The following is a 41,875-nucleotide window of genomic DNA, read 5'->3' as shown; positions in this document are numbered from 1 at the left end:
AGATGGATTAAAGCGTGCAACCGACGTGATGATTGCGGGTAAAATTGCTCTAATTTTAGGTTATGGTGATGTGGGTAAAGGTTGTGCCCAAGCTCTGCGTGGACAAGGTGCAACGGTCTTTATCGCTGAAATTGATCCTATTTGTGCCTTACAAGCAGCAATGGAAGGGTATCGGGTTGTTACTTTAGATGATGTGGCTGAGCAAGTTGACATCGTGGTGACGGCAACTGGTAACTACCATGTAGTGACTCATGAGCATATGAAGCGTATGCGTAACCAAGCCATCTTATGCAACATTGGTCATTTTGATTCTGAAATTGATGTTCACAGTTTAAAGCAGTATCAATGGGAAAACATTAAACCTCAGGTTGACCATGTTATTTTCCCAGATGGTAAACGTATTATTCTATTAGCCGAAGGACGTTTAGTTAATTTAGGTTGCGCAACCGGACATCCAAGTTTTGTTATGTCAGCCTCCTTTACTAACCAGGTTCTAGCGCAAATTGAATTATTCCAACATGCAGCGAACTACGAAAGACAGGTTTATGTTTTACCTAAAGTTTTAGATGAAAAAGTAGCTCGTTTGCATTTGGGACGCATCGGTGCGAAATTAACGCTCTTAACTCAAGAGCAAGCGCAGTATTTGGGTCTTGATGTTAAAGGACCATACAAGCCTGAACATTATCGTTATTAATATCATCAATGTAGCCTGGTTGCTTGCACCAGTCTTTTCTTAAATAGCAACCAAACACAAGGCTGGGCTGTATAGCTCAGCCTACGCTATTTGATTGGAACAGTCCCCCAGGTTGTAAAATAAAACATTGAGACTAAACTTATATCAGAGTAACAAATTATGAGTTAACGCCTATGTCTCTAAAAAAGGATCATACGTTAAATGACAAAATCAATTCCACGAAATACAATTCGGTGCGGGAGGGGGGAGATTTACTGAAAAAAATTAAAGATCTGGATGATTTAAGTCGTGCCAAAGAACATTGCCAAGAATATATTGATGAGTTTGTTGTTCTGAATTTTTCTTATAATAACCAATCGGTTAATAAATTGGTTCAAGAAACCTATGAACAAATTAATGCAGCACGGAACGAAACAGAGCTTGATGAAATTCAGGTAAGTCTGAAGTCCATTTTAAATAAGATCGTGAGTAATCATGTGATTGATCAAGCCAAAAAAGTATGCGAAACCTTTCTGCATGGCATTGAGAACTGCGCAAAAAATGACGTGAGCATGGACAAGTTTCTCATCGAGAAGCGGCAAGTTATTGCACAAACTCACAGTGAAGCTGAAATAACAACAATCACTAAAGATTTGTACCGAGTATTAGAACGAATGCAAGTTACCACGATGTTTAATAATCAGCGTTTTAAAGCTGAATTCCACAATATAAAATCGTCACAAGACGGACTAAAGAATGAGCCAGATGGCACTTTTTTTGAACCCTAATCATAGAAATTAAAGCCCCTATTCTTGTTTTGATATTTATCTTATACTGGGTTGCGCTTTATCCATTTTATAAGGAGATTGGGGTATGCACACTAAAGCAGGGATTATCGGTTTAGGGCTTTTATCCATGGCTCAAGGGGCTTTGGCTCTTCCTAATCAAGACAGTATTCACATTATTATTAAATACAAACAACAAATAAAAAATACGATTTCGTTAAAATCGCAAATTGCTCAATTTTCACAGTTACCTGTTCAAGAATTAAAACCTATGGCGAATGGGGCGTACTCCTTAATCATCGATGTTCCAGCTAATTTCGCGCAAGAGAAAACAGATCCTACGACTCTTGTTCTCGAGCGTCTGCGTAAAAATCCAGAAGTATTATATGCGGAAAAAGACCGAATAGGTCATTTTACGCCTGTGCCCGACCCAAAAATGTATAACCTGGTTGATTTACTAACCCATGAAAGCCAATGGGATGAATTTGAGCGCCCTGCGGGAGTGATGCTAGAATCGAAGCCCGGCTCGCGAGATGGTGCTTGGGCTTATACGACCGGATTAGCAAAAAAGCCCATAGTGGTTGCTGTATTGGATACCGGAATTTCCTTACATGACAGTTTAATCAATAACTTGGTTAAAGACAGTGAGGGCAAAATTTGGGGATGGAATTTTGCTGCGAACAATAACAATTTAAAAGATGAAACTAAGTCATTTCATGGAACTCATGTCGCTGGAACAATTGCAGGATATGGCAATGTGATGAATGGTATGGGCGAAGATTTAAAAATTTTACCTGTAAAAATTCCTGCAGCCTCGGGCATGTTTTATGAAAGTGCGGTAGTGAATGCAATTTATTGGTCTGTTGGTGGTGAAGTTCCTGGAATTCCTAACAATATTCATCCAGCTAAAGTACTTAATATGAGTTTTGGGATTGATAGAGGACCAAAGGATGAAATCGATTTTTGTGACCAAGCACTACAAGAGGCTGTCTTTTTTGCGCGGAATCAAGGGGCTGTACTGATTGCTGCAGCAGGAAATGATAATCGTTGGGAACATTATAACGCTCCTGCTGTCTGTAATGGGGTAGTTAAAGTTGCCTCCACCGGTCCTGAAGGATTACGTTCATATTTCTCAAACTATGGCCCAGGAATTACTCTGGCAGCACCAGGTGGGGATAAGCGTTATGGCTTATGGGGTGGCATCTTATCTACAGTAAATCCTGGTGGTGGCTACAATGGTTCAGGATTTGATTATTATCAGGGTACCAGTATGGCAACGCCACATGTGGCTGGGGTTACCGGATTAATATTCTCTGCGAGCGATAAAGTTTTAAGCCCAGAGCAGATAGAACAAATTCTATTTACTACTACTCATGATTTTGGTGTCAGTGCAGATTCTAATAAATCTTGTGTGGGCAAAAAGCCTTGCGGACATGGAATTTTAGATGCTGAAAATGCAGTGAAGGCGGCAATCGCGGCTTATGATGTGCTCTTTACTTCACCAAAAATAAAGCAGTTAGCTACTCAAGACTGTGGGAAAAATAGTTTATCAGCAGATGCGAAACGCATACAGGTTGGGAATGCGGTTTGGCTACAGGTTCAGACCGGATGTGAACCACTAATAAATTACCAAAAACCACAACTTGTGCAGCGTAAAGATGGGAGTATAATCGCGTCATATGGTTCTGTTAGTTACCGACTAGATCAAACCGCTTACAAATCCTGCCAAATTGTTGGTTATGATGGCATCGGCTGTTATTTGTAAAAAACAGGCTTACGAATCCTTCTTTACCCCTCTTTATGCTTCTGGGAGAGGGGATTTTCCTTGTAATTAATGGGGAATGTCTTAAAATTCACTCTATGTTAAATACACTTTTTATGTAGAGAGTTTCATGTCTGATTTTTATCAGGAGTTCAATACACGACGCACTTTTGCGATCATTTCTCACCCTGATGCCGGTAAAACCACCGTGACTGAAAAGTTATTGCTATTCGGAGGTGCTATTCAGATGGCGGGGACGGTTAAAGGCCGTAAAGCGGATCGACACGCTACTTCCGACTGGATGGAAATGGAAAAAGAGCGCGGAATTTCGATTACCACCTCCGTGATGCAGTTTGTGCATAACCAGCATGTGATGAACTTGTTGGATACTCCAGGACACGAAGATTTCTCGGAAGATACTTATCGTACCCTAACTGCGGTAGATTCAGCACTGATGGTTATCGATGTGGCGAAAGGGGTTGAGGATAGAACCGTTAAATTAATGGAAGTATGTCGTTTACGTGATACGCCAATTATGACGTTCATTAATAAATTGGACCGCGAGGGTCGTGAGCCTATTGATTTGCTGGATGAGGTGGAATCGGTTCTAGGTATTAAATGCGCTCCTGTAACCTGGCCGGTGGGGATGGGTAAGCGTTTTAAAGGTATTTATCACCGCTATCAAGATATTGTTTATCTCTATGAGCCAGGTAAGAATGCGCAAAAACAAGATGCCTTACAAATCAAAGGCTTGAATAATCCGCAATTGGATGAGCTACTTGGGGATGGTGCCCAAGAGTTGCGTGATGAAATTGAGCTGGTTAAGGGCGCATCGCATGAATTTGATTTAGATGAGTATTTAGCAGGTAAGATGACACCAGTCTACTTCGGTTCGGCAATCAACAATTTTGGTATTAAAGAGCTCTTGGACGATTATGTTCGTTATGCTCCAGGCCCTCAACCACGAGCGACTCAAGAGCGAATAGTTTCTGCTGATGAAGAACCTTTTTCTGGCTTTGTATTTAAAATCCAGGCGAATATGGATCCCAAGCATCGCGACCGAATTGCCTTTTTAAGAGTGTGTTCAGGAACTTACAAGAAGGGGATGAAGTTATCTCATTTACGTATTGGTAAGGAAGTGCAGATTTCTAATGCCTTAACCTTTATGGCGGGTGATCGCTCCCATACCGAAATGGCTCTAGCTGGCGACATTATTGGTCTACATAACCACGGTACCATTCGTATTGGTGATACCTTTACTCAAGGGGAACAATTAAAGTTCACCGGTATTCCGAATTTTGCTCCTGAACTATTTCGTCTAGTTCGTTTACGCGATCCGTTGAAGAGCAAGGCCTTATTAAAAGGATTAATTGAATTGTCCGAAGAGGGGGCAACTCAGGTATTTAGACCTTTAAACAGTAACCAATTGATTTTAGGGGCTGTAGGGGTGTTGCAGTTTGATGTAGTCGCACATCGTTTAAAGCATGAATATAAAGTGGATTGCGTCTATGAAGCAGCTAATATCAGTTGTGCGCGCTGGGTTTATGCTGAAGATGATAAGGCGATGGCAGAGTTTCGTACTAAGGCTTATGATTATTTGGCTTTAGATGGTGGTGATGCCCTGATGTATCTTGCTCCAACGCGTGTTAATTTAACTATGGCTGAAGAGCGTTATCCGAAGATTAAATTCCAGGCGACGCGAGAACATTAATTTTATCAATGTACTACGGGGATTTGTGTCACAACACTCCGTAGTATGACTTTGTCTAATACGGGCTACGTGACCGTGTGTGATTCCTGTTTTTTAGCTTTCCGTACGCCCCAACTACGACTACAATTATTATGCGTATCTTAAATAATTAATGGCTGTTGGGGGAAAAATGCCACTTTTTAGCGAAATTCAAAACGAGAATGAATTAATTGAGGGAATTAATTATTATTTCTACTCCAGACCCATGTCGGTTGTTAATTTCAAACGTTTACAGATTCCACTTCCTCAGCCTTTAAGAGAATTGATTTCAGATGATAAACGCTATTTGTTTCGTATTCGTTCCTCCCATGGATTGCTGCATGTGCTTGCTGCGGCAGAGCTGATTAGCCAGATTGATGAGATTTATATTCAATATGTTCAGGGATATACGGTCGCATTAGATGAGATTGCGCAAACCTTTCGTATTGGTCAGGATTATTTACTGGATTTAATTCGTATCGCGGTTTTATTGCATGATTCAGGGCGAGAAGGGGATGGCATTGATTTATGGGATGCTAAAAGTGCTGACAATTGCCGTAATTTTATAATGCAAATGAATATTCGGGCTGATTTAGCGACGCTAATTGCAGATACCATTCGCCATAAAGATGACTCGAAAGAATTTCAACGCAAATACCTGCATATTCACCTTAAAATCGATTTTTTAAGGCACTTAGTGAATATGGCTGATACGCTTGAAGTCATTCGTACACGCGATGTTTTTAAGCCTGAATATATGCCCATTGCCAAATTGGTTAATGAAAAAATAATGGTGCAACAGATTATTCCTCGGCTGCTAGTGCCGCATCGGCAATTGATTATTGAGCAAGGGCGTCTAGCTAAAAATGGTGAAATTGAGTTTGACGGCAGTAAATATCAATTTGATGATTCCGCATACTCTGTGCAAGCCGGTATTGATTCATCGTTAATGTTTGCTGCTTACTTGGAAAAAGTACAGCGCTTTAATTTATCCGTACTTGAAATTAATCAACGAAATTTACCCAGTGTATTGCAGAGGGCGATTCGTGGGATAGAAAACTATCTTGAAGATCATAAAAATCCAGGAGTTCAGTTTTTCCATAATGGTAGCTTTAGTCCACGTTATCATAGCCCGGTAGAGCTAAGCCGTGCCCGTTTTTATCGTTCTATTTTAAAGAGCGCTGAGCAACCTAATACAGAAAAAATGAAGGCCTTATGCGCTTTGTTTGTCAGTAAAGAGGGAAGTACCCTTAAAGAGGCCGTAACGCGTAGTTTTAATCAGGGAAATGAGGAAACTATACGTTCTGAGTTGTATGATTTGATTCAGCCTGATAGGGATGAGCAGGATGTTATTAATGGGGTGAATCAGGATATTGAGCGGTATATTTGTCGGGCTAATGGGATTCGGTAGCTACGGTAAGTCATTCAGGTGGACGTTAGCAAGACTGTATATTGGGCTATAGCCCAATATACAGTCTTTATAAATTATAGTTTAATACGTCGTACAACTCGCTTTAACCGTCATCTGGCTTAAATTAGTAATTTCAACACGAGCACCTGAATCAGCACTTAATCTCAACGTTTCTCCGTTAAATACAGGAACCTGCATCGATTCACCCGCAGTTAACGGGATATCATTAATTTTACCTTTTTTAGCTATAGCTACGACATTTAGTGGGGCACTAGAATTTTCTGTGGTAATCATGCAATTAGCGCTTATAGTCCAAAACATGTAATTTGCTAGTACTAGTGGTTGATTAGGTCGAAACTCATAATCAACAGTAACTGCGCGTGCTTGGCTTTCATTGGTTTCTAAAGAATAAGCGTGAGTATTTAACGAGGCAGCCATACATAATAAACCGAAGCCTATTTTTCTTAGCATAAATAACTCCAAAGTAAAAAATAACTCGTTAAGATACATTTTTTTTGTTTATTTGGCAAACTTGGAGGCTATTTATAAGAGAACAAGCATATAATTGAATCAATTTGTAAAACAGATCAACCCGAACGTAGTGAGGAAGCTTCTGTATGGCTTGGAGCTTCCTCACTACGTTCGGGATAACGGATTATAATTCTTCCAGTGCTTTTGAAATGGATTCGGTCATCATTTTTGCATCACCGAAAAGCATATAGGTATTATCATGGTAGAACAGTTCATTTTCTACGCCAGCATAACCAGGCGACATACTGCGTTTTACGAATAATACCGTTTTCGCTTTTTCTACTTCTAAAACGGGCATACCATAGATGGGGGAGCTAGGGTCTGTTTTTGCAGCGGGGTTGGTTATATCATTAGCACCAATAACAAACGCTACATCACAGGTTGCAAAATCACGGTTGATTTCACTTTGTTCAAACACACGGTCGTAAGGAATATTCGCCTCAGCAAGCAATACGTTCATATGACCAGGCATACGACCTGCTACAGGATGAATCGCAAAGCGTACACGGATTGAACGTTTTTCTAAGGCATCAACCAGCTCTTTTACCGCGTGTTGCGCATGAGCTACCGCCATACCATAACCTGGTACAATAATTACATCTTTAGCATTGCTGAGTAGGAACGCAGCATCTTCACCGTTCGCTTGGCGAACGTTGCGCGATTCACCTCCAGCAATCACTTGGGATGATACTCCAGAGGATTGTATACCGCCAAAAATCACATTAAATATAGAGCGGTTCATGCCCACACACATAATGTAACTCAGGATTGCCCCGCTGGCACCAACCAAGGCTCCAGTAATAACTAAAAGGTTATTATTTAAGGTAAAACCAATACCTGCAGCCGCCCATCCTGAATAGGAGTTCAGCATGGAAATTACTACCGGCATGTCCGCACCACCAATTGGGATAATGAGCAGGACTCCAATTAAAAAGGATAAGCCGGCCATGATGCAAAATAAGGTCAGTGTTTGGTTAATAAAAAATGCAACTAAGGCTGCTAAAATCGCTAGAGCAATAAGCAGGTTTACACCATTTTGGCCGGGAAATTTTATGGGTACACCGGACATGATGCCTTGTAATTTTAAAAATGCGATTACAGAGCCTGAAAAGGTAATCGCTCCAATAATTAAACCTAAACTCATTTCGACAAGGCTTGCTTTGGCTATATCGCCAGTAGAACCAATGTGAAATGACTCCGGGGCTAGGAAGGCGCAGAAGGCTACGAGGACTACAGCCATACCCACTAAGGAGTGGAAGGCGGCAACCAATTGCGGAATTGCGGTCATCTTAATTTTTAAAGCAATAAAAGTACCAATAATACCGCCGGCAATGATCAAACAAATTAGTATTAGATGATGATGTGTAGTTGGCATCATCAGTGTAGAACCTACTGCCAAAATCATCCCTGTAATTCCCAGTAGATTTCCTTTTCGTGCACTGACAGGGCTAGCTAAGCCTTTAAGCGCCAGGATAAAGCATATGGCCGCCAATAAGTAAAATAGGGGAACCAGGTTTGTCATAGAATCCATCCTTTATTTTTATTTTTATAAAAGGTCACTCCCAATACCTGCGTACCGCGAAACGTAGGTGTTGGGCGACGTACTACTTATTTTTTATACATACTTAGCATGCGCTGTGTAACCACAAAGCCACCAAAAATATTAATTGACGTGATAAATATAGCAAAACCACCAATCCAGGTTATTTGCCCGATAAATTGACTTCCTGTGGCGATAAGAGCCCCTAAGATGATAATACTGGAAATCGCATTAGTAACTGACATTAACGGCGTATGTAAGGCAGGAGTTACTTTCCATACCACGTAATATCCTACAAAACATGCCAGAACGAAAATGGTGAGTACGGTAACATAGTTCTCATGCATTTTGTGTCTCCTTAGTTGCCTGGAACGGTAAATATTCGCCTTGATGGCAAAGAATTGCTTGCTGAATGATCTCATCTTTTGGATTAAATTGTATCTCAGTGGATTTATCCGTTAATAAATTCATGAGATGAACCAAGTTATTCGCATAGAGATCACTGGCTGTTGCTGGCACCAGGCCTGCCATATTACTAATACCAACAATAGTAACATTTCCGTGTTTAATTGTTTCATCAACTACGCTGAGCTCACAATTGCCGCCTCGTGACGTAGCTAAATCAACAATTATCGAGCCAGACTTCATTCCCTCTACCGTGTTTTTGTGCACGAGAATAGGGGCTTTTCTGCCAGGAATTAAGGCTGTAGATATTACGATGTCAGCCATTTTGGCGTATTGATCGATAAGTTCTGCTTGCAGCTTTTTGTATTCGTCGCTGGTTTCAGAGGCGTAGCCGCCTTTGGTTTCGCTGTCTTGTTCTTGGCTGACTTCTACGAATTCTGCCCCAAGACTTTCAACCTGCTCTTTAGCTGCGCGCCGTACGTCAAAGGCATAAACTACAGCACCTAGGCGTTTGGCTGTAGCAATAGCTTGTAATCCGGCAACTCCAGCACCGAGAATTAGTATTTTGGCAGGTTGAATCATTCCTGCTGCGGTCATCATCATTGGAATTGCGCGCTGAAATTGGTTGGTAGCCTCTAAAACCGCCCGATATCCGGCGAGGTTTGCCTGGGAAGATAAGCTATCCATGCTTTGAGCACGGCTAATACGTGGAATTAAGTTCATTGATAATAAGCTAATGGTGTTTTGCAAGCACCAGGTGATGAGCTCAGCCTGTGGTTCGTTATCAATATGGCCAATGATGAGGGCTCCAGCGGGTAAGCCTGCTAAATCTTTGGGGTTGGGTTCATTAATACAAAGGAGAACGTTCGTTTTTCCCAGGATTGATTTTCGGTCTTTGCTGACGTGTACACCGAGTTGTTCGTAGTCTTTATCAGCAAAGCCTGAATATTGGCCTGCATTTGATTCAATAATTACTTCAAATCCTGATTTGATATAGTGCTTTGCAGAGTTAGGCGTAATCGCTACTCGTGTTTCGTGACCTTTTTCCAATAGGGCTGCGATAATCATGGCAAATCCTTTACCTAAATTGAGTTTTTATCTTATTGTAATTTAATCTGTTTAGCCAGTGTCCTAAATAAAGAAAGGGCGTATCACTACGCCCTTTGCTCGAATTGGTATAGACAGTAAGATTGAGTACAGTCCTTATTCACTAAAGTGGACTCCTCCGGAGTATTTTAGGCTTCTTACAATTTCTAAGCATGCACACCATACTCTCAATCTGGCTCCCAATGTCGTGCTGTTGGCTGAACAATGTGTACCGTCTATGCTTCAATCATAGGCCAGCCTCTGTGGGAATGCCAATAAATTTGCGGATTTTATTGCAAAGATTGTGTAAGGGCTTTTTTCTCGGGTTTAAGCACCCCGTCTAAATGAAATGCCACCAAAGGAAACACCAAAGGGTGGTCTTCGGGTTGCCTGAGTAGAAACACGGGGATGTTCTTTGGTTGTACGTAGGAATAGTTGCGTGTAATAAAGCGTTCCTTGCTTGTCGCGAATCACGCCAATACCCGTTAGATCGTAATTTCCCACAATATTTCTTTTATGGCCTGAGCTACGTACCCATTGCTGAACTACGATCTGGGCGCTTTTGTAATTATAAGCAACGTTTTCTGCGCCTGCGCCTGTGTTTTTTATTTTTTTGTGCAGACGAGCTATGCGCTTGGAAAAATCTTGATGGCCAAAGGGCATTCTATGAGCCGCCATATCTAGAGAATGCTGTCTGGCTTCTCGTACCATGTTGTTATCCATTTTCAATGGGGATAAACCATGTTGTTTGCGATAGGCATTAATATGAACTAATACCGCATTTTGGATGGCGGTTTCACTTTCCACGGCTTGGGGCTTGGCCTTTGCATACGCGTTAGATAAGTATGCAAATACGATGAGGCCTAAAATGAAGCGTATATTTTTTTTTAAATGCATGCTGACTCACCTGTCTTGATTTATGTGTGGTCCGCATGGTGACTAAAAATCTGTCATTTGTCTAGGGTTGGTGTGAGTTAATTTTGTTCAAAAGTTGGGTTGCCGATTGTTTTTTGATAAAAACTAATCTAATAGCCTATTACGTGAACGCTTGTGTCCGCGCTCGCGTAGAAGGATGGTTAACACGAATAGACTCTAATGTGTTAACCGTTTAATCGTTTCTTGCAAGTTTTCAACTTCGCCAGAGAAATGATAATAGATTCGATTATTCGTACAATCGACAATGCATAATTGTTCCTGGGGATTATTATTAAATTGTTTAAATACCCAAAATAAGCCATCGTAGTGTTGTTTTTCTATTTCAGAAAGCAAGTCTACCATCTTTTCTTTTTGTAACTCGAAATGAGGATAAAGAAAGCCACGAGAGCCGCGCGTTACTTTATAGGCAAAATGATTTTCTTTCATGATGACACTCTCTTGTTCAAAAATTGGCCATATATTAGAATTATAGCCTTTTGTGGTGAGAAAACACGGGGGAGATGGGGCATTATTTATAAGAACGATCTTTGATGTTCTTCCGTCATTGCAAACGAAGGCGAAGCACGGAACCCTATTTCACCTTCATACGCCATGACGTCATAAGCTAGTTACAAATTAACAGAAAGCCCTACTAAAACCGCATGTAGAGTAGGGATATTGGTTAGATTTGTTCTTTTCGAATATGCGTCCAGTTGAGCATTCGGTTTATTTCCGTAGATTCCTTGGTACAACAAACTCAAACTGGCTAAAGCAGTAATTGGGTAACCAAATCCAGCTTGTACTTCGCCGGCTAGTTGGGAAATTTCATTAACCGGGATACGATTAATTTTCCAATGCCGGTATGCAATACCGCCTTTTAGCTGGGCGAAAAAGGCACTGTCAAACAAAGGATCTGTTTTTGTTGTAATTAGCAAGTCTATAACAGGAGATAAAGTCGTATGCACTGGACTCCAGCGGAGACGGCTTAGTGATTTTTTAGGAATAGTGAGGCAAATTTTATTACCTGTTTGCAGCCCTAATTCGAGGCCTAGGGCGATATCGCCAGCAAGTAGTAATTCGTTACCAAGAGCTAATCTGCCTAAGGCTGAATTTTTATCATTCGCAACAACTTGGTAATTAGCACTGCCAACACTAGCCGTAATTGACCATGGCTGGTCTTGAGACGTGAGTGTCGGAATGTAGCTTACTGCATGAGTAGTGAATGAAAACAAAATTCCTACAGCAGTAGATAGTTGTGCAAAGCATCTCTTCATTGTTTTATCCCTAAATGCATTAGTTTATATCTGCTGGGAATAGGGGCAGTGACCCTTGTTTTGGCGGAGAGAGAGGGATTCGAACCCTCGATACGTTTCCGTATACACACTTTCCAGGCGTGCGCCTTCGACCGCTCGGCCATCTCTCCAATGCGGCAAGCTTATACATGTCAGCTAATAAAATCAACCCTTATACACTCAGAATGCATGTTTTTATTGCATTCAATGTTTATATTTGTATATCGTGTATACTAAAATGAAGATGATCAATGGTTTTAAAGGAATTAAGTTATGTTCATGCGACTTCTCATTTTGTCATTGACGTATTTATTCGCAAGTCCGTTGTGGGCAATTACCTGCTATTATACTTTGGCAAAAGATAATTGCTGGCTAAAATATGATGTGACGGTTGACGTGCTGGATGCCCTAAGCGCAAAAGTATTAACCAGCATTACGGTACCTGCAGGTCAAGCTTGGGGACGTGTTACCTTTCCCTGTGAAACCAATGGACAAAAGTTGATGTATCGTGCCCACTATTCCCCTTATTTTTGGGAGAGTGAAAAAGGAAAGGTTTATTCAGCGAAAAATTACTGGTCTTTGCCTAATGAGATAAAGCCTGGCGATTCAGCATGGAATGTTTCCGTATGTTATCCGTCTGACTTTGCTGCCGTGCCATTACCGCCTGAAGCAACAAATAATTGCCAATGTGATTTTTCCAATATTCCAGTTATTCCGCCAAAACAATTATAATCTCCAAATTCCTTTCCCGATTATGGGAAAGGGGCATTGCCATTAAGTTAAGGATTTGTCATTCCTTTATCGACAGGAATGACACTTATTATTTATGAGGAGGCCAAGAAATTGATTACCTTGAGAAATAAAATTGGTCAAATGCTGATTATGGGATTTTCTGGCAGTGAAATTCATGATCGCAGCCCCGTTGCAGAATGGTTATCACAGGATGGTTTAGGTGGGGTCATATTATTTGATCGTGATGTAGTTAGCGGTGGTTACGGCAAGAATTTAAAGAACCCACAGCAAATAAAGCAATTGATTCATCAGCTGAATCATTATTCTGCACAACACTATGATGAAGATAGTGAGCGGATGCCTTTATTTACGGCAATTGATTACGAGGGTGGGGCTATTGATCAATTAACTCATGTTGAAGACTCCATACCCACGATGTCTGCTTTAAGCATGGCTCATTTAGCTGAAGATGCTTTGGAGGCGGAACTATCTCAAATGGCTGAAACCATAAGCTCTCTGGGGTTTAATCTCGATTTCGCTCCAGTAGTTGATTTACACATGCATGATGAGCGGGGCATTATTGGTGCGATGCAACGTAGTTTTTCAGATAATCCTGAGGTAGTAGCTCGTCTTGCTCGTCAGTTTGTGCGCGTATTTCGCCGTTACGGTGTTGCCACCTGTTATAAACATTTTCCAGGTCATGGCAGTGCTGTAGGAGATTCTCATGAGGGCTTTGTTGATGTAACCGAGACTTTTTCAGATGCGGAATTAGCTCCTTATTATGAACTAGTCAGGGATGTTGATCAGCCAACCATGATTATGACTGCCCATGTCATAAATAGAAATTTGGATTCGCAAGGAGTACCTGCTACTTTATCTCATGCAATGTTGACTGACTTATTACGTAAAGAAATGGGCTATGATGGCGTCATTATTAGTGATGACCTGCAAATGCAAGCAATTACGGATCACTATTCCCTGGATAAGGCTTTGCAACTCACAATAAATGCGGGTTCCGATATGATAATCTTTTCAAATCAATGGGATAATATTACCGCACCCGAGGTTATTGAACGAATAGAACACTTAGTGTTAACGCAAAAAATTCATTCACAACGCATCGAGGAGGCCTACCGACGGGTTATACGCCTAAAACAAAGCCTAATATATTGAAGATCCGTACTAAATTCTCTTGACGCAGGCGCCGGATATGTTAGAATAAGCGCTTGTTGTACATATTTTAATCAGATATTAAAGGTTTATATGCTTTTACACACCCGATACCAGAATTCTCATTCTATAAACTTAAACGCTAAGTTCCTTTCTTGTTGTTGCTGCTATTAATCATTTTTTAGTTATCTGTTTTTTATCTGTTTATTTTAAGGATTTAATATGTGTGCAGCACATCATCAAAAGAAAAATTTCATGTTAAGTACCCCAATTATCTATGCCTTGATGATTGGTTTGGGAATTCTGAGTGGCATGTCGGGTATCGCTTTTTTAAAGGATATTGGCTTACTGGTTTCTGATTTATTTATTAAGCTGTTTAAGTGCATTAGCTTACCTATTATTTCTTTATCCATTATTGTCACCTTAGCGAATTATACAACTGATGGATTAATGAAAAAAATTTGGCAACGTACGATTAAATATACGTTTTCAACAACTATTGTTGCCGCAACGATTAGTTGCCTTTTGTATATCATAATTCAACCTAGTTCGGTACAAGTAAATATCAATGCACAACACCTTACTCAATCAGCTAATAGTCTGGGATATTTTGGGCATCTGGCAAATATCATTCCTACGAACTTATTAGCTCCATTCCTTGAACAACAGGTTATGGGGGTTTTATTTTTGAGTATTATTATTGGTATTGCGGTTCGTCAAATTCCTGAAGACGGTGCACGTGAGACACTAACCTCTTTTTTCCGTGGCGCTCACGGTATGTTTTTAGTCATGACTCGCTGGATTATTGCGATTATTCCTATAGGGTTATTTGGATTTATAACCTCCACAGTGGTTCAGTTGCAGTCAGGTAAGGAGCTTAAGGGAATTTGGCAATATTTATTAATCATTGTCTTGGCAAACCTGATTCAAGGTTTTGTAGTTCTACCTTTGTGGCTTAAGAAAAATAAAATTAAGCCTTTTGCGGCAATGCGTGCCATGTTGCCTGCTTTATCTGTAGCCTTCTTTTCTAAGTCTTCAGTAGGAACGTTACCTGTAACGATGAACACTATAGAAAATAATTTAGAGGTAAAACCGGGGGTAAGTCGTTTCGTTCTCCCTTTATGCACAAGCATCAATATGAATGGTTGTGCGGCTTTTATTTTTGCTACGGTAATTTACTTGATGCAAAATCATGGTATGCCCATTACTTATGCTACGATGGCGCTCTGGGTGGTGGTCGCTACTGTTGCGGCGATTGGTAATGCTGGTGTGCCTATGGGATGTTTTTTTCTCAGTGTTAGCCTGTTATCCAGTATGAATGTTCCTTTTGAATTGATGGGCATAATTTTACCTTTCTATGGCTTAATTGATATGTTGGAAACTGCGCTTAATGTTTGGTCTGATGCTTGTGTCACTAAGATTGTTAATGATAAAGCTTTGGCTGAGGAGCAAGTGGAGCTGCAATCCAAACGTCGTTCTTCTTTTGCAGCGGAATTGGGTTAGTAGATTGGGCTGTTAAACCTAAACCCAGCCATTTTGATGAATTTTGCTAAAGCTAACACCTACGGCAAAGACATTCTTGCCATCGATGGAGATATTTCTTCAGACTGAGTGCGAGGAAATTTTTCAGTAAACAACCTATAAGCTCGGGCCGCTTGGGGGAGGGGGAACTCCCCGGATTTATTTAAGGGGTTTTCTCTGAATGGATGACGATGGGATGCCAATTCTTGCAGTACCATGTTGCCTTGGGCTGATTTTTGCTGTGCAATATGAAATCGTTCTAAAAGGGGCACTTTAGCCATAGCCTCTTCAATTCGTTGTGCTTTTGCGTTCATACCTATAGTATAGAAACGGCTTTCGTTACGAAATTTAGCGATAATTTCATGAATTTCTTTAATCACAGGATGCTTAGCCATTTGCTTTACAAGATTTTTTAATTCTGATTTTATTTGTTCCAGTTTTTCTGTCGTTTTGGCATTGTCAATATCACGCAGATTTTTCTCTTTAAACTGCACCATCTCTAAATCCACTTTCCCAAATCGGAATTTTTCTATTTCTTTTAATAGAGAAGCACAGGTTTTTTTTAGCTCGCCAATTTGCATATTTTCGCAAATTTTGTCTTTTAGGGCATTTAGTTTTTGCTCTAAATCAGGGAACTCTTCGGTGTTTGTTATTTGGGCAAGACATTCCTTCGCGCCACTAATGGCCTTATCAATTTCCAGGTCATTGAACCCACGTTTATATTGCTCAAATTGAGTAATATAAACGTGATAGTGTTCTAATGCTAACAAAAACTCATGCGCAGATTTTATTTTGGTTAGTTCATTAATTACCTCATCCATTGATGGGCGGTGTTGGCTGTTTTTCTGAGTTAATTTTGCTATGAGTGCTTTTAATAAGTCACCAGAAGGGGTGAGAAAAATGGGCGCGGAGAAATCGGTCTTTTTCCCGATTACATTGTCTAGATCTGGTGCTTTGGTTAAAAATTGATAGAGGTTCTTTCCGAGCATGAATGTATGAGCCTTATCCGCAGAACTTGGGAGAGGCATACGAGAATTTAATTCAGGTGGTATTAGATCCACTGTGCCGGTGATGCCATAAAACCAATAATTTTCCGGGATGTTTATATCGAGAAGGCCGGATTCATCAATAAACAAAAATGATTTGGTATCAGCTAGTTTTAAAATCCCATTATTGAGTAGCCAATTAGAGTTTTTCATATCGGTAAAGGCGCAGCCATCGCGAACAATATTTCTTAAGAGGCTTGCCATTTGCAGATAGATATCAAGCGCTAGAGAGACTAGCTCACTGATAGGGCGTGAAAACTGGGCATGGCTTTCCAAATCAGAGCCTTGACAATAATCGGTAACCAGGAGTGTGCGGGTAATACATTTTCTTTTATTATTAATAAAGCTTGCATCACGCTCAGCCCATATTGAGGTGCATACATTTTCTAATGAGCGCTTTCTTAGGTGGATGTCTGCATGGCGAGGATATTTTTCACGAAAATCTATTTTAAGAACAAAGTGTTGTCCGGTACGCGTATTGGTTATTTTAAAATTATGAGAATTCCTACCGCCCAAACTCATTATTGCGTGGGTTTGTAAAAACACTTGAAAGCCTTTATAACCTTCTTCGTGGGGCAAATATAAATTGATGAGCTCGAGTTGATTGAAACCTGCACCTTCAAATAGAATTTTTAACAAATTATCCACTTTTTCTGGAGGCATATTGGCTATAAGCTCAGGTAGTGACGTTGAGTCAACCTGTGGCTGCTTTAAAGCGAGCTGAGCCTCTAAAGTGTGTTCTTGTAGGGAGCTAACATTCAAATAAGTAAATTCATTTTTAATTTCTTTAAATAATTTATGGTGAATTATTTGTTGATATTGAGGACATGAAGCGATGATTTGTTGTGGAAATCGACTACTTAATGCTTTTTGCGTTTGGTAGATTTGATATAGAAATAAGCGCTTATTACGGCAATTTTCTTCACTATTATACTTTTCTATTAAGGCATTCAATTCCGTAAATTCGATGGCCAGATCAGTATAAAACTGCTTGAGTTTCTCATCAGTTATGGAATCAGGTTCTTTAATAGAACAAATAGGGCTTATTTTTCCCATAATTAAGAAAAGGAGTGAAAGAAAAACGCTATCATATATCCTTTGTTAATGAACATCCAGTGTGTATCCTCAATGTTCTTCTTGTTTGTTTCATTTTCATTTCCACCGACGTTGTTGGGCGGTGGAAATGGGAGTGGGTCAAAGAGCATCAATTTTTTCTTTATCTAACGACCAAAGGCCATGGGTTTTACTGTTTGGGATTGGGTTGCAAGCATCGATGGTTATCATATTTTTCGCAGTGATTCGTAAAGTATTGTTTTAATCCAGAAACAAATATGGTTTCACCATTATCCATAAGAAAAACGCGTTCAGGTTGCAATTCAGCATAGTTCGAATCTCGTAAGATACCTTTGTACAAAGAACCTGCATTGGCAAATAACCATTTATCGAGGAAGGGAAGAACTTTATCTGCATTATTTGAGTAAAAGTTTTCATACACATCGGTAAACAATTTGTTTTTCATTTCATAATTGCTTTTGAAATAGAAATTACTGCGATCGCGTCGGTATTCAGTAAATGGTGGTTTAATTGGATTTTTTTTCATTCCTGCAGCAAAGCTTAAAGAAATAATAAGTCCCTTAGCAGATTCAACTTTGAATTGGCTGCCAAATAGGTTAGAGCCATTATATTCATGGAGGTAGTTTTCTAAATAGGCGATGGCCTCATCACTTACAGGATCAAAATAACTATTAATGATGAATTGAGTGGCGAGAAATGTTTGCGGATCATAATGACAGCTTATATAAATAGCATGGATAAAGTGCTCATTGGCTATATTGTTAACCAAGAGTTTATTGATTTGGTTATGAACTTCATTGCAGGTTATTTGTTGGTCCTTTATCTCACTTTCCATACGAATAATCTGTGTTGGATAATCGATGCTGCGAGTTAGTAACTTCAGCTGACTTGGGGCGGCCGATTCATTAGAGTAACTCATTGTTTGGGTATCTTTTGCAGGGGTTGGGGTTAGTGACATGATTTGAGGATTATCATTCGGTTGGCTAAATGCGAAAAGCGGCACCAAAATAAGCGCGGCAATTAAGTAATTAAATTTCATAACAAACTCCTTTTTCTGTAGCCTTATATTGCATCCTTGGCGGATCACATTGTGATGGCTCACATTTTGAGTATAGATGAGGTGTTTTAGAATTAGCCACTTTGTTTATTAATAAAAAAATAATTAATTCGCAAGAAATATCTTGGTTTGGTTTTGAACAAACCAGGGATGCCTTGGGCATGAATAAGTGTGAGGGAGTTCTTTTATAGGGCATTAAACTCTTCGGAATGGGATAGTCGCTTACAACTTATCTAGTGGGAGACTTGGTTAAGTTTGCGTTTTGCTTGGTTGATTTATGGAACTCTTCAATCAGCCCCCATTTCTGGTATACCTCATAAAGACGTTCGGCACTACTTAGCATGTCACCTTCTGTTTAAAAAACTGAGGATACCTCCGGCTGTTAAATCCAGTAACCGCCTATATTGGATTATTTTTATAGTGTAATGACTTTGCATTAATTTGCTCATTGAGAGCGCTTAGCCTCTTTTCATAATTAACAATAGTTACTTCTGGATTTACTTGTTTAATGAATTCGCTTAAAGCATGAATATCACAGTCAAGCCGTTTAAATTGCTTATTAACGTGCTTATATTGTTCGGTAGTTAGAGGGGAGGAATTAATACTATCCGCTAGTAGTTGATTGTATTTATTCCTTTTGTCCCATAATAAATCAAAGCTATTATTTATCAAAGCCTTATATCTATCTAGCTCAGCATATAATTGCGCAATAATTTGCCGAAACTGAACAAGATGTTCAGTTTCGGCTTGATTTTCAAGCGACTCAACAGTTTTTTTAAAATCCTTAAAAAAATTTAGATGACTCATTTCTATTTCCTATTTGATTTCAAATTTACTTGATAAACCATGCTCAGGATCTTCAGGTTTGATGTTGGATTTTTTATGGATCTGCGCAAGCCCATCTTCCGCTTTAGTCGTCCTTTTATTCAGTTGTTGGCTAATAACCATAACTTGTTGAATCAAGTTATGAACGTCTGAGGAATGTATGGGAGTATCTTCATTATCTGTGCCTTCAACCGTATTGGATGCCTGATATTGATGTTCATCATAGACTACTTTTGCGCCCAAGGTAGCCCCCCCAACAGCGAGTCCCACTCCAAAACCAACTGCTGCTGCAACTGTAAGCCCAACTAATCCAACACCTAAGGGTGCCAAAATGCCTGTGGCAGTTAGTGCTAATCCAACTCCGACTCCAATTAAGGTGAGCAAGGCTATACCTGACAACTTTAGCCAATTACGTGATAAAAATGTACTTTTAGAGTTTGTAACTTCAGACTCAGTGCTTTGCTCCATCCCTGTAGAATGTTCAGAATCAACGTCTTCTTCCACTATCTGATGCTCTGCTGTTTCAGGTTTTACGTAATCTGTCAGCGTTAACTTTATACCTAATTTGCTTTTAACATTGCTCTGAATAATCTCAACTTTCTTTCTTAAATCGTTCTGTAATGACTCTTGGTCCTCTTCCGAAAAATGTGTTGATATGTATTTTGCGATTTGATGGAAGCATTGATTAAAAATCGAGGGATCTTGGCTAAGAAAAGCTTTAGCTTGAGGATGTTCAAAAAATAATTCTAATGCAATACTACTTCGATTCGTACATTCATCAACTGCCTTTTTTCTTGATTGAGCATTATCCGGCGCAAAAGCCTTGTCGGCAAGAGAACTAAGTAATGCATTAGGAAGCATTGAAAGTTTTAGTCGGGCAAATAATTTTTCTTTTATATAATCAGAATCGTCCTGTATATGAGAAGCTGCGTGATAAATTCCTCTTCTAGGCCCGGTTAATATATCCTGGTCATACTTTTCTTTTGAAACGTTGGAAATAACATCACAGTGATCAAAATCAATTTTAGTTAGATGTCCTTGATAAATATCTGTAGAAGACAACCCGAAATTTTCAATGTTTGCGTCAGTTTCCTTAACAAAGTTGGTCACTTCGTCAATAATACCTGAGCCAGGGAATATCCTCATCTCTTCTTCTATATATCTTTTTCTATCACTACGAATACTGCCATCTATTACGGATACTGCATAACCAGAAATCCCTCGTGAAGCAGCCAGGTGATTATCTAATAAACGTTCTGAAGAGAAATGGGTGGGGCTTACTAAAGTAGCGATTTTGGACGCTAAAACCGCGTCAGGAGAATAACGTTCTACTCCACGAACAAAAAGTATTTTTTTACCATTCGTAGCGACAAAAGTATTGTCACCCGTATCACCCTGAGCGATTTTACTTACCATTTTGTATGGGTAATAGCCATCACTGTCTTTAATTCCTTTTTTTAACGGGAATTTTTCATCTTTAATAACCCTTAATGTTAAAGGATAAAAGGGTTTACTTAAATTGTATCCATGGAAATTATCAGTCGTAGGTAACTTGCCAACCAATCTCAGTGCATTAATTGCAAAGGGTATCTCCGTGACAATCTGATTTAGTTGAGAAGGCATAATTCCCGGATATGAGAAGAAAGTATTTGCCTCATATATCGAAACGTGATGAGTAAAGAGTTGATTACAATTTAATAAGCCAATGTATTGCTTCGCATTCGCTCCTGAGCTTTGAGGTATTTCTCGACCTTGTTTTAAATTACTATCAATACTAGTAGCCGTGTTTTCAATTTCTTTTTTATTCTCTATATAGTTATCAGTGCTTATAGTGGAAAGTAGATGAATTATGCAGTCTTTCACTCTTTTATCAAGTGTTGACAACTGTTTTGAAAAAGCATGAAACTCTTTTTCACCTATCAACTCATGATTGTTAAATTTTGCTATAAATTCAACTATGCTATTAGAAATTTCAACATCTTTTATCTTCTGTGTTGAAATGTAATTCGTAGAACTTAATTTATCGGAGGATTTTAGATAGTTCCCTAACAATTCGTTCAGGTTCATATTGTGTTCTCTTTTATGACTTTATTGTCATTATTTTAGCAAGAAATTATTAAGGCTTTATTAATGCCCCGATTTAATAAACCAGGTCCGGAACCAATTCCTTACAATGGCGCATGACCCGCTGATTTTCTGGAGGCAGGCTGAGGTAGTCGCCAAATTGCTGGGTTAATAGTTCTGGCGCATTATTGGGAATATTAAAACTACCCGTTTCAAATATGGCTCGTTTTAAAGGGTAAATGTCTTCGTGTTTTAAGCAGTTTTTTCCTACACAATTATAACCACGTCCCAAATACGGGCTGTCGCTATTGTTTGCTTTTTGAATGATGTTGTTCAAGCTCGATTCCAACATGGACTTAGGAAGAAGCTTCCCTAGCGCTTTATAAACCCCTGCATGGTGGCCAATACTAACTGCACCATATTTAGTGCTCAGAACGCGTGAGATTTTTTTTGCTAAAAATTTATAACGCTTACGTTGCTTTTGATCTTCAGGCATACGGTCGTAAACAAATACATCGATAAAAATCCCTTGTACATAGGGTTCATTACCGTGCTCATGTTTTTCAATATAACGGCTGGCACGATCTCTAATTTTTAATGGGGTTGCCATATTAAAATAGCCTGGATCGGTATGGATGGTTTGCAGCCAGATGTGAGCGGGAAGTTCTTGTGGGGCGATGCGTAAGAATTCTTCATAGCTTGCTCGAGGCATCGCGATGTCCATATCATCATCCCAAGGGATAAATCCTTGGTGACGGACAGCACCTAAAAGTGTGCCGGCATCAAGCCAATAATCCAGACCATGCTTGAGACAAATGGCATCGATAACTTCCAGCATGGCTAGCATTTTTAATTGAGCTTGCCTTAAACGACCATCGCTTAAGGCGGTATCCGCTGAATGTGGATTGATTTGTTTTTCTAAGGCCATGGATTATGTTCCGCTGTTTTGCTTGCACGCAGTATAAAATAAATTTTTCTGCCGGGCTACTTAAGCCCTAATGCGTTTTACCCAGTCTTGTTTAGGCTGTGCTCTGAGATAGATGCTTATTTTTTGACCTGCCGATAAATCTTGCATGGTGACTTTTTTTCTTATAGTGTATCACCGTGTTATTGTGATATTACGAGTGTTTCATGTCTGATATTCAAACCCATGCAGAGCCTTCGTGTGATGCTTTTTTATCTGCGTTAGCAAACGAGGTTGCTGGATGCACTCGTTGTCCTCTGCATCAGACCCGTAAGCAAACCGTCTTTTTTCGTGGTAGCCCGCAAGCGCAACTGATGATTATTGGAGAGGCCCCTGGTTTTTATGAGGATCAGCAAGGTAGACCCTTTGTTGGAAAAGCCGGTGGTTTATTGAACCAGATGATGCGCAGTGTGAATTTGTTTGAGAATGATTTTTATATTGCCAATGTTTTGAAATGCCGTCCTCCGAATAATCGCGATCCTAAATTAGAAGAAATCATGCAATGCAGTACTTATTTGGAGCAGCAAATCGAACTTATCCAGCCTGATCTTATTTTGGCTTTGGGGCGTTTTGCCGGCCAGTTTTTACTTAATAAACCTGTGCCGTTAAACCAATTACGTAACCGGATTCATTATTATAAGAAGATACCGTTTATGGTTAGCTATCATCCTGCATACTTGTTGAGAAGGCCTGTCGATAAGAAAAAAACGTATGCTGATTTGCTTGCGGTGCGGCGCTTTTTAGCGGAAGGGGGGGGCGGTGACTTTAGTTGAAATTCCCAATGTTTGGGCCCTTTGGCCCAAACCACAAACAACTATTCTTTAGGCATAGCGGCTTCAACATCATTAGTAATATCAATCAATGAATTATCAGAAAAAACTACTGAGTTAGAATTTAACACCGCGTTAAGTTGTTTTTCTTTAGCAATTTTATCAACGGTTGATTTTACCAAGTCAGTGAATTTTTTGAGTCCAGCTGCTTGCTCTTCTTGAATTTTTTTCTGGTACGCTTGGCTCATTTTATTTAATTGCGTTTGTGCTGCAGTAATTTCTTGAGCTACAGATTTCTTTTTGTCATTGCTGGTTTCTTCATAAGAACTCATTAACGTCTGTATCTTGGCCTTTTGAGCCTGTAATTTTTCTTCCATACCTTTTACGTCTTCTTGAAGGGCTTTGCTGGTGTTTTGGATGAATGCTGATTTGCCATACAATTCAGTAACATTGACCACGCCGATTTTTAATTGATCCGCTGCCTGAGCAAATGGTGCGCAACATGCTAATAAGATAAATCCTAATATTTTTTTCATAAAAAATTCCCTGATGAGTTAAATTACGAAGGTCATCATAGGGGGAATTATTAAAGAGTTCAAGCACCGTTTTTGATGTTTTTATTTTAAAAATAAATTAGTTAGATGTAAGTATATTGACGTCTTTTTGTTCTTTTTCAGGGGTATTGGATTCTGAATCTGTAGGTAAAGCGCATTGCCATAGAAGATATCTATTTTGCACGTTACAGGAAATAGAATAGGTAATCTGGGCGATTGTTGTTGAGGCTACCACCACTCCTGTATTGATTGCGGCCTTACAAAATAGACTTAACATAATCATTTTCCTTTATTGATAAGGTTTATATTCTATCTTTAACGCGATAAAAATCACTCTTTTTTCTATTTGTACGTAAATATGGCTTAAGACCGAATTACCGCTGTCAAGCCGCGGGATGTCGGAATCTAAAATTACTTAGGTGCTTGCGTTGGGGATGACTCGGGGGCTTTCCTTGGGTCTTTGGTTTTCTCCTTGCTTGCGAAGAAGTTATATGAATTTACTGCCTCTGCATCTGGTTGATATTCCTGTGGAACTACCTTAGCTAACGGGTAGGGGCCGAGTTTTTCGCCAACACCCGCAATAAGCGAGAAGATCACCGCTGACAGTGCCATTCTTAATGGGATTTGCTTCCCTGAATAAGCAATAAACGTTTTAGCGGCTTGTTTGGGGTTTTGATAAAAATCACTGTAAAGGCTTTTTACCACATTATACGTTGTCTCATTAATTAATTGCCCGCTCGGAGAAATCTTTGTTCGCGCTAAAGTTAAATCTTTAAGTGAGGCAAACGGGTATGCTGCTAAAGCACCAAACGCACCACTAATTGCTCCAGCAGTCGCATGCTTCGATGTCGAATTCTGCATGTTTAATTGATTTGCCATCCAGGTTTCAAATTGCAACATGGCGGTGAAATTAATAATTCCGGAAATATACCGTGTTGAAAAGCCATTTAATAAAAGTGTCCGGGTATTATGCGGGGTATACCATTTAAAATTAGTAGGCAAAAGATTGGGGGTTTTTTTCATTTGTGCTAATGAATCAGGTATTTGTGTTATTGCAAGATCCCAAAAAGCTGCGTGCATTGTGTAGCTGAATGGGCTTTTTTGTGTTGGCCTGAGCGGTTCTTCACGGGCCACTTCTTCTCGTATAACAGATTCTCCGACTAAACTCTCAGTGGGTCTGTTATTTTTAGTGGTAGTAACATAAGTAGTACGCGCTGCAGAGCCGTAAATACTAGTTTTTGTTCCTGCATAGAGCACTCTAAAAAGGCCAAAGGTACCGCCGGACATTGGTGGTATTATCGGAGCCTGGGCTGCCATGCGTGCCAGTAGGGTTTTTATTGGGCTTTGTACACCAAGGATGGCAATATTAGTTGCTCCTGCAACGGTTAAAACGTTACTTGTATGCCAGACAGCAGGAGTTACTTTTATTGGAGACGAGCCAGATTGTGGCAATTTTTTTTTTTGTTCGTCAGTATTTGCAGTTGTGGTAGGAGCGCCAGGCATAATAAACCTCTACATTCGCGTTAAAATCGGCGTTATTGTATGAAGTAAAAATTAACAAAATATTAACAACCGGATCTTTTTGATCTATTTTTTGATCATTGAGTCTTTGTGATGCTTGAATCCCATAAGCTTGTTTGGCTGTGTACAGTTTAGCAAGAGGGGTTAAACGTCTTAATAGGGAGCGCTCACGTTCTGTAGCCGTTCCTAGTTCATCTTTACCGAGCAATTCAATCGCATGGAAAACCAGATGGAATGCACCAGTGATTCAATATGATCAATTCGTTTTCCCCAAGGATCATAAGCAACATGCTTGGGCGGATAAGCTTCCGCTTCTTGTCCTAACTGGTAGATCTCTTCAATAACTCGTTGACCTAAACGCTGTAATTCAGGTTGAATTTCACTAAGCATGGTTGCCGGAAGTTTCCACTCAAGGTAGTTTTTGAGAACTAAATCATCATCGTATTGATTGTTTAAGCTAGGGGGTGTTTGAAAAAAATCACTCATTGGGAATCCTTTCTTATGATTTTTAAAGAAACCTTATATTAACTGGATTTTAATGAATTTAAAAATAGGCTGGTTCTTAAGCTTTATCATAAACAGTGAGGCGGTACCTAATAGTAATAGATTTTCTTGCTCCTATGAGTTTGGCAAAACGATCCATATTGTCTTAAAATGATTGCTTGTTAAGAGAGTTCCATGGCTCACTAACAAGGTTTTCTTTAAACGGCTCTTACATCAAGAGCCAAAGTACAATTTTTGGTCTATTCTTACCTTAATATTAATTTAAATAATTGGCATGGAAGAGTCTAAATACGACGCATTAACGAGACTTTTCCCCCCTCAATCAATAAGGATGATATTCATGACAACAAAATTAATGAAGGCCGCCGTCGTCAAGGAGTTTCAAAAACCCCTCGTTATTGAAGAAGTACCTATTCCTGAACCCCAAGCGGGACAAATTCAGATAAAAGTCGTCGCATCTGGTGTTTGCCATACGGATTTACATGCTGCGGAAGGAGATTGGCCAATAAAACCAACACTACCTTTTATACCAGGGCATGAAGGCGTTGGTTTCGTTTCTGCCGTTGGTGCCGGTGTCACTAATGTTAAAGAAGGAGATCGGGTTGGAGTACCCTGGCTTTACAGCAGTTGTGGACATTGTTCCTATTGTTTAGGTGGCTGGGAAACATTGTGTGAAAGCCAATTTAATACTGGGTATTCGGTTAATGGCAGCTTTGCTGAATATATTATTGCTAATCCTAATTTTGTAGGTCATATCCCTGATAATGTTGATTCTATTGAAATTGCCCCGATTTTATGTGCTGGAGTGACGGTATATAAAGGTTTGAAAATGACAGATACCAAACCAGGAAACTGGGTTGTTATTTCTGGAATAGGTGGGCTTGGTCATATGGCTGTTCAATATGCTAAAGCGATGGGATTAAATGTAGTTGCAGTGGATATTGATGATAAAAAATTAGCCTTGGCGAAACAATTAGGTGCATCACTCACGGTTAATGCGCTTAACGTTGATCCGGTATCTTTTCTGAAAAAAGAAATTGGCGGTGCTCACGGAGTATTAGTTACGGCTGTTTCCATAAAAGCGTTTGAACAGGCGCAAGGGATGCTTCGACGTGGCGGTACGGTTGTACTTAATGGCTTACCCCCAGGTTTTTTCCCGGTATCCATCTTTGATATGGTCTTGGAAGGAATCACACTAAGAGGTTCTATTGTTGGTACTCGCCTTGACTTACAAGAATCGCTTGCTTTTGCCGCGGAAGGGAAAGTTAAAGCAACCGTAATGACTGAAAAATTAGAGCACATAAATACTGTATTTGAACAATTGAAACAAGGGAAGATTAATGGGCGTATAGTGCTTGATATTGGTTCTTAATCGCAGATAATTGCGAACTCAGTTTTCGCTGAGTTCGCAATTGACGGAGTTAATTTCAGATATTCAAAGGTTTTCCATTAAGCTGTATTTTTTGATTTTCCAGTGTAAAATCAACCATGTAATTATCGCCATCTACCTTTAAAAACCCTTTGTTAGTCAAATCAGCAAGTAACTGTTCAGCCTGCTTTTGTGCTTCTGTCTCAGGATTTTCGGTAGCAGGGGCAGGGAAGGCTGCTATTGGATTTGTTATTGGTGCAGGTTGCTGCTGCTGTGCTTTCTTCACCAGCTCACTCTTAATGGAGGAAGTCACTAAGGACTTAACTAAGTGAATAGGTGCTTTAAAATGGCCTTCACCACGTACTTTTTGCATTGCCTGAGATGAGTCCTTCGCTTCATTCTCAGGTAACCATATTTTAAAGTTACCGTTAATTTGGCCTTCAGGTAAAGTTAAATTCATCTCAGAGAGCTCAATAACCGGCCCCTTCGACAATAGCTTGGGTAATTCGGTAGCTATAGCCAGCATCGCAAGATTAGGATCCACATTATTCTCAACCATATTGGCTTCTTGCTGATTGAGTTTGGCCATTACATTAGGCTCTAAATTTTTAATACTGAGTGTAAAAACACCAGGGCCATAGTTTTGATTATCGACCATGAGTTTTTCTAGCGATAATTTACAATCAATCCCCATTTTATTATCAGTCACATCTGACTTAAATCGTAGGTCAAACCCTTGCAGTTTAAAATTCTGAGAGTCTGGTGCATTAATTGTCGCTGAAGCGAGGCCTAAATGAGATTGGCCTAGCCATAACCATTCCTGATGACGCCATAGCTGTACATCATGCTCTAATTTTCCAAAGTTAAAATCAATATGGCTGGCAGAGCCACTGAGGCCATATATGTCAAAATTGGCATTAATCTTGTCAAGATTTGATGAAACACCCAGTTCTGTCGTTAAACCTTCCCAATTGATTTGCACGGCTCCATCTGCCGTGCCATCAGTACCTTTGAAATTTAAAGAGGGGAGGGAATATTTAATTACAGTTTCCCTTAAATAATTGATTAAGGCTTTATAGTGGGTCTCTGGACGTGTTGCTATTTCAGCAATACCAAAACGGAAGCCATTATCTGTCTTAATGAATGGTCCATGTTTGATGCTGAGGGGAATGCTTATATCCATATCAAGAGGCGTATCCATTTTTACAACGCCACTTTGATCTGTAATTTTTTGGGCAGGTATATGTATTTTTACATCTAATCGGGCTTTAGATGAAAACCAGCCTTGTTGGTATTGATCCAAATGCAGGTTTATTACGGATGATTTAGGAAATGAATCGATATTTTGGGTGAACGTGGTTTTTGCCATAGCCCCCATAACGTAATAAGCAACGAGCACAATTACAACGAGAGAGAACAAGCCAATCCATTTTTTCATGATTATATTTTTATAGTAGTCCTTATGGTAATTAATTATGTAGCTTATAAATTGTTGTTTGTAAAATGAATCAGATCGAGCTGATGAGTTGCGAACGAGCGATTGTTATTGTTAGCCTCTGTTTCAGAGGGGGGGGATGAACGCTTAAGTCTTTTCACCAATCTTTCCCGCGCATATTAACAGACTTATCCACAGATTTTGTGGATAATTTTTCAGGAATAATGGGTACACAAGGTCATATAAATACAGGGCTAAAGGTTTTTTTTGATTTTCACTTAAATAAGAAGATTGGAATAATTTGAAAGTTATACACAGGTATTGTGTATGGATTAAGAAGATTTCCTGCGCATGATAACAAAAAAAAAAATGAAAAAACAGCTTGAAAAAATTCTTTTTTGTACTACGGGTTTTATGGTTAAAAAAAGTCCGCACTTTCTTAGGGCATTACCATTTTTCTTGACCCAGCTTTATATTTTGATTAATTTTAATGATGCATTAAATAAAAACGCCCCAAAAAGGACTAGCAATAAATGGAGTTATTAGAAGAACAATGCGCAAATTCCAAGACATCAGTAGGCGTTCTAATTTTAGTAACCATTGGTGTAGGTATTGGTTCTGGTTTAATAGGAATGTTACTGGCGTTATTACTCCATTATTTACAACATATTGCTTATGGTTATAGTCCCTTACACATCATTAGCCCGGATAGTTTTTTAGAGGGGGTGAGCGCCTCTAGCCCAACACGTAGACTTTGGGTTTTAGGGACTTGTGGTTTAGTCGCCGGAGGGGGATGGTTAATTATCCAGCGTTTTGGTAAGCCCTTAGTTAGTATCACCCAAGCCATCAAAACGGGCAAAATAATGCCTCCGTTAACTACGACATGCCATGCACTTATACAGATCATTACGATCGCATTAGGCTCTCCTTTAGGGCGTGAGGTTGCTCCGCGAGAAGCTTCCGCGGTGTTTGCTACCTGGCTTTCTCACAAGGCAGGCCTCACTTTGGATGAAACGAAAGTTATGCTTGCTTGCGGTGCAGGCGCAGGTTTAGCGGCAGTTTATAATCTACCGCTGGGCGGTGCAGTTTTTGTAATGGAAGTTCTGCTGTTTAATTTCCATTGGTCTATTTTGCTGCCGGCATTTGTTACTTCTGCTCTTGCTACAGTGGTGTCTTGGTGGGGATTGGGGCAAGAAGCTACGTATCATATTCCTGAGTTAACCTCGATTAGCGCGTCACTCGCGATTTGGTCTGTAGTCGTTGGCCCTATTTTAGGTTTTTTTGCTTTTTGGTTTATTGATATTGCAAATAGGCAGCGAACTAAGGCATTTCATGGATGGCCTATGTTTTTTATTTGTTTGGCAAATTTCATCATGATTGGTTTTCTGGCTATTTATTTTCCTTCCTTGCTAGGGAATGGGAAGAGTGCCGCTCAGTTGGAATTTAGCCAGTTGTTATCAATAGGTATGAGTGCGTTGCTCTTAATACTAAGAAGTTTCATTGTGTGGAGTAGCTTGCGTTCTGGTGCCTGGGGTGGGCTTTTAACTCCTTCCCTGGCTAATGGTGCATTATTGGGCGTGTTTTTAGGCGGTATTTGGAATTTCATTTGGCCTGGTGCTCCATTAGCTGCTTATGCGGTGATTGGCGCTGCGGCTTTCCTTGCCGCAGCTCAGAAAATGCCTTTAACGGCAACTATTATCATTTTTGAATTTACTCGGGTTGATTTTGTCTTTCTAGCACCCGTGATGTTTGCTATTTGTGGGGCAGTAGGGGTTGCTACTTTAGTGGAGAAGTGGCTTGAAGGGGGCAGTAGCTCACGAATTACCGCGGTATCCAGACTTAATAATTTTATGCAACCTAAATGAATGGTTGCTGTATTCCCAGGCTTTGTGTAGGATTGGTTTTTACTTCCATCCATCTTCGTCATGAACTATTTAAAATCCTATTTTCTTAACGGAACAACCCTAAGACAAGAAATTCTGGCCGGTATTACGACCTTTTTAACCATGGTTTATATAGTCTTTGTAAACCCAACGATTTTGCATGATGCGGGTATGGATCAAGGAGCGGTGTTTACTGCGACTTGTTTGGTGACTGCATTTGCTTGCGCCTTAACGGGCATTATCGCCAACACGCCGATTGGTATCGCTCCGGGGATGGCCTTAAATATTTATTTTTCCTACAGTGTGGTTCAGGGAATGGGGATTGACTGGCAACATGCCCTGGCTATGGTGTTTATTTCTGGGGTATTGTTTTTTGTCGTGACCTTAACCGGGATTCGGCGCTTATTAATTGAAGCAATTCCCTATAATTTGCAAATAGCAATTTTGATTGGTATCAGTTTACTAATTGCTTTAATTGCCCTTCAATCCAATCATATTATTGTAGATGATGCACATAACTTGATGCGCTTAGGCGATATTCGTAAGCCGGAAATAGGCTTGTTTTTTTTGGGTTTTCTCATCATTCTCGTGTTGGATTATTATCGTATTGCCGGGGCGATTATTATCGGCATACTCAGTATAAGCATTTTAAGCTTGGTATTGGGAATGACCCAATGGCAAGGTGTGTTCGATGTACCTCCTTCAATCGAACCGACCTTCTTAAAATTAAATTTTTCTGGGATGACGACTGCGGTTGCTTTAAAAGCTATGTTCACTTTTTTCTTAATTGCTATTTTTGATGCGACTGGAACCTTAATTGGTTTACTTAATCCCACCATTTTTAAACACAAAGAGGATTACACTCGTCGCATTAGTTATACCTTAACCGCTGATGCCGCAGCTTCAACCTTAGCCGGGCTTTTAGGCTCAGCGAGTACCTCTCCTTATATTGAATCGGCAACGGGTATTGAAGCAGGAGGGCGTTCTGGGCTAACGTCTTTAGTGATTGCTCTAGGATTTCTTCTCATGCTGTTTTTCTTTCCGTTGGCAAAAATGATTCCTGCTTATGCGGTAGGGCCGGCATTACTTTATGTGGCTTGTTGCATGATGAAACATTTAACTGATATGAAATTAACTGATATCAGTGAAACTGCTCCAGGCATGACTACAATCATGATGATTCCTTTTACTTCATCGATTGCCAATGGTATTGGTGGTGGAATTATTCTTTATAGTGTTTTGAAGCTGTTAACCCGACAAAAGTTGAATCCTTTAGTGATTATTTTGAGTCTGATTTTTGTACTCTTTTTCTTAATTAGTTAAAGCGGTACGGCCCTAGCCATAAAAGTGGTTAAAAACTGTAGGCTTTGATGAAAAAATAAAGTACACTATGGTTTTGTTTTATATTTTTTGGGGGCTTGTTGTGACCTTTGATGACAAAAATAACATTATTGACGTTTGTATTTTTGAAAGTTTCTTAGCGAAGTATTTTCTTGAGCATCCGGAAGTTTTTGATGCACTTTTTGATAAAATATACACTGGACTTGATGCCTTGATCCTGGCTAATGAAGAGAATAAGGACTTTGAACGAAGACTGTTTATGTCGCTAAGCGCAGTAATGCAAGACTATCCGACGATTACTGATTTGCAGGCGCTGAAAGAATCAAATTCAGTGCTTGTATGGGATACATTTTTAAAGTTTTTCACAGAACTCACCATGAGCATGAAGGGGTTACATTATCCTCCATTACAACCAGTAAATTCTCTAAAGCCTCTTAATGCGTTGGCACATTATGGCTTATTTAGCAATGATCCTGTTCAGTCTCAGAAACTAATCTTGGAGAAAATGCGTCCAGATCATTTGTTTTCAGATGCTGAGAGGGGATGTACTGACGTGGAAAATGCTCAAGCCAAGCCAAGTTTTAATCTAGGGATTTTATCCGAAAGTATGAAGACGGCTGTGCCTGAGAAGCTTGTAAATTATTTAAAGTTTGCAAATTACCCGAGTAAACAAATTTATGCACCCAAAGAAGATAGTGAGATGGCTGATTGGCTTCGCGATCGTTATTTGCCGGTTATCAGTGGCGCCTCTGGTTCTATTGGTAAGATAGTAAGTGCTATGAGTCCATTGTGCCTTTTTTCTCCCGAAGAATATAAGCTCTTAGGATTATTAATCGCTTCAGCAACGGTTGCTTTAGGGCATCATTCCTTTTTTGAAGTACTGAGACCACTGAGTTTTATGACCGGTTTTATCGAAGAGCAAAGTACTCTATTAGCGTTTTATGAACAAGCAATTCCGCAAGAGATTAAAGCGCTTGAATCCTATAAAGAACATATAAACGGTCCTGACGGTGCTTCGTTGATTAAGGATATGGGATTTGATGAAACAGATGAAGAGGAAGACGCATACGAAGAAAATGAGGCATCAAATCTCAGAACTTCCTGGTAATGATGGAAAGTAGCCTGTTGCGCAAAACAGGCTACGCTTAATAAAAATCAATTGTAGTCGTCGTTATATCAACGGGGCTTCTATATGGATACCTTATTAGCGGTTCAACTACCGTAGCAGAGGCTCGTTCCCTACATATAATTTCAGAGCGAAGACAACATCCCTGAAGCGATAAAATCGTTAATGCTAAAATGGTCCATTTCATTCTCAATCTCTATATTTATCCGTGTGTAGAAAAAATAATAAAAAATTTATCTATATCAAGTATATACCATAAATTAAACAAGCAAGAGCTTAATTATGTGCTGATGCTGGTGATACGCAAGCATGGTGTAAGGGGGGGATTCCCAGCAAGCGAAGCCCGGTTAATATCTGCTTTTTGTAATAAGGTCCAAACGATATCAATAAGTCCTAGGGAAGATGCTGCACACAATGGAGTTACACCTTTAGCGTTGCCTTGGTCGACAAGAATATCTTTGTGGTCTACCAGTTTTCGGACAATGTTATAATATCCATACATCACAAGCGATGTACAAGGGCGGTTTTTTCTCCTCTTCGATCTCCGCGAGAATGGCTTGTGCCAGTATCTGATAGTTGGTAACCAAGTAAAGTACCTAATTTATATAAGTCTAAATGGGTTAGTTTGGCCATAATTCCTTCTTTTTTTTACAGTGAAGATTGTTTTTTGATTCTTTTGGTTTGTTTTAGAGCATTAATGGGGTTGCAACAAGACTTCATCTCGACACGTCATCCTCAACTCAGCAAGGATGACGTAGTTTTAAAGGGGGATTTATGCAGTCAAAGGATTGCTATAATGTTTTAAATAGCTGTTTGCCAAATGATAAGAAGCGTAATCGCTTAGATGCCCGCTATCACGGAGCAAGGGCATGCCATTTATCTCCGCGCCACACCGGCCATTCGGGCATTGTACTTTTACGGGGTCGATAATGATTAACTGAGCATATTTATTTTGCATCCTCGCAAAGAGTTCCTCCTGCCACTGCGACTTCTTCGAATTGATATCAAACTCACATTGCTTCGGGTCGTAGTTTGTACGTGTTTTTAGGTGATGCAGAAAACAATGATATGAATTATTGGTTACAATGGATTTAATTAAAACTGGCTTTGCCCCCGAATCAATAATAATTTGCAGCGCTTCATCTAACGCCTGTTCAATACGTTTTTTTACCATTGCGGCAGATTCACTAGGAATTAACCGTTTGCCTAAATAGCCATCCCAATTTTGGCCTAGGAGCACGAAATCGTAATGATTTTTCCTGATCATCGAATAGTAACGTTGAGTTTGCTCATAGCAGGCGGTGTAATCCTGGGCATTCCAATCATATTGACGTATTCCAGGTAATGAAAGACAAGCTGAAGTTGCATGGGATATTATAGAGATATTGGCTTTTTGGGCTAGTGTATCTATAAATCCCCAGAAATGATTTGCATGAGAATCCCCAAACAAAAAGCCGGTTTTACTGTTGGCGGTGTGTGCGCCAAGTACACAATTGGCATTGATTGCCACATTTTTTTCGCCAAGACATAATGGTCTTTGGGCATTATTGTAACGTTTAAGTTGGCTTGCGATTCGAGCTGTTTCTTCAAAACGCTGAGGATAGCCTTCATGATGTTTGACTAAAGAGCTACCCAGATGAATTAGTGCAAGAGGCGTTATGAATAAAAGCATCAGACTGTAACCGAATTTAAGTGTGTTAAACTTTTGGGCCGGCTTCTCAATAAACTTCCAGGATAAAAAGGAAATAATAAAAATCAAGCTAAAGGCGAACACTAAAGCGGAGGGGGTTTCGGCAATCTCTAAGTAGTGCATTAATACAAATACAGGCCAATGCCAGATATATAAAGAATAAGAAATTAAACCGATAAATACTAAAGGTTTTATTGAAAGTAATCGGGTAAGCAGGGATTGTGAGTTATTTTTACCTGCAGCGATAAGGGTACTTACTGCTGCGCATAAAATAAAAGCATAACTATTAGGAAAGCCCCAGCTAAGGTTACTGCGTGTTGCTATATAAAATATCACCAAAAGTGCTGCGACATAGAGCAATTCTGAAACATATTTATTTAAGGAAATCCGATTTGAGCCAAAGGCAACGCATGAGCCGATTAAAAATTCAAAGATCCGGCTGGATAAGTAGTAATAGGTTTTGGTGGGTTCCTTTGCTGAATAATATAAAGCAAGTACCAAAAAGCATAGAGTGAGTGCGTAGATGATCTTGCTAAGTTGTCGTGGGGCAAAAATACGATGTAATGCGTACATGATAATGGGCAGGATCAAATAGCATTGCCATTCTATGGATAATGACCAAGTATGTAATAAAGGTAATTCATTCGCTTTAGCTGAAAAATACCCTTTGGTTGCCTTTTCAAAAAAGGCATTGGAAGTAAAAAGCGTGGTCTTACGAGCACTTTTGAAATAATTTATAAAATCTTCAGGTAAATAAAAAAGATAGGTGGCGCAGATGGTGGCAAGAATTAAACAAATAAATACGGGCTGTAATCGCCATAGTCTTCGGCTATAAAATTCGATGAATGAAAAACGATTTTTTTGCAAAGAATTGTGCAGAATACTGGTAATTAAAAAGCCTGAAATGACAAAAAATATATCAACTCCAATAAAACCTGATGGAACTAATTTAAGGCCGCTATGGAACAATAAAACAAACAGAATCGCAATTGCTCTTAATCCATCAATATCTGGACGATAAGTCACGTTAATCTACCTTAAAACTCTCGTGCGCGCATTCTATAGCATAATTTTACTTGTTTATAGTGGGGGTAATTTTGAGGGAGCTGTTCGATTTATAGGAAGTGTTTTACAATCTGAACCTCGCTTTAACCTACATCAAATTCAAACTATTTATAGAGGGAATTATGAAGGAATTAATACAGGCTCTAACCACTAATCCTGACGTCAAAAGGAGCTTGGACATTTCGTTGCAGCAATCCTTCACCGGTAGCTATTGCCTAGTCAAAACCTACGTCAATGTGATGAGTCAGATAGGGTGGGATAAACTTCAGGCCAAATTAGAATGCCTTACACGTTCTATGCGTTGGGGCGATTTGCAGAGATATACAAAATGGTTCTAAACTTAGAATATGTGGTTTGTTTGTTATTTGAGCAAAAAGGGCGGGCAACATCAAGACAGGGAAATGGTTTTTTTGATAAGCCCATAAGCCTAGAGCGAATAAAACAAGCAGATATGTCGGTGCAAGATACGCGCTTGGTGGGCGATGACTGGTTTTTATAAGGAGATTATGGGCGCTCGTTCAATACTAATTAAAAAGATCTCCATTTATAACGCGGTTGGAATTAAGGAATTAAAGCATGTGCTGATTACTAATTAAAAATAAGATTATTCTTGTAACTGAAATACTAAGGGGCAACTTATTTTAAGCTCATGTCACGGGTAAATCATCGAGCATCAGCCATTACACCTAAAATCAGGTTTGTATCAGTACGGATTTTTAGCGCCCTTACTAACAACCGGAGATAATAAAGACCCTGGACAAAATAGCTCATATAGCTTGAAGTAGGTAATTAATGTTTTGAGCTATACTCAATAGTAATTGATTCCAAGCAGGAAAAAAAATGAGCCTAAATAAATTGGATGATCAACCGCTAATTTTTTTTCAAAACTTAGTTCCTGGAATACAGAATTCTCCTTTTATTGACCGTTATAAGGATGTTTATTTAAAGGATGAAGCACCTAATAGTGAGCGAAACCTATTTTTAAATGCATTTCCGCCAGTTTTATCGTTTTTCGAAAAACAGAAAAAAGAATTTTATGCTCAAGAGGCGAAAAATTGCTCGCAATTTTGTTGTGGGGGCATGGGGATGTCCCATGGCATAGAAGGAGATGTGAATTTTAACGCTCTGGATAATTATATGTTTTCCGCAGGTTCTGGTACTCTTTATGAAGGAAGTGCGAATAACATCAAGTCACAAATCCAGAATGATATTCAACAAAGTGGGTTTGGAAGTCAACAGCAGAATGATTTAATCAGTGGCTTAAAACAGTTTAATTCTGCTATTTCGGATAGAACACTGCGTATGGCGATGGAATCTCCTCAGATGAGTGAAATGACTGGCCCAGAAGATAGTTCATTTAATCCATTTAAAACATCCCCTACCCCACCCAAAGAGTAATGTAAGCACGGTCAAAAATAGTAGCTTGGCCCTTGCAGCAGCCCAGCTACAGATAAGCCCAGATTAATAATAAGCTATGGCTTTTGTTGATGACCTTTCTCTTGCTTTTCATCATTACCACAGGCATCAACCCAAGTAGATAATAGTCGACTAAAAAAGGCTAAACCCTCAGCCAGGGCATTGATTGGAGTCATAATCGCCAGGCTCAAAGATAGGCTAAAGCGAACGCTTAGATTACGGGTATCTTCCAGAGCATGTCTTGGTTTGCATATGGCTATATTGGTAATTAAATTAATTGCTGCAGCAATGGCCCTAGCTGCTTGTACTAACGAACTAAAACCGCTTTGAAACGCAATCCCTGCTGGAGCAAAAAACTGGCCGATGAGATCTACTGCCTCTTCATAGGGGGCGAAAAATTTGGTGCTTTTGAAATAAGCTGCTGAGGGAAGTGTCGTTGGGTGCTTATTAACTTCTTTAGAAAATTTGTCGATTAATCCGCGGTTGCTTAAATTTTCACGAGGTTCTTCACCAACAAACCATGAGGCAATGAGTCGCGTCAGTAGTTCAACTGAATAAGTTAATGCATGGATTGGTGCCATCACTGCCGCACAAAGGCCAAGAGTAATATTACTAGCAACATCATCAAGTGCCTCAGCCATATAACGAGGTTTTAAAATTAATAAGTTACCTACTACACGCATTACTGCCCACACCGCTCGAGCGGTGTAATAGCACGTTGCTAAACCATTCACTAGAGTGAGCCCACATGATAAAGTGACGTGAGACCAAAACTCACCACTACCAGTAAAATGAGTGGTAAATCGTTGAGGAGAAAAGTATTCACTGTCAGGTAGAATTCCTTTTTTGGTTAATGCACTAAATTCATCATGATAGTTCATAAGTCTTCTGGTGTGGATATTTTAGAAGTCGGAAGTATAACAAAATCCCATTGATGGTCAATATTAATTCATTTTGTGTCTATGGAGTATTTAGAATAAACGCAGCAGCAGAACGCATTATTTTGCCAATATTAAGTATCTTGTGGTTTATCGAAAACCGAATTACTGCGCTTGACTACTCATTACCATTGCCATAAGTAGTGTGCCAACAATTGGGGAGCAAATGTCATTATTTTTGTGCTATAGGCCACCGCCCCTGAGCCTTAGGCCAGCTAACAGTAAGTACTCAGGTTACGGTGTTTGTTACAGTCTAGCGTCTACATAAAGTTGTTAACTTCAGGAAATTTTTCATCATCACTATCTTCGTTACGTTCACTGCGATTACCTTCTTTCGGGGACTGAAACATAGTAAATAAATTACTGGTAGTAGTTAAATTCTTTATTGCTATTTCCCATTCTGTTGTATCCAATAAGGTTCCTATTGGTATTGTATCAATAGCTACCGGAGCGTCAGATCCATCTGTTAATAACTCAGCATGTTGTCTGTCGCTTATTCTTTGGTGTAGCGCGTTCGCTTGTTCCACCACTTTGTTCATACTCTGCACCAGTTCCTGCAGTCCTTTAATCGCCTGCCCCACGGTTTGTAATGCTGCAGTATATGATACGTCATTAAAGAGAGCAGGTTGATGATAGGTGTTTGTATAATTTTGAAGTTTATGAATCAGCTCATTTTGTTGAGTTGCCATTTTTTTCTGAGCACGACCAGGCCTTTGTACCCGAAGATGCTCCTGTAGATCCGATAAAAGACGTCTATTTTCAACCATATTAATAGAATCTTTCAAATAAGTAATACTAGCACGTCTCACCATTTCGAAAGTAAGTAATTCAGTATTGCAAGCTGCCAGCAGAGCCTTCTCCATATTCTCGAGTATCTTCATTCCGCTTAACGCAACTTGTGTTTTTTGGCTATGAGCCAATGTGTTTATATAATCATTAAAGCTACTTAAAAAAGTAGAGCTAAGTAACTTTATTTCTGGGTCAGTTTGCAGTTGTTTTATAAATTGACCAACGTGTGTACCAGCAATTTTTTCATTGTAGGCTACTTGTTTCTCATCCAGAATTTTCCCTATGGGTTTCGAACAATCGGGCATCAGTTCAATTTTTTTTATCGCTTCAGCGTAATTTATGAACCATTTATCGAGTTGTTGGCTTTGACTCTCATCAAGTTGATTTATCTTGCGATAATGCTCCAAATCTCTCATTAATCGTTTGTAGAAAGAAATTGAATTCAGTGTTAACACTCTATTGCTATCTAACGCTTTCATTAAAGGATGATCGGCAGTGGAAAGCAAAATATGTGCTAGTGGTACATGCGGTTCACCTACCACAACATGAAGAGAGGCACCGTTTTTTATCAAAATGTCCAAACATTCAGCCATAGGCTTCTTCTTACTGTCACAGCTAAAACAGTAATGAACTGCTGAAGGGTAACGGATAGTGTTGATATTCAAAGGCTGGTTATTAATATTAAAGTTGCCTGTGCTGAGAAGAAAGTTCAGTAGGGCATGATTTCGGGTTTGTAATGCCTCATTGAGATAATTTCCTGTCAGGATATAGTGAAAAGCAGACAATTGTTGAGCCGAAGAAAAATTGCCATTTTTTAATGCTGTGCGAAGCTGTTCTTCCCCTGCTTTTTGAATTTGTCCATTGAGACTTTTTAGTTTTTTTAAAGCAGAAAAATCTACAGTTTCAATTTCAGAACTTATTAAGAGTCCATTCGTTTGTGCATAGAGCTCTGCAAGTATCTTGCTCTTATCTTCACCATTATCGTCATTAAGGCTAGAAAAAATCTTGGATATACCAGAAAATTCCTTATCAAAAGCAAAAGATAAAATATCTTTTTGAGATTTTTTTGCCTTGGTACTGCTCTTTTGAAAAAGGGTATGTTTATTATGTGTGTTTTTAGCTGAGTTTACGCTATTTTCTTTGGGCTTATTCATCAGTTCAGAGGAGGGAGTATTCGGGCTTTGTTCCACATTTTTTTTCAGATTGCTAATGAACTGATAAATCTGTTCATAATGATTATGCTTTACCAAAGGAATAATATTGGCCAAAACTTCCTGGATCTTTGTTAAAGAGACAAGAAATTTAGTGCGATTATCTTCTGGTTTTTCTGATATGGTACATGCATTTTTTTCTAGCCGTTTATATTTTTGCTCCAGCAATTGAATGGTTTGATTTTGTTTCTCTCTTAATTCACTCATGATAGGTTCAATATAAGATTGCGCCAACAAGGTAAAATCATCATAAGGCACTGCTGCATCAATGAGGTCATATTTTTGGGTTTGCTTGTTATAGATTGAAAAAACAGGGTCGGCTGTCAGGCTATCATTAGCGTCAAAATAAACATGTAATTTGTAATTAATACCCGTTTCATCTTCAAATAAAGCGGTATAATGGTGTTGGCCAAATAAGAAATTATTTTCTTTTTCATACACACTGATATGATGTTCTAGCAGAGTGAAGCCACAAATTTTAATCGTATCTTTCTTAAGCTGCTTGAGATAATAAGCAGCCCCTTTTGTATTGCTTTTAAGTTCAAAGGAGGATTCTTTTGTATTGTTGTTACGATCGAAATTGGAAGAATAGCTGATGTAATTAAAAAGTGTATTTTGAACCATTGCTTAATCCTTATAATAAGATGCAGTCAGAGTAACAAGTTCATATTAAGGAAATATTAACTGCTTATAGAGGAGGGGCAAGCAACCTTTGCACAGGACAATTTTTTAGAAGACAGTCTCTATTGATTAAAATAAATTCAGTCCGAGTATTTTGATGTCAATTTTAGAATTGGTTGGCAAATCATCTAAGATGATCTAAGCCCAATCGGAAAAAACTGTTTTTGGGTCTTTTTTGGCACCGTCAACTAAACTTTTGTACTATAGTGTGGTTTATTTAGAGGAAGAACCGAATGTTGGAACAGAAGCCGAAAAGATACCGTTACCCTTTAGAGCTCATCAGTATTGCGGTGTGGAGTTATCGCTGATTTAATGACAGCTATCGAGACGTCTCAGAGCGCTTAGTGTATCGTGGTATCGAAGTAAGTTATGAGGCAGTGCATCAATGGTCTCTTAAGTTTGGAACTCACTTTAAGAACGTGATTAAAAAATGCGAGTCCCGACTTTCGAATAAATGGCACATGGATGAGCCGCCTTCCGAACACATCGAGGGCGCTCTTGAATTACCTGGCGTTAATCCCCAAGATGTAAAAAAATATCTTTTATATGGTATTTAAATTTGGGTATTTCTATCTATTTTTTCAAACTGATAGTGATGGGGGATTCTTTGTAATAAGGAGGGGAAAAATATGCCACGTCCTTGTGGCGCCACCTCGCATCCCTGAGGCGTTGATACTCCCTGTGCCGACATCCATTGTCTCTTCTTACCCTATAAGTCTAGAACACGCAGATTAAAAATGCATTATGTAAAATGATTAAATTTTTGTAAGATATTTCTCAATTATTACAAAAAGGACTCATTTTTACATTGGTGGATATTCTGGTGTAAGTGGAGCTTCCTGTTTCTTTTCATTTTTAGTACGCGCAAATAAATAACTAGAGAGTGAGTTGAAATAGGATTGTTCTTGCTTAGGTTGAGCAGGTGTAGACAGGGCTAATAACCCGCTAGTAAATGGCGCAGGTTAATAATATCCATCAAAATTCCGATTTCCCTGGTCAA

The 41,875-nt window shown here is 39.3% G+C and carries 38 protein-coding genes, 1 tRNA gene and 1 pseudogene; 16 read left to right on the top strand and 24 right to left on the bottom strand.

Features of this window, described 5'->3' with window-relative positions; genetic code table 11:
* The 5 genes from ACQY7T_RS12700 to ACQY7T_RS12680 all read left to right on the top strand — a co-directional run.
* The coding region (locus ACQY7T_RS12700; protein WP_428413882.1) for an adenosylhomocysteinase at nucleotides 1–694 on the top strand (694 nt) is incomplete at its 5' end.
* A gap of 173 nt (nucleotides 695–867) precedes the next feature.
* On the top strand, nucleotides 868–1,461 hold the full coding sequence (locus ACQY7T_RS12695) for a hypothetical protein (RefSeq protein ID WP_428413881.1): 594 nt from the start codon (nucleotides 868–870) through the stop codon (nucleotides 1,459–1,461).
* Nucleotides 1,462–1,546: 85 nt separating this feature from the next.
* Nucleotides 1,547–3,223: a S8 family serine peptidase gene (locus ACQY7T_RS12690; protein ID WP_428413880.1), complete on the top strand. Its 1,677-nt coding sequence runs from the start codon at nucleotides 1,547–1,549 to the stop codon at nucleotides 3,221–3,223.
* 127 nt (nucleotides 3,224–3,350) lie between these two features.
* Nucleotides 3,351–4,931 (top strand): peptide chain release factor 3, encoded by a 1,581-nt coding sequence (locus ACQY7T_RS12685; RefSeq protein WP_428413879.1) that lies wholly within the window; start codon nucleotides 3,351–3,353, stop codon nucleotides 4,929–4,931.
* 169 nt (nucleotides 4,932–5,100) lie between these two features.
* Entirely contained in the window at nucleotides 5,101–6,360 is a 1,260-nt protein-coding gene (locus tag ACQY7T_RS12680; protein ID WP_428413878.1) for a hypothetical protein, read from the top strand.
* Nucleotides 6,361–6,441: 81 nt separating this feature from the next.
* Here ACQY7T_RS12680 and ACQY7T_RS12675 read toward each other — a convergent pair whose 3' ends face one another.
* The 8 genes from ACQY7T_RS12675 to ACQY7T_RS12640 form a co-directional block, all read right to left on the bottom strand.
* Nucleotides 6,442–6,831: a hypothetical protein gene (locus ACQY7T_RS12675; RefSeq protein WP_428413877.1), complete on the bottom strand. Its 390-nt coding sequence runs from the start codon at nucleotides 6,829–6,831 to the stop codon at nucleotides 6,442–6,444.
* Between the two features lie 184 nt (nucleotides 6,832–7,015).
* Nucleotides 7,016–8,413 (bottom strand): NAD(P)(+) transhydrogenase (Re/Si-specific) subunit beta, encoded by a 1,398-nt coding sequence (locus ACQY7T_RS12670; protein ID WP_428413875.1) that lies wholly within the window; start codon nucleotides 8,411–8,413, stop codon nucleotides 7,016–7,018.
* Nucleotides 8,414–8,499: 86 nt separating this feature from the next.
* Nucleotides 8,500–8,778 carry a proton-translocating transhydrogenase family protein gene (locus ACQY7T_RS12665; RefSeq protein ID WP_428413874.1) on the bottom strand — a complete coding sequence of 93 codons (279 nt, stop codon included), beginning with the start codon at nucleotides 8,776–8,778 and terminating at the stop codon, nucleotides 8,500–8,502.
* Nucleotides 8,771–9,904, bottom strand: a complete 1,134-nt coding sequence (locus ACQY7T_RS12660) for a Re/Si-specific NAD(P)(+) transhydrogenase subunit alpha (protein ID WP_428413873.1) — start codon at nucleotides 9,902–9,904, stop codon at nucleotides 8,771–8,773. The genes ACQY7T_RS12665 and ACQY7T_RS12660 overlap by 8 nt, the downstream gene beginning before the upstream one ends.
* Nucleotides 9,905–10,249: 345 nt before the next feature.
* The gene (locus ACQY7T_RS12655) at nucleotides 10,250–10,819 is read right to left on the bottom strand and encodes a CAP domain-containing protein (protein WP_428413871.1); all 570 of its coding nucleotides are present in this window, start codon (nucleotides 10,817–10,819) and stop codon (nucleotides 10,250–10,252) included.
* Between the two features lie 195 nt (nucleotides 10,820–11,014).
* The gene (locus tag ACQY7T_RS12650; RefSeq protein WP_428413870.1) at nucleotides 11,015–11,284 is read right to left on the bottom strand and encodes a hypothetical protein; all 270 of its coding nucleotides are present in this window, start codon (nucleotides 11,282–11,284) and stop codon (nucleotides 11,015–11,017) included.
* Between the two features lie 182 nt (nucleotides 11,285–11,466).
* On the bottom strand, nucleotides 11,467–12,111 hold the full coding sequence (locus ACQY7T_RS12645; RefSeq protein WP_428413869.1) for a hypothetical protein: 645 nt from the start codon (nucleotides 12,109–12,111) through the stop codon (nucleotides 11,467–11,469).
* 61 nt (nucleotides 12,112–12,172) lie between these two features.
* Nucleotides 12,173–12,260, bottom strand: a tRNA-Ser gene (locus ACQY7T_RS12640).
* A gap of 142 nt (nucleotides 12,261–12,402) precedes the next feature.
* On the opposite strand from ACQY7T_RS12640, the gene ACQY7T_RS12635 reads away from it, so the two are divergent.
* The 3 genes from ACQY7T_RS12635 (at nucleotide 12,403) to ACQY7T_RS12625 (ending at nucleotide 15,534) form a co-directional block, all read left to right on the top strand.
* The gene (locus ACQY7T_RS12635) at nucleotides 12,403–12,861 is read left to right on the top strand and encodes a hypothetical protein (RefSeq protein WP_428413868.1); all 459 of its coding nucleotides are present in this window, start codon (nucleotides 12,403–12,405) and stop codon (nucleotides 12,859–12,861) included.
* Nucleotides 12,862–12,972: 111 nt separating this feature from the next.
* Nucleotides 12,973–14,034 (top strand): glycoside hydrolase family 3 N-terminal domain-containing protein, encoded by a 1,062-nt coding sequence (locus ACQY7T_RS12630; protein ID WP_428413885.1) that lies wholly within the window; start codon nucleotides 12,973–12,975, stop codon nucleotides 14,032–14,034.
* A 219-nt stretch (nucleotides 14,035–14,253) separates the two neighbouring features.
* Nucleotides 14,254–15,534, top strand: coding sequence for a dicarboxylate/amino acid:cation symporter (locus tag ACQY7T_RS12625; protein WP_428413867.1), 1,281 nt, complete (start codon nucleotides 14,254–14,256; stop codon nucleotides 15,532–15,534).
* Between the two features lie 59 nt (nucleotides 15,535–15,593).
* Here the strand turns inward: ACQY7T_RS12625 and ACQY7T_RS12620 are convergent, their stop codons facing one another.
* The 6 genes and pseudogenes from ACQY7T_RS12620 to ACQY7T_RS12595 all read right to left on the bottom strand — a co-directional run bounded on the left by ACQY7T_RS12620 (nucleotide 15,594) and on the right by ACQY7T_RS12595 (nucleotide 22,546).
* Entirely contained in the window at nucleotides 15,594–17,654 is a 2,061-nt protein-coding gene (locus tag ACQY7T_RS12620) for a hypothetical protein (RefSeq protein ID WP_428413866.1), read from the bottom strand.
* Between the two features lie 187 nt (nucleotides 17,655–17,841).
* The gene (locus tag ACQY7T_RS12615) at nucleotides 17,842–18,711 is read right to left on the bottom strand and encodes an Lpg0189 family type II secretion system effector (protein ID WP_428413865.1); all 870 of its coding nucleotides are present in this window, start codon (nucleotides 18,709–18,711) and stop codon (nucleotides 17,842–17,844) included.
* Nucleotides 18,712–18,961: 250 nt separating this feature from the next.
* A pseudogene (locus ACQY7T_RS12610) lies at nucleotides 18,962–19,075 on the bottom strand (IS701 family transposase); the annotation flags it as partial.
* Nucleotides 19,076–19,128: 53 nt separating this feature from the next.
* A complete protein-coding gene (locus ACQY7T_RS12605; protein WP_428413864.1) occupies nucleotides 19,129–19,536 on the bottom strand; it encodes a hypothetical protein in 408 nt (135 codons plus the stop codon).
* 9 nt (nucleotides 19,537–19,545) lie between these two features.
* Entirely contained in the window at nucleotides 19,546–21,621 is a 2,076-nt protein-coding gene (locus ACQY7T_RS12600) for a hypothetical protein (RefSeq protein ID WP_428413863.1), read from the bottom strand.
* Nucleotides 21,622–21,694: 73 nt separating this feature from the next.
* Nucleotides 21,695–22,546: a LicD family protein gene (locus ACQY7T_RS12595; protein ID WP_428413862.1), complete on the bottom strand. Its 852-nt coding sequence runs from the start codon at nucleotides 22,544–22,546 to the stop codon at nucleotides 21,695–21,697.
* A gap of 203 nt (nucleotides 22,547–22,749) precedes the next feature.
* Between ACQY7T_RS12595 and ACQY7T_RS12590 the strand changes: the two genes are divergently transcribed.
* Nucleotides 22,750–23,355, top strand: a complete 606-nt coding sequence (locus ACQY7T_RS12590) for a uracil-DNA glycosylase (RefSeq protein ID WP_428413861.1) — start codon at nucleotides 22,750–22,752, stop codon at nucleotides 23,353–23,355.
* A 41-nt stretch (nucleotides 23,356–23,396) separates the two neighbouring features.
* Here the strand turns inward: ACQY7T_RS12590 and ACQY7T_RS12585 are convergent, their stop codons facing one another.
* The 5 genes from ACQY7T_RS12585 to ACQY7T_RS12565 form a co-directional block, all read right to left on the bottom strand.
* Nucleotides 23,397–23,888 (bottom strand): OmpH family outer membrane protein, encoded by a 492-nt coding sequence (locus tag ACQY7T_RS12585; RefSeq protein WP_428413860.1) that lies wholly within the window; start codon nucleotides 23,886–23,888, stop codon nucleotides 23,397–23,399.
* A 97-nt stretch (nucleotides 23,889–23,985) separates the two neighbouring features.
* Entirely contained in the window at nucleotides 23,986–24,183 is a 198-nt protein-coding gene (locus ACQY7T_RS12580) for a hypothetical protein (protein ID WP_428413859.1), read from the bottom strand.
* Between the two features lie 134 nt (nucleotides 24,184–24,317).
* Nucleotides 24,318–25,409 (bottom strand): hypothetical protein, encoded by a 1,092-nt coding sequence (locus ACQY7T_RS12575; RefSeq protein ID WP_428413858.1) that lies wholly within the window; start codon nucleotides 25,407–25,409, stop codon nucleotides 24,318–24,320.
* A complete protein-coding gene (locus ACQY7T_RS12570) occupies nucleotides 25,375–25,635 on the bottom strand; it encodes a hypothetical protein (RefSeq protein WP_428413857.1) in 261 nt (86 codons plus the stop codon). Before ACQY7T_RS12570 ends, ACQY7T_RS12575 begins: the two co-directional genes overlap by 35 nt.
* Nucleotides 25,614–25,913: a hypothetical protein gene (locus ACQY7T_RS12565; RefSeq protein WP_428413856.1), complete on the bottom strand. Its 300-nt coding sequence runs from the start codon at nucleotides 25,911–25,913 to the stop codon at nucleotides 25,614–25,616. Before ACQY7T_RS12565 ends, ACQY7T_RS12570 begins: the two co-directional genes overlap by 22 nt.
* Nucleotides 25,914–26,271: 358 nt before the next feature.
* Here ACQY7T_RS12565 and adhP point away from each other — a divergent pair, with 358 nt between their 5' ends.
* Complete coding sequence (gene adhP, locus ACQY7T_RS12560; protein WP_428413855.1) at nucleotides 26,272–27,303, top strand: alcohol dehydrogenase AdhP; 1,032 nt, start codon at nucleotides 26,272–26,274, stop codon at nucleotides 27,301–27,303.
* 55 nt (nucleotides 27,304–27,358) lie between these two features.
* Here the strand turns inward: adhP and ACQY7T_RS12555 are convergent, their stop codons facing one another.
* On the bottom strand, nucleotides 27,359–28,738 hold the full coding sequence (locus tag ACQY7T_RS12555; protein WP_428413854.1) for a YdgA family protein: 1,380 nt from the start codon (nucleotides 28,736–28,738) through the stop codon (nucleotides 27,359–27,361).
* A 530-nt stretch (nucleotides 28,739–29,268) separates the two neighbouring features.
* Between ACQY7T_RS12555 and ACQY7T_RS12550 the strand changes: the two genes are divergently transcribed.
* The 3 genes from ACQY7T_RS12550 (at nucleotide 29,269) to ACQY7T_RS12540 (ending at nucleotide 33,067) form a co-directional block, all read left to right on the top strand.
* Complete coding sequence (locus tag ACQY7T_RS12550) at nucleotides 29,269–30,600, top strand: chloride channel protein (RefSeq protein WP_428413853.1); 1,332 nt, start codon at nucleotides 29,269–29,271, stop codon at nucleotides 30,598–30,600.
* Between the two features lie 60 nt (nucleotides 30,601–30,660).
* Nucleotides 30,661–31,941 (top strand): NCS2 family permease, encoded by a 1,281-nt coding sequence (locus tag ACQY7T_RS12545; protein ID WP_428413852.1) that lies wholly within the window; start codon nucleotides 30,661–30,663, stop codon nucleotides 31,939–31,941.
* Nucleotides 31,942–32,041: 100 nt separating this feature from the next.
* Nucleotides 32,042–33,067, top strand: a complete 1,026-nt coding sequence (locus ACQY7T_RS12540; RefSeq protein WP_428413851.1) for a hypothetical protein — start codon at nucleotides 32,042–32,044, stop codon at nucleotides 33,065–33,067.
* A 298-nt stretch (nucleotides 33,068–33,365) separates the two neighbouring features.
* On the opposite strand, the gene ACQY7T_RS12535 is transcribed toward ACQY7T_RS12540, so the two are convergent.
* Together ACQY7T_RS12535 and ACQY7T_RS12530 are read right to left on the bottom strand one after the other, a co-directional pair.
* The gene (locus tag ACQY7T_RS12535) at nucleotides 33,366–33,659 is read right to left on the bottom strand and encodes an ankyrin repeat domain-containing protein (RefSeq protein WP_428413884.1); all 294 of its coding nucleotides are present in this window, start codon (nucleotides 33,657–33,659) and stop codon (nucleotides 33,366–33,368) included.
* 198 nt (nucleotides 33,660–33,857) lie between these two features.
* The gene (locus ACQY7T_RS12530; RefSeq protein WP_428413850.1) at nucleotides 33,858–35,801 is read right to left on the bottom strand and encodes an acyltransferase family protein; all 1,944 of its coding nucleotides are present in this window, start codon (nucleotides 35,799–35,801) and stop codon (nucleotides 33,858–33,860) included.
* Nucleotides 35,802–36,168: 367 nt separating this feature from the next.
* On the opposite strand from ACQY7T_RS12530, the gene ACQY7T_RS12525 reads away from it, so the two are divergent.
* Nucleotides 36,169–36,339 carry a hypothetical protein gene (locus ACQY7T_RS12525; protein WP_428413849.1) on the top strand — a complete coding sequence of 57 codons (171 nt, stop codon included), beginning with the start codon at nucleotides 36,169–36,171 and terminating at the stop codon, nucleotides 36,337–36,339.
* 341 nt (nucleotides 36,340–36,680) lie between these two features.
* Nucleotides 36,681–37,238, top strand: a complete 558-nt coding sequence (locus tag ACQY7T_RS12520) for a hypothetical protein (RefSeq protein WP_428413847.1) — start codon at nucleotides 36,681–36,683, stop codon at nucleotides 37,236–37,238.
* A gap of 74 nt (nucleotides 37,239–37,312) precedes the next feature.
* Here the strand turns inward: ACQY7T_RS12520 and ACQY7T_RS12515 are convergent, their stop codons facing one another.
* Both ACQY7T_RS12515 and ACQY7T_RS12510 read right to left on the bottom strand, forming a co-directional pair.
* Complete coding sequence (locus ACQY7T_RS12515; protein ID WP_428413846.1) at nucleotides 37,313–38,137, bottom strand: lpg0518 family Dot/Icm T4SS effector; 825 nt, start codon at nucleotides 38,135–38,137, stop codon at nucleotides 37,313–37,315.
* Nucleotides 38,138–38,454: 317 nt separating this feature from the next.
* A complete protein-coding gene (locus ACQY7T_RS12510; protein ID WP_428413845.1) occupies nucleotides 38,455–40,818 on the bottom strand; it encodes a hypothetical protein in 2,364 nt (787 codons plus the stop codon).
* Nucleotides 40,819–41,219: 401 nt separating this feature from the next.
* Between ACQY7T_RS12510 and ACQY7T_RS12505 the strand changes: the two genes are divergently transcribed.
* Nucleotides 41,220–41,432 (top strand): hypothetical protein, encoded by a 213-nt coding sequence (locus ACQY7T_RS12505; RefSeq protein ID WP_428413844.1) that lies wholly within the window; start codon nucleotides 41,220–41,222, stop codon nucleotides 41,430–41,432.
* The last annotated feature ends 443 nt before the right edge of the window (nucleotides 41,433–41,875 follow it).

The organism is Legionella sp., from assembly GCF_965140895.1.
Classification (GTDB): Bacteria; Pseudomonadota; Gammaproteobacteria; order Legionellales; family Legionellaceae; genus Legionella.
Note: the sequence above shows the minus strand (reverse complement) of the source record. Positions and strands in the feature narration are given on the sequence as shown.

What these genes read in the sequence shown, in the direction of transcription:
- ACQY7T_RS12615 (WP_428413865.1), bottom strand. Translation starts at nt 18,711, where the DNA reads ATGAAATTTAATTACTTAATTGCCGCGCTTATTTTGGTGCCGCTTTTC.
- ACQY7T_RS12515 (WP_428413846.1), bottom strand. Translation starts at nt 38,137, where the DNA reads ATGAACTATCATGATGAATTTAGTGCATTAACCAAAAAAGGAATTCTA.
- adhP (WP_428413855.1), top strand. Translation starts at nt 26,272, where the DNA reads ATGACAACAAAATTAATGAAGGCCGCCGTCGTCAAGGAGTTTCAAAAA.
- ACQY7T_RS12685 (WP_428413879.1), top strand. Translation starts at nt 3,351, where the DNA reads ATGTCTGATTTTTATCAGGAGTTCAATACACGACGCACTTTTGCGATC.
- ACQY7T_RS12625 (WP_428413867.1), top strand. Translation starts at nt 14,254, where the DNA reads ATGTGTGCAGCACATCATCAAAAGAAAAATTTCATGTTAAGTACCCCA.
- ACQY7T_RS12675 (WP_428413877.1), bottom strand. Translation starts at nt 6,831, where the DNA reads ATGCTAAGAAAAATAGGCTTCGGTTTATTATGTATGGCTGCCTCGTTA.
- ACQY7T_RS12550 (WP_428413853.1), top strand. Translation starts at nt 29,269, where the DNA reads ATGGAGTTATTAGAAGAACAATGCGCAAATTCCAAGACATCAGTAGGC.
- ACQY7T_RS12580 (WP_428413859.1), bottom strand. Translation starts at nt 24,183, where the DNA reads ATGTTAAGTCTATTTTGTAAGGCCGCAATCAATACAGGAGTGGTGGTA.
- ACQY7T_RS12585 (WP_428413860.1), bottom strand. Translation starts at nt 23,888, where the DNA reads ATGAAAAAAATATTAGGATTTATCTTATTAGCATGTTGCGCACCATTT.
- ACQY7T_RS12695 (WP_428413881.1), top strand. Translation starts at nt 868, where the DNA reads ATGTCTCTAAAAAAGGATCATACGTTAAATGACAAAATCAATTCCACG.
- ACQY7T_RS12565 (WP_428413856.1), bottom strand. Translation starts at nt 25,913, where the DNA reads ATGAGTGATTTTTTTCAAACACCCCCTAGCTTAAACAATCAATACGAT.
- ACQY7T_RS12600 (WP_428413863.1), bottom strand. Translation starts at nt 21,621, where the DNA reads ATGAACCTGAACGAATTGTTAGGGAACTATCTAAAATCCTCCGATAAA.
- ACQY7T_RS12590 (WP_428413861.1), top strand. Translation starts at nt 22,750, where the DNA reads ATGTCTGATATTCAAACCCATGCAGAGCCTTCGTGTGATGCTTTTTTA.
- ACQY7T_RS12620 (WP_428413866.1), bottom strand. Translation starts at nt 17,654, where the DNA reads ATGGGAAAAATAAGCCCTATTTGTTCTATTAAAGAACCTGATTCCATA.
- ACQY7T_RS12670 (WP_428413875.1), bottom strand. Translation starts at nt 8,413, where the DNA reads ATGACAAACCTGGTTCCCCTATTTTACTTATTGGCGGCCATATGCTTT.
- ACQY7T_RS12635 (WP_428413868.1), top strand. Translation starts at nt 12,403, where the DNA reads ATGTTCATGCGACTTCTCATTTTGTCATTGACGTATTTATTCGCAAGT.
- ACQY7T_RS12690 (WP_428413880.1), top strand. Translation starts at nt 1,547, where the DNA reads ATGCACACTAAAGCAGGGATTATCGGTTTAGGGCTTTTATCCATGGCT.
- ACQY7T_RS12555 (WP_428413854.1), bottom strand. Translation starts at nt 28,738, where the DNA reads ATGAAAAAATGGATTGGCTTGTTCTCTCTCGTTGTAATTGTGCTCGTT.
- ACQY7T_RS12665 (WP_428413874.1), bottom strand. Translation starts at nt 8,778, where the DNA reads ATGCATGAGAACTATGTTACCGTACTCACCATTTTCGTTCTGGCATGT.
- ACQY7T_RS12510 (WP_428413845.1), bottom strand. Translation starts at nt 40,818, where the DNA reads ATGGTTCAAAATACACTTTTTAATTACATCAGCTATTCTTCCAATTTC.
- ACQY7T_RS12650 (WP_428413870.1), bottom strand. Translation starts at nt 11,284, where the DNA reads ATGAAAGAAAATCATTTTGCCTATAAAGTAACGCGCGGCTCTCGTGGC.
- ACQY7T_RS12520 (WP_428413847.1), top strand. Translation starts at nt 36,681, where the DNA reads ATGAGCCTAAATAAATTGGATGATCAACCGCTAATTTTTTTTCAAAAC.
- ACQY7T_RS12575 (WP_428413858.1), bottom strand. Translation starts at nt 25,409, where the DNA reads ATGCCTGGCGCTCCTACCACAACTGCAAATACTGACGAACAAAAAAAA.
- ACQY7T_RS12660 (WP_428413873.1), bottom strand. Translation starts at nt 9,904, where the DNA reads ATGATTATCGCAGCCCTATTGGAAAAAGGTCACGAAACACGAGTAGCG.
- ACQY7T_RS12680 (WP_428413878.1), top strand. Translation starts at nt 5,101, where the DNA reads ATGCCACTTTTTAGCGAAATTCAAAACGAGAATGAATTAATTGAGGGA.
- ACQY7T_RS12525 (WP_428413849.1), top strand. Translation starts at nt 36,169, where the DNA reads ATGGTTCTAAACTTAGAATATGTGGTTTGTTTGTTATTTGAGCAAAAA.
- ACQY7T_RS12595 (WP_428413862.1), bottom strand. Translation starts at nt 22,546, where the DNA reads ATGGCCTTAGAAAAACAAATCAATCCACATTCAGCGGATACCGCCTTA.
- ACQY7T_RS12545 (WP_428413852.1), top strand. Translation starts at nt 30,661, where the DNA reads ATGAACTATTTAAAATCCTATTTTCTTAACGGAACAACCCTAAGACAA.
- ACQY7T_RS12645 (WP_428413869.1), bottom strand. Translation starts at nt 12,111, where the DNA reads ATGAAGAGATGCTTTGCACAACTATCTACTGCTGTAGGAATTTTGTTT.
- ACQY7T_RS12605 (WP_428413864.1), bottom strand. Translation starts at nt 19,536, where the DNA reads ATGAGTCATCTAAATTTTTTTAAGGATTTTAAAAAAACTGTTGAGTCG.
- ACQY7T_RS12655 (WP_428413871.1), bottom strand. Translation starts at nt 10,819, where the DNA reads ATGCATTTAAAAAAAAATATACGCTTCATTTTAGGCCTCATCGTATTT.